Source organism: Lacinutrix sp. Bg11-31 (assembly GCF_002831665.1).
GTDB lineage: Bacteria > Bacteroidota > Bacteroidia > Flavobacteriales > Flavobacteriaceae > Lacinutrix.
This window is the reverse complement of sequence record NZ_CP025118.1, coordinates 749,730-807,400: the sequence shown is the minus strand read 5'-3', so window position 1 is coordinate 807,400 and position 57,671 is coordinate 749,730. Positions and strand designations below refer to the sequence as shown.

Below are 57,671 nucleotides of genomic sequence, written 5' to 3'. Positions count from 1 at the left end.
AGTCACATCTTGATTTACCCATACATCTGGTGTTACACAACGTACGTAACATTTTCCTGGTTCAGGATTTGTAGGTAAATCTTGTGCGATTGCCACTGTACAGATAACAAAAGATAAGATTGTTAGTAATGCTTTTTTCATTTTTTTAATAATTTTAAATGGTTATTTTTAATGTTAAATAGGCTAAATAAGTATTCAGCCTTTCTCTAATTTCGGGTAAAAATAATTGCAAACAAATTATTAATTCAAATAATTATTATATTTCTATAACAATTCGATGAAGTGTTGAAAAACTCCGTTTAACATTTAGTTAACGTTTTTCAACTCTAATAATCAATGGTTTACGTTAATGCCTTTTTTCAATTTACAACCCTATTAATTCATTTAAAAAAACTTTATGCATTTTATTTGTATAGTCTAAATGCGTAACAATTCTTAGTTTACCTTGTCCCATGTTACTTATATGTATATTCTTATTTTTTAGCAACTGTAAAAACACTTCTTCTCCAAATTCATTATTTAATGTAAATATTACAATATTGGTTTCTACTGTCTCAACCTTATCTACATAAGATGCTTTTTTTAAAACAGACGCTATTTCTTTTGCTTTTTTATGGTCTTCTATTAAAGCTTCCATATTGTGTTCTAAAGCATACAATGCAGCAGCTGCTAAAAAACCAACTTGTCGCATACCTCCACCAAGAATTTTTCTAATTCTTATGGCGTTTTTCATTAAATATTCGTCTCCTATTAATATGGACCCAATTGGGCAACCTAATCCTTTACTAAAACAAACAGAAATAGTATCGAATAATTCACCATAGTCTTTAGCTGTTTCTTCCTTTACAACTAGAGCATTCCAGAGTCTTGCTCCATCTAAATGAAATCCTAAGTTATTAGCAGTGCATACTTTTTTAATTTTTTTTAATTCATTAAAATCCCAACACGCTCCTCCTCCTTTATTAGTTGTATTCTCTATTTCTACTAATGTTGTTAATGGGCTATGGTAAAAATCTGGTGGATTTATAGCCTCTTCAACTTGTTGTGCAGTAAACATGCCTCTTTCTCCATCTAGAAGTTTACAAGACACTCCACTATTAAAGGACGCTCCTCCTCCTTCGTAATTATATATATGTGCATATTTATCGCAAATTACTTGATCTCCAGGATTGGTATGTAGTTTTATTGCTGTTTGGTTTGCCATGGTTCCGCTAGGAAAGAACATAGCATGAGATTTCCCAAATAGTTTAGCAACTCTAGCTTCAAGTTCATTAACGGTTTCATCTTCCTTATATACATCATCTCCAACTTTTGCGTTCATCATTGCATTTAGCATGCCTTTAGATGGTTTTGTAACAGTATCGCTTCTTAAATCAATTTTCATTTGTATTCTTTTATTATTTATAATTTTCAGATGGAATTTGTTATTATATATTTCAATTTGAAACATTTTTTATTGAGGCATAATTCATATCTAATATTTTTCAGCATAAAACTATAAAATAAGTGTGTAATAATTTATTTATCATCCCATAAATTCTATTTTTGTTTTAAACATATATATTATGATAACTCAAGATCAAATTAAGGATCTCTCACAACGCCTGACTAAGTTAAGGCAATATCTTTGACATAGATGCTAAACTTATAGAAATTAGCAATGAAGAGGAACAAACCTTTTCTCCCGATTTCTGGAACGACTCTAAAGCTGCAGAAATTATAATGAAATCTCTTCGTGTAAAGAAAAGATGGGTTGAAGATTATAATGCTGCTAATACACTTATTGAAGATTTGGAAGTTATTTACGAATTCTTTAAAGAAGATGAGGCTACTGCTAAAGATGTTGAAAACCGTTTTGAAAAAGCGCTAACTTTAATTGAAGATTTAGAGTTTAAAAATATGCTTTCTGAAGAAGGTGACAGCCTAAGTGCTGTACTTCAAATTACAGCTGGAGCTGGTGGTACCGAGAGTTGCGATTGGGCAGAAATGCTTATGCGTATGTATTTAATGTATGCCGAAAAAAATGGATTTAAAGTTAAAGAACTTAACTTCCAAGCTGGTGATGTTGCTGGAATTAAGACGGTTACTGTAGAGATTGAAGGCGATTTTGCTTTTGGTTGGCTTAAAGGAGAAAATGGTGTGCATAGATTAGTACGTATTTCTCCGTTCGATAGTAATGCGAAACGACATACTAGTTTTGCTTCTGTTTATGTATATCCATTGGTTGACGACTCTATAGAAATTGAAATAAATCCTGCAGATATAGAAATTGTAACTGCACGTTCTAGTGGTGCTGGTGGACAAAATGTAAATAAAGTAGAAACTAAAGTACAATTAACACACAAACCTTCTGGAATACAGATTTCTTGTAGTGAAACACGTTCGCAACACGATAACAGATCGCGTGCCATGCAAATGTTAAAATCTCAGTTATATGAGATTGAGTTACAAAAGCAATTAGCGCAGCGTCAAGATATTGAAGCTGGGAAAATGAAAATTGAATGGGGAAGCCAAATTAGAAACTATGTCATGCATCCATACAAACTAGTTAAAGATGTTAGATCTGGACACGAAACCGGAAACGTTGATGCCGTTATGGATGGTGATATTACACCGTTTTTAAAGGCCTATTTAATGATGATGGGACAACAAACATCAGAATCTAATCAATTATAATACTAAAAGTTAAATATGATTAAAATATACCATAATAACCGTTGCAGTAAATCGCGTTGCGGATTAGAGGTTTTAGAAAAATCTGGTAAAGACTTTGAGGTCATTAAGTATTTAGAAAATGTGCCAACTAAAAAAGAGCTAATTAAGCTTATTGAGATGCTTAATATTAAGCCTATAGATTTGGTAAGAAAAAACGAAGCAATTTGGAAGTCTAATTTTAAAGGTAAAGACCTTACCAACGACGCTATTGTAAATGCAATGATTGAACACCCAAAACTTATTGAAAGGCCAATTGTAATTAATGGCAATAAAGCTGTTATAGGTAGACCTCCAGAACTTATTTTAGATATTATTTAATAAAAATTAAGCCTTGTAAATTACAAGGCTTTTTTATTTAACAAACCTTTAACCAAACACAACTAAACCTTAGGCTATTTTTACAATCTTATTTACTAAACCACAAGAAATGCACAAAGTAATAATCACCACCATTTTAACCGTTTTTCTATCCTTTTTTGCTTCTGCTCAAAAAGAAGTTTCCGTTACCGGAAAAATTCTAGAACAAGATACCAACATACCTTTAGAATGGGCTACTGTTGTAATTTCTAATACAGATGGCAAAATAATAACTGGTGGCACAGCTAACGAAAAAGGAGAATTTAACTTCACTGTTAATACTGGAACTTACAATGTGTCTTTCGAGTTTATTAGCTTCGAAAAAACTACCATTAGTAATAAGGTAATTAATAAAAATTTCGACTTCGGAACGATATATCTTAAAGAAGATGCTACTACTTTAGAAGAAGTAGAACTTATTGCAGAAAAAACTACCGTTGAGATTAAACTCGATAAAAAAATCTATAATGTTGGTAAAGACTTAACTGTTAGAGGAGGAACCGTTAGTGATGTTTTAGACAATGTACCTTCTGTTTCTGTAGATGTTGAAGGAAATGTTGCGCTACGCGGAAACGATAATGTACGTATTTTAATTAACGGAAAACCATCTGGTTTAGTTGGATTAAACTCTACAGATGCTTTGCGTCAACTTCCTGCTGAATCTATTGAGAAGGTTGAAGTTATTACATCACCTTCAGCAAGATATGATGCAGAAGGAACAGGAGGCATAATAAACATTATTTTACGTCGTAGTAAATTACAAGGCTTAAATGGAGCTATTACTGCAAATGCTGGTTATAATCCTTCAGCAGGAATTAATGGAAACATAAACTATAGAACAGGAAACGTCAATATTTTTAATACTACTGGTTATAGTTATAGAGAAGCTCCAGGAAATTCGTCTTCTTCTACTCTTTATAAATCTAGTGGTAACTATTTAGATGAAAGTAACACGTACGATAGACAACGAAAAGGTTTAACTACTAACCTTGGTGTAGAATGGTATGTGGACGATTCGGCTTCTTTAACAACGTCTATTTTGTATAGAGATAGTAATGATAATGATTTGAATACAAATATTCTAAAACAATATGATAGCAGCAGAAACCTATTATCTACAACTACGCGTTTAGATCCAGAAACCGAAGATGATAAAACAGTACAATATGCTTTAAATTTTCAGAAAAATTATGAAGACAGTGGACATAAGCTAACTTTCGATTTTCAATATGAAGACAGCCAAGAGAATGAAAACTCTCTAATTTCGGTAAATAATCTAGCTGTAGAAAATGTTGCTACTTTAGAAGGTCAAAGTCAAATATTATTACAAACAGACTACGTTTTGCCAATTGGAGAAAATAGTCAATTTGAAGCTGGTTATAGAGGTAATTTTGATGATACAACAACAGATTTTAAAGTTGATACACTTGACATAAACACTAACCAATTTGTAAAACATCTAGGACTAACAAACGTGTTAAACTTTCAACAACACGTAAATGCAGTTTACACGCAATATGGTAGTAAGTTTAATAAATTTTCGTTTTTACTAGGGTTACGTTTAGAGAATACAAGAATTACCATAGATCAACCTACAACTGGAGAATTAAACAAAAAAAACTTTACAGGTTTATTTCCTACAGTAAACTTAAGTTACGAATTTAACGAAAAAGAAAACCTTACTTTAGGTTATGCAAGACGTTTAAGAAGACCAAGAGGTTATTTTTTAAATCCGTTTCCTTCTAGAAATAGTGTTACCAACTTTTTTCAAGGCAATCCAGATTTAGACCCTAGTTACTCTGGACAGATAGATTTAGGGTATTTAAAACGTTTTGGAAAATTTACGTTTAACACTTCTACTTATTATTCTCATGCAACAAATGCCTTTAGCTACATTAGTTTCGACACTGGAGAAACAGCAAATGTAAATGGTGAAGAGTTATCTATTATAAAACGTACACCTATTAATTTAGCTACCGAAAATCGTTATGGTTTTGAGTTTACTTTAACATATAATCCGTCAAGAAAATGGCGTGTAAATGGTAATTTTAATTTCTTTCAAAATGAAACAAAAGGAACAACACCAAACGGTTTATCTTTAGACAATACTAACAACAGTTGGTTTGCTCGTGTAAGTAATAAGTTCACCTTACCAGCAAATATAGACTGGCAAACCAATTTAAGTTATAGAGGTCCAAGTGCAGATGCACAAAATACAAGACAAGGTGTTTTTAGTACAACAATGGCTTTTAGTAAAGATTTATTTAAGGAAAAAGCATCTATCGCTTTTAATGTTAACGATTTATTTAATAGTAGAAAAAGAATACAAGAAACGACTACTCCAACCTTTGATGCCGAAAGCGAATTCCAATGGAGAGAACGTAGTTTTAACCTTTCTTTTACTTACAGATTTAACCAGAAAAAGAAACGAGAACAACGTGGAAATTATGGAGATGGAGAAGGTTTTGAAGGGTAGAAAAGTCTTCAGTATGCAGTTGGCAGTAATCAGTATTTACTCTTTTTAATAAAAAAGTGTTCATGAAAAACATAGATAGACTCTAGTCTTACTGACAATACAAAAAAACAACGTTATTAAGAGGAGTTTACGACATGGTGATTTATTTTGTAATTCAAAATATTACCACAGCAAATAAAAAAAATTACTTCGCACTGACGATAAAAAACAAAAAAAGGGAAACTTATAAATAAGTTTCCCTTTTTAATATTATAATAAAATTAGTTAAGCATTACGCTTAGCTTTTTTTTCTTCTTTAATTTCGTTAAGACGTTCTAATATACTTCCGCCAATCCAGTAAGGAATAACAAAAGAAACTAAAAATATCATTAACCAGAAACCTATAGTTAATATTGTTAAAAATGCTAAAAAGCCTAAGTATTGATCGAATTCGAACATAATTGATTGTGTCTTGTTTTAAATATAAAGCAAATATAAGTTAAACTCTTTTTTTATACAATATAAAGTTTGAAATTATTAACAGCTTTGTTAACAGAATTCACTTATTCCCTTTTCCTCAATCTTAAATTTAATTTAAGAGCACCAAGAATTGCTCCTAAAGCAATCAATAATGATGATAGTTTGTTATAGTTATCACTAGATACTACTTCGTAAATAATAAAAAAAGAAGCAAAAAGACAAATAAAAATAATAACATAAGACATCATTATCATTAAGCTTTTAGAAAATTGGTCTGGTATTTTCGAACCGCCTTTCATCCAATTTAATTGCTTTATTGGCACTATACTTATTCCATAATAAAACATATGAAACCCAAGATTAAGAATGAATAGAATACCTAAACGTTCACGAATTGAAGAATCTTCAAATGGTATCATAACTAAAATAAGGCTTAATACAATTATAAAGTAACCTACTAGTTTATAAAACTGATGGATTTTTTCTTCTCTCAAAATTGTTTTAAAGTTTTTCATCATAAACAAACGAAGTTAACTTTTAAAACCAATAACTAAGAAAAAGCGTAAGTAAATTATGTTTAGAAACACAATACTCTTACGTACTACATTTTAATTTATTTCAATGTTAAATGCTCAAAAAACTGGCAATATGGTTTCTTTTCGAGATGTAAGTAGCATCTCCTATTTTAGATTCAACTACGAAAACGATTATTTCGCTGCTACAGACAAGGATTGTACTCAATGTTAAATTTTATAAAATTGGATTTACTTTCTAAAACGATTAAAGTTACTTTTTATAAAAAATTCCAAATCAAATCATTTCAATTAAAACTCTTAAAACTTAAACCAAATCAATCAAAAAATTTACACAAAATTTAGTAAATTAGCCAGCCTAAAACAAACCAAACAACAGATGGAATTTAGAATAGAAAAAGACACAATGGGTGACGTTAAAGTACCTTCAAATAAACTTTGGGGAGCTCAAACGGAACGTTCAAGAAATAATTTTAAAATTGGAACAGCAGCTTCTATGCCTTTAGAAGTCGTTTACGGTTTTGCATACTTAAAAAAAGCAGCAGCTTATACTAACTGCGAATTAGGTGTTTTACCAGAAGATAAACGCGATTTAATAGCTGCGGCTTGCGACGAGATTTTAGAAGGTAAGCATGACGACCAATTTCCGTTAGTAATCTGGCAAACAGGTTCTGGAACACAATCTAACATGAATGTTAACGAGGTTGTTGCAAATAGAGCGCAACAATTAGCAGGTAGAATTGTAGGTGAAGGCGAAAAAGTAATCGCACCTAATGATGATGTAAACAAATCGCAATCGTCTAACGATACGTTTCCTACAGGAATGCATATTGCTGCTTATAAAAAAATTGTAGAAAACACAATTCCTGGCGTAAAACAATTACGAGATACATTACAGGCTAAAGTTGTCGCTTTTAAAGACGTTGTAAAAATTGGACGTACACACCTTATGGATGCTACGCCTTTAACTTTAGGTCAAGAGTTTTCAGGTTATGTATCTCAATTAGATCATGGTTTAAAAGCATTAGAAAACACATTACCACATTTATCTGAACTTGCTTTAGGAGGAACAGCTGTTGGTACTGGTTTAAACACACCAAATGGTTACGATGTTTTGGTTGCTAAATACATTGCAAAATTCACCAACTTACCATTTATAACTGCCGAAAATAAATTTGAAGCTTTAGCTGCACACGATGCTATTGTTGAATCTCATGGTGCTTTAAAGCAACTTGCTGTTTCTTTAAACAAAATAGCTAATGATATACGTATGATGGCTTCTGGACCACGTTCTGGAATTGGAGAAATTATTATTCCTGCTAACGAACCTGGAAGTTCTATTATGCCTGGAAAAGTAAATCCAACACAATGTGAGGCTTTAACTATGGTTTGTGCTCAAGTTATGGGTAACGATGTTGCTATAACTGTTGGTGGTACTCAAGGCCATTACGAGCTTAATGTTTTTAAACCAATGATGGCTGCAAACATTTTACAAAGTGCGCAATTAATTGGTGATGCTTGTGTAAGTTTCGAAGAAAATTGTGCTGCTGGCATAGAGCCAAATCACGATGTTATTAAAGAATTATTAAACAATTCTTTAATGTTAGTAACTGCATTAAACACTAAAATTGGTTATTACAAAGCTGCCGAAATAGCGAATACTGCACATAAAAATGGAACGACTTTAAAAACTGAAGCTGTTAATCTTGGCTATGTTACTGCCGAAGATTATGATGCTTGGGTAAAACCAGAAAACATGGTTGGAGGTTTAAAATAAATTTTTTGTCATTCCTGCCTTCGCAGGAATGACAAAAAATATTCTAAAATTAAAAAAACCGATTAGTGTTATACTAATCGGTTTTTTACTTTGTAGTTAGTTATTATATAGGGAATTATTACAATATAATACAAGTTTAAAACAATAGCTTATAACAATCATTAACACATGTTAATAAATTGTTAAAGCTTTGCTCTAACTCTACTTAACTGCACTGGAGTAATTCCTAAAGCTGCAGCAATTTGATACTGCGGAATAATATTATCTAAATTTGGAATACGCTCTCTTAATAAAAGGTAACGTTCTTTAGCTTCTTTAGAAGACAACTCTACAAAACGGGCTTCACTTCTAAGAATTAGATACTCTAAAAACTTACTATAAAGCGTCATTAAATTAATGTCTTTTTTACATAAATCGTAAAAAGTATCATAATCGATTTCAAAAACATGACAATCTGTTAAGGCTACATAGATTAAATTAGTTGGCTCTTCTTTTAATAAGGCTCTAAATGAAGCAAAAAACATTAATGGATTGTATAAGGTTGTGGTAATTTCTTTTCCGTTGGAAAGTAAAATATAAGAACGTATAACACCTTTAGTAATAAAGTAAATTTTTTGTGGGACAACTCCTAAATCAAGAAGCTTTTCACCTTGTTTAATTTCTTTATAACTAGCAATATTATACAAAGTATTATACACAGATACTGGCACAGGTTGAAACGTATTGATAAAATCAAAAGCTTCTTTATAGTATGGTTTCATTCATAATAATTACGAAATATAAATAGCACTTTATATTTCAATTACACATTTACATTGGGAATGTAATTAATTAGAAGAAACAAAAACTATCTTTTCGATATAAGCCATACATTAAACGCTATAAAACTAACGGTACTTTATTGTTCAACGTTATGCATTTTATCTATATTTGACCTATGATTAAGCTTTTAAATAACCCGAAAAACAACATTATAGCCATAATTATTATAGAAATAATTACGCTATCCATTTCGTTTACAGCAAATTACTCTGGATCAGGAATAGCATCAATTATATTAAAATGGGTTCCTGCATTAATTGGTATAACCACGCTTCTACTCTATTTTGTATCGCGTTTATTTATAAAAAAATATAATTGGGTTATTAGCCTTATTGGTATAGTACTTATGTTTATTGCTGCTTACAATCTTTATATAACCGATTACTCACAAACACTTTAGTATGTCTTTATTAATAAAAAACATAAAAGAATTATTACAAATTAGAACGTCCGATGTTTTAAAAGTTTCTGGACAAGAAATGAAAACACTTCCAGTGCTTAAAAATGCTTATATATTTATTGAACACGATACTATTGTAGATTTTGGTATTATGGAAAATTGCAAATATGAAAATGTAGATGAAGTTATCGACGCTACCGGAAAAATAGTACTGCCAACATGGTGCGATTCTCACACACATATTGTGTACGCAGGAAACCGAGAGCAGGAATTTGTAGATAGAATAAACGGATTATCTTACGAAGAGATAGCAAACAGAGGTGGTGGCATATTAAATAGTGCAAATACACTTGAAAACACCAGCGAAGAAGAACTGTACCAACAATCTATTGCTAGAGTAAAAAGCGTGATGCAATTAGGTTCTGGTGCTTTAGAAATAAAATCTGGCTATGGTTTATCTACAGAGAACGAGTTAAAAATGCTTCGCGTAATCAAACGCATAAAAAAAGAGTTTCCTATAAAAGTAAAAGCAACATTTCTTGGTGCTCATGCTTTACCAAAAGAATTTAAAAACAATAAACAAGGCTATTTAGACTTGATAATTAACGAAATGATGCCAAAGGTTGCAAAAGAAAACTTGGCAGATTACGTAGATGTTTTTTGCGAAAAAGGCTATTTCTCTTTAGAAGATACTGCCCAAATTCTTGAAGCTGCAAAACAATATCATTTAACGCCAAAAATACATGTTAATCAATTTAATGCTTTTGGAGGTATTGCTTTGGCTGTAAAACATAATGCGCTAAGTGTAGACCATTTAGAAGAATTAAACCAAGACGATATTACTGCACTTAAAGGCAGTAACACAATGCCAGTCGCTTTACCTTCGTGTTCTTACTTTTTAAGTATACCATACACACCTGGAAGACAAATTATTGATGCTGGATTACCTCTAGCCTTAGCTACAGACTATAACCCAGGCTCTACACCTTCTGGAAACATGAACTTTGTAGTAAGTACTGCTTGTATAAAAATGAAATTAACACCAGAAGAAGCTATTAATGCAGCAACACTAAATGGTGCTTATGCTATGGGAATTAGCAATCAATACGGAAGTATTACAAAAGGTAAAAAAGCAAACTTAATCATCACAAAAAAAGTACCAAGTTATAACTACTTACCTTACGCTTTTGGAGAAAACAATGTCGATAAAGTGATAATAAATGGTGTCCAAATTTAATTTTAAGATTGAAAGTGAATTGCCTTGTTCTAAGCTATCTAAAGCGAATAATTTAAACGATTTCCTTTCGCTTTGCAACCATATTAAAAAGCTACCATACGGAAGAACTAAAAACCGAAGCGATTATGTTTCAGTTTTAAAAGAAAACAAAGGCACTTGCTCAACAAAACATGCTTTTTTAAAGCAGGTTGCCATAGAAAACAACCAAGACAAAGTACTGCTCTTTATCGGTATATATAAAATGAATAACTCTAATACAAAAGGAGTTGGAGACGTTTTACAACAAAATAACCTAGAGTATATTCCTGAAGCGCACACTTATTTAAAAATTAACAACACTACTTTAGATATTACTAGAAGTACAACTTCTGGCGAATCTTTTAAAAACGTTCTATTAGTAGAAACAGAAATACTTCCCAACGACATTGGAGATTTCAAAATAGAATTTCATAAAAACTATATAAAACAATGGCTTTTAAATGACAATCTAAATCACAAATTTGAAGACATTTGGCATATTCGTGAACTCTGTATTGCTGCTTTAAGCACATAGCTTATTGTCATTCCTGCGAAGGCAGGAATCTATAATTTAAGAGTGGATTCCTGCCTTCGCAGGAATGATAAACAAAAAAGCCTGAAAGTTTTTACTTTCAGGCTTTAAAATATCTTAAAAAACCGCTCTTATCTCATTGAGAACTGCGTACTTGTAATTAACTCTTTACCGTTGAAAACATTAACTTTATACATTCCTTTTTCAAAATCGTCTTTCTTATCTTTCTTAGAAATGTATTCGCAAATTGGTAAGCTTTGGTTCTCATAATTAAACTTACTAATTAAGCTATAGTTTAAAGTTTCTTCTCCAAAGACAACTTGTTCATTAGAGCCTAAAATATTATTTTTAGGATCTATAACTTGAACAAATAATTCTTTATCTCCAGCTTCCACTAATTTGTTTTTAGCAACCGTAAAACAAATTTTTATTTTATCGCTTCTACTTGCCTTTTCCATTGGTATTTGTTTTCCAGAGGAACGTTCTAAAACACCAAAAGCCTTCATACTGTTAGCAGATAATACTGCTGCGCTCTCAACAACATCTGCTAAAGCTATATTTTGTACTAAAAGAGAATCTGTAAACATAGTACGCTCTACTAATTGAATTTTAGTACTATCTAAACTAGTAGCTAGCATCTGGTTTTCCACTTTAAGCTTATCATTTTCAGATAAAATATAATTCATTTCATCCTGTAATGCTAAATACTTCTTTTTGTATTTCCATAAACTTTTTATGTTGTTTTCAGACACTTTCAAAGAATCTATTAAACCTTGAATACGCTCTTTAGCTTCCACTAAATTTTGATTAACTACATTGTTTTCACTCATAGCAACATCGTATTGCGTTGCCATTTGGTTTAACTCCTTTAATACTTTTGTTTTTTCACTAATTAAAACTTTTTCATTTTCCTGCTTCTCTTTATATAAAGAAGATGAAAATACGCCTAAGCCTATAAATAAAGCTATTGCAATTCCTAAAGCGACTTTTAAGCCTCTGCTTGCTGTGTTGTTTGTCATAATTATTTTGTTTTAAGGGTTCAAATTTATTTCTTTTTTATTTGATATAATACATTGTATTTACTTTTTAAAACATTAATTTTATTCTTTTAAACGCATCGATACGTTATGAGTAAACTTGTTTTAATGTCCAAATCTAAAATCGAAGAACTTGTTATTACACGTTCTGGTGAGTCTAAGTTTGGAGAGCAAATAATTGTATTGCCATCAATTACAAACATATACGACGACTTAATAAATTTAGACGTCAAGTATGTATTAATTGGTTTGCCCGAAGACGTTGGCGTGTTTGCAAACTACGGTAAATCAGGAACTTGCAATGCTTGGGATGCTGCACTTAAAGTTTTGTTAAATACACAAAATAGCGATCTTAATCATGCCAATAAACTGTGTGTTTTAGGTTATTTAGATTTTTCCGAAGAGCAAGAACAACTCTCTAAATGGAATCAAAATAATATAAAACACGTTAAAAAAGCCAGAGCATTAGTCTCTGAAATTGATAAAGAAGTAAGTGATCTTATTTACAACATTGTAAAATCTGGTAAAATTCCAATTGTAATTGGAGGAGGACACAACAACGCTTATGGCAATATTAAAGGCACATCGCTAGCTTTAAACAAGAAAATAAACGTTGTAAATTTCGATGCACATACCGATTTTCGTGCACTAGAAGGCAGACATAGTGGTAATGGTTTTAGTTACGCTTTCGCGGAAGGATTCCTTAATCGTTATTTTATATTCGGAATACATAAAAACTATACATCGCAAAGTATTTTAGACGAAACTCTAAATGCAGAAAACAGTATTAAATACAATACATTTGAAGCTATTGAAGTTGAAAAAACTTTAAAATTTAAATCTGAAATGAAAGAAGCACTAAGATATGTTTCTAAAGGTGCTTTTGGTATAGAAATAGATTGCGATGCTATTGCAAATGTACCTAGTAGTGCACAAACACCATCAGGTTTTTCGGTAAATCAAGCTAGACAATTTGTTCATTTTTTTGGAAGCCATTCGTCTGCTCAATATCTTCATATTTGTGAAGCTGCTCCAAAAAAGAAGACAGCAACTCAAGTTGGTAAATTAATTACTTATTTAATAACAGATTTTATTAGAGCTAATGGACATTAACATTATTCCTTTCAATAATACGTATTCAAAAGACTTTTACAACCTAAATATAGAATGGCTAAAAAACTTTTTCTATGTGGAGCCTTATGATGAAGAAGTGCTTTCTAATCCAGAAAAACACATCATTAACAAAGGAGGATTCATCTTTTTTGCTAAACTAAACAGCACTATAGTTGGTACTTATGCTTTAATACCATTGCCTAAACAAGATGCTTACGAACTCACTAAAATGGCAGTATCTCCTGAGCATAGAGGATTAAAAATTGGTCAGCAATTGTTAGATCATTGCATTGCTTATGCAAAAACAACACAATTTAATAGGCTACTACTCTATTCTAGTACAAAGCTCGAAAATGCAATTTATTTATATAGAAAATTTGGTTTTGTAGAGATAGAATTAGAATATAATTCTCCTTATAAACGTAGTGATATAAAGATGGAGTATTTTTTAGATAAGCCGTAAGTTTATAACTCACTTCTATTACAATACTTTTTATCCGTTTTACATAAAACATTAGAAGTTTCTTCTAACAATCTTACTACTTCTTCATTGTTAGGATTAATAATAAGCCAAAACAAACTCGGAATAAGCTCCTGAAAAATTATTAGCATTCAACCTTTCCTTTCCAGAATTCAATAAGAATATAAATCCTTCTTGATTTTTAATATGCTCATTTCGCTTACAAACTCTTTATGCTGCTTTTCATATTTAAAAATATTACTAAAAATAAGAACACCAAGAATTAATAGAGAGAGTATAATAAGCAATGTTAATATCGTATTTTGTTTTTTATTCTTCTTTACAGAACGCTACAATTTAAACACTCTAGAGTATAATGGCAATGAGGAATGTGTTGGCACTTTTCCGCGTTTAGAAAAAGGATTTCTTAATTTTCTCTTATAGACCAACTTTGCATACCAAAACCCATGTAACCAGCCATAATGTTACTTTATATATAGGTCTGTTTTTGCTAATATTAGCTACAAAAAAAGCACTAAAGAAAACTTTAGTGCTTTTTTATTTATAATTCATCTAAGCTTACTGCCTTAAAAACTTAAAAGTATTTCCATTATTTAAATTCAAAAAGTACAAATCGTTACTTAAATTTTGAATATCAATTTTCTGATTTTCAGAAATATTACCTTTCATTATTTCTGCTCCTAAACTATTATAAATAGTATAGTTTGTAGTCGTTTTTAATCCTGAAACACTAATAAAACCTCTTGAAGGATTAGGATAAACTTTAAAATCTGGTTGCAAATTAAAATTGCTTGTAGATAAAGTAGGAAAATCAAATCTTGAAATTTTATTAGCATCAAATTCAGCAATAAAAAGACTACCCATATTAGAGACTAAACCAATTGGTGTAGCTAATGAACTTACAACGTCTGTAGCTATAGGAGTTGGATTAGTAACATCAATTTTAGATACTTTATTTGCAAAATATTCTGCAATATGTAAATCGGTTCCATTTAGAGCCAAAGCTACTGGATAACTTAAACCTGTAACTACATCTGTTTTTGTATACGCAGCAGTAGAAATATCTATTTTAGACACCTTATTTACACTCGATTCTGCAATAAACAGATCTGTTCCACTATTCTCTATATCAAAAGGAGAAGATAGGCCTGTTTTAATTAGGGTTACTGCTGGTGAAGCCACAGTTACATCTACTTTAGAAATTTTATTTCCTGCTAACTCAGCAAAATATAAATCGTTTCCAACAAATACTAAACCAGAAGGTACATTTAAACCAGTAACAACATCTATTAAAACTGGTGAAGGAGAAGTAGTATCAAACTTTGAAATTTTATTTGCACCAGATTCTGCTATATAAATAAAATCATCTTTAATAGCTATACCCATAGGTTGGTCTAATCCAGAAATAACACTTGACTTAGTTGTTGGTAATGAAGCATTAATGTTTAAAACAGAGATTACTCCATTGTTAAACTCTGAAATGTATAAATTGTTTCCAGCAAGTTCTAGTCTGTATGGGTCTGCAACACCTGTTGTAACAACAGTAGTTTGAGCAATTAAAGACATAGTAAAAAGCATCAGTAATGATGTAAGTACGTAAATTTGTTTCATAATAATATTAGTTAGGGTACGATTAATAGTAAATAGCGGCCGTAAAATTAGTTAATTTATTATTAATCTTACTATTAAATATTAATTCAGGCTCTTTAAAGAATCTAGCTCTCGTTTTAAACGTTTAATTTCTTCAGATTTATTAAAATTTTTGATAGAATCTACTTTACGTTGTAAAGATTCTACAGACTCTTCAACCTCTTCCTCAACAACTAATGGGTCAACTTTAAAATCTAGAATACTATCTCCAACAACATCAATAATTTTTGTGTCTTCAACAAAATACTTACCAATACCTTCGCTAGAACGCCAAGCCTCTCCTAATTGGTTATAAATTTCTTTTTCCCAACCACTTGGGTGTTTAACATCTATCCAAACAACATCGCGATATTCGCTATCAATTATGGCTAAATCTGGCGTTGCAGAACCATCAAAAGCATCTGAACCTTCTCTAATAGCAGCAATAGTCCCTAAGAAAAATAATCTTCTACGTCCTGCAATATCTTTTATATATGGTCTAAATTCTACTGGTTTATTTACAGACCAATCAAACTCTTTACGCGATTCTATTACTTTTAACGGCATTGCCGAAACTCCTGCGTAACCTTGCTTTTTAGCTGCATGGTCGTAGTAATATAGTTTGTCTGTACCATCTGCAGGAACAAAAACACTGAAAGTTAGACTTGTACGCTCATCTCCTACTGGCTCTAAACCAAACCAATGGTATAAACCACTGTATGCACCTACTTTAGTGTCTTCAAAATTAAAATCGGTTACAAATGGTTGTTGGTTTTGATCATCTGCCAAATCTGGAATCTTAACTGCTGTTTCCATATTCCAAGGTAATGGGTCACTAAATCCACCTAAAAACTTTAAAGATTCTGCCTGTAAACGCGATATTTTCTCTGCTAAAGTATTTTGCTTTGTTAAAAATGGAAAGTTTTTCATTTCGTCTGGAGCTATATATTTTCCTTTTCCAATGGTAATACGCTCAAAATAATCGCTAGTATTGTGTTCACCATTTTCAATTATCATAACACCTCCAAAAGATGGGTAAGGAAAAAAGAAGCCTTTCCATTTTATTAAACTAACAACTTCTACCCATTGGCCTGTGTCGTTTTTCATATAAAACGTATCGCTTGGCTCGTAATTAACAAGCATCCACATATTAAAACGCTGTACAACAGCATTGTAAGTGTTTCTGCTAAATTTTAACGACTCTCCAATGGCAAATGTTACTGGAATTCTATTTTCACTAGAAAAGCGCGGAAAAGGTGTTGTACTCGATACAGAAAACACTTCTTCGGTATTATCTCGCATACCTTGCCAGTAGTATTTTTCTGTAGGCTGGATTGCCATTGTCCATTTATTCTCTCCATCTATTCTAACTAAATGTGGTAATGAAACATCTTTAGTTTCACCAACACTTTCATTTCCCATAGAATGAATATTTTTTAATGGCTGAATACGTTCATTTTGCGTTAATGGCAATTCAGAAATATTAACTTTATTTAAATCGTTAAATACGTTATACGTTTTCATGTAATCGTATAATTCCATTTTCCATCCCACAAAATATAATGCTCCAAAAAACACAGCCATAATGGCTAGCATAAAAATACGTTTTCCCGTAGAGGCTTGCTTTCTAAACGCTCTTAATCCAAAGAATAATACCAATCCACAAAGTAATATTATGAATATAAATTTTCTAACAAATAGTAACGCTGGTTGGTAATCGTCACGCATAAAGAATAATAAACCAATTATTATTAGACTTAAAATGATGACTGTTCTTTTTTGTTTCCCGCCTTTATTCCAGTAGTTTTTTATCATAATTTTTTCCTGCGAAAACAGGAATATCTTTTAGTTAATTCTATATTTTATTTAGATTCCTGCTTTCGCAGGAATGACAGACATTACAAATGTCCTTTATCTTTTAAACGCTGTCTTGCACTCTTTTTTGGAGCTTCTGGTTCTTTAATTTCTTTTTTTGCTTCTTCTATAGCCTCAGTATCTTTTGTTTCTAGATCTTTAATAAAGTCTTTTCCTTTTTCTACTGTATCTTTTACAACATCTACAAAAGAGTCACTTTTCTCGTCTAAAACTTCAGATGATTTAAATACAAAATTAGCCAAATACGTTCCTACTAAAGTACCAGAAATACTTGCTATAAATAATTGGATGGTATAAACATCAATTGGTATAATAAATCGAATTATTACTATTCCTAATAAAAATAAAACGCCAATATAAACCAAGCGCATTAAAAAAGATTGCTGATACAGAAAGCCTTTTTTACTTCCTGGTTTCATTTGAAGCTCTTCGGAATAAAATAGTTTATTAAAGAAACTATATACTTTATTAGATTTCGATTCTCTCCAATACAATACAATTCCAAAAAGAATTGAGGCGATAAATAATATTATTTCTATTGTCATATTTTTTTGTTTTGTCATTCTGCGCTACGACGCAGAATCTTCTTTTATTAATTCCAATCGAAAGATAAATCATTCCAATTTTTATTATCTTTTTCTATTAATTCTATTTTCCAGCTTCTATTCCAATTCTTAAGTTGCTTTTCTCTTTTTATGGCATCGTTTACATATTGAAACTGTCCAAAATAAATGAGTATATTTAATCCATATTTTGAGTATAAAGCATGTTTTTATACTCGAACATTCTTCTTTCTAAGATTATTAGTCATTCCAATATATAGTGTACCTTTTTAATTAATTGATAGAATATACATATAATATTAATGATGATTTCCTTTCATTTTAAATAATGGATTCTGCGTCGTAGCGCAGAATGACAAAGTGTTATTTATATGTCTACAAACTCTATATATTGTTACTAATTTCTAGGATTACCCATTCTTTTAAAGAATCATCCCAAGTTTCATAAGTTTTATAAAACTGTTCTTTATCGTACCAGTATAAAAATAAAACATCTTTAGCAGAAACGTTAATTAATAGCTTCCAAATTAAATCTTGATGCTTTGGATCTAGTGATGAATGTGGTTTGTGTAAGGCTTCAAAGAACTTTAAATCTACTATATCTGCTATTTTATACTCGTTACTTACTTCTAGTTTTTCTAGGTAACGTTCTACACTCATTACACGCTTTCTATCTTCAATATCTAATTTATTAAGATAGCTTTTAGATAAAACTTTATCATTTAATATAACTGTAAATGAATGCTGTGAATTCGTTATGGCTTCGGCAAAAACAAACTTTTTAATACGTTGATAACGTTCTGTTTTTACTTCAATTTCAAGATCGCATTCAATGATAATATGATCTCTTAATCTATCCATTAATTCTGGTTGCGAAATATGATAAATCAACACATCATGCGTAGTATCTTTAATGGCTTCTTTATGCCATTTTTTATCTTCGAAAACCACAATTTCTTTAATAAAATCTCTAAGCACATAAACACCTCCAAATGCCTTTGTGTAAAAGGAACTTGTAGTAAACTGAACCTCATGTAAATCTAAATCACGATGTCTTAAATCTCCATATTTTTTAGCAGATTCAAGTAGTTCGGCATGAATAGTTTCATCTATAAAATTATTGCCTTGCTTAAATTTATGAATAAGTTCTAATTGTTCTTTTTTAACACGATCTAAATTATCAATTAAATGAAAATTGATATTCACAACATTGTATTTTAAAACGTCTAAAGGCTCGTAAAATGCATCAATATTTTGATCGAAATCAATACAAATAGCACTATCACGAGTGATATTATTAATTTTTGCTTCGTGGGTTTTAAACACCTGTTGCATCATTTCACGATCGAACGTATGAAACGGTAAATAAACAGGTTTCCCTTTTTGTAAAGGTGAAATAATAATGGCATGCGGATTTGCTTCACCATTATTTAAATAATGTAAGTTCTTTTTTTCTTCAGCAATTTCTGGACTCCAACCTATTCCATCTATAGAAAACGAAGTTAATTTGGTTGGCATAAAACCAAGTTTAGCCAAACATTTATTATAACGTTCTACCAGTTTGCCACTTATAGGAATAAGTTCGCTTCTGTATAAATTTGCTTGTTTTAGTTTTTGCATCTTGTTTCCGCAAAAGCGGTAATCTTTAATTTTATTTCACTGAAATTATTAGTCCTTAAACAGAGATTAGAATATTAATTATACTAGATTATTAATCTGCGCGTATTGCAATAATATTATGGTTTTTGCATCATTAATTTCTCCAGTTTCAATTTTTTGCAGTGCCTCTTTAAATGGCATTTCTAAAATTTCAATATCTTCTTTTTCGATTTCAAGTCCGCCACCTTCACTCACTTTCATTGCTTCTGAATATTCACCAACAAAATAATATAGTTTTTCGGTTAAAGCTCCAGGCGAAGAATAAGCTTCCATAACTTTTTTAGCTTCTTTTAATCTGTAACCTGTTTCTTCTTCGACTTCTCTAATAACACATGTCTCAGGATCGTCATTATCTAGCATTCCTGCACAAGATTCTATTATAAATCCAGTTTTATCTTCGTTTAAAAAAGCCGAAATTCTAAACTGCTTTACCAAAATTACAGCTTGTTTTTCTTTATTATATAATAGAATTGTAGCACCATCTCCTCTATTATACGACTCTCTTTTTTTACTAACCCAATTACCGGCTCTCATCTTATAATCGAAAGTTATTTCGCTTAAAGTCGCCCAACCTTTGTGTAAGGTTTTGTCTACTATATTTTTTATTCTTGTTTTCAAAATTTTAATTTCTCCTTTTGCTTCTAAAATATTAATAAGGTTATGGATTCCTGCCTTCGCAGGAATGACAAAACTTATTTTAAAATTTACTTTCCAAAGCTCTCTCTTGCTTTTAAATCTATATTCATTTGGTTTACTCTTGCATCTACTTTACGTTTAAAGTCTGTATCTGCAATGGTTGCAACGTTATCTAGGTAGCGTACAACTTCTTGTCTTCTTATATCTGAAAAGTTTAATCCTTTCATGTTTCCCTTCATTAATTCTTGAAGCATATTAAATTTGGTTTCGTAATTCTGTTTAAAATAAATTTCAGGCTTATCGAACCAATCTTGTTCTAAATCGAAATCTGTTAAACGTAATGAAATTGCAGATTGAATGTTTCTAACATCTCTAGAAGAGAAGAATGGAAATATCTTCTGAATCTCTTTATATAAACCTGCATAAAACAAGTGATCGTTTGTATTATGTAATTTCTCTGCTTTATCATAAGCTTCTAAAACTCTAGCTTCACTTGGTTTTTCAACACTATTTAAAATGTCTCCCATGTTTTTTGCTAAACCTTGATCTTTTAGGTATTCGTAGTCCTTTGGACTCGTCATATTAACGAAATCTGGCATTGTTTTATCCAGTTTTCTCCACCATAAATGATCTTGATCTAAGAAATCGTGCTCTGTACGTGCACCATCAATTTTAAAACGACCTTGTACACGAGAGATTACTGCTTTATCCAACATTTCTGGCAAATTGGTAAATAACCCAATAGAACTATTTCCATAATTTACTGCGTAAGCACCTTCTGTATATCTTAGAAAAACACCAATAACTTCTTTTACACCTGCTGAAACGCCTTGTGCTGTACGTTCTTGTAAGTTATTCTCTGCATCATCAATTGGTGCAAAAATTAATTTTGACGGATCTTGCATTGGCTTCATCCATTCTACCATTTTCTCGGCACTTCCACCTTGAAAGGTACTAATTAAAGTATCTGGCATTGGATGGAATAAAAACGGAATGTCTAAATTATCTGCATGCTCTTTTAATCGTGTTGCAATGGCTGCAATAAGCATACTTTTTCCAGTTCCAGGAATACCATAACCCATAAAAACTGGCATGAAACCACCAAGTTCTTGAAACGGGTTCTTTTTTACCTCGAAATCGTAACTTAGCATACGCTCAGTTAAACGTCTTGCAAAGTGCTTTGCATCTCTGTTTCCTACAATTTGCTCGAACTGAATTTTATTAAATTCTATACTTTTTGCTGTACCAGAAAACACATTATCCCAACCCGAAATAGCAAACTCGCTATTTTCTAGTTTGTAAGTTCTATCTACAATAGTTTCTGTGTATTCTAAACTGCTTTTGCGTAGTTGAATTTCGGCTATTAAAGCTTCGTAATACACTACAGTAAAGTCTATAACATCTTTATCTGTTTTAATAATATCTGGATGCCCTAAATATTTATCATAATAAAATAAACTACACGCAATACCTTTTAATGGAGTGATAAAAGATACTTCTGGTAAGCCAGCGAATTTATGTTTCATTACAGATAAATCGTCTGATGCTAAAGGTTTTAAATTATGAAGAATATTATAAGCCATCGAAAATAACATGAATGCTGTAGACGTATGCATTTTACTTTCATATTCTCGCTTTCCATTAGAATCTAAAGCCGCTTTGCGTTCGTTTAAGCTTGATAATCCTGATGCGTCGTAATAACTATCTTTTACCCAAATACCTAATGCAATGCCTTCTTGCACTGCAAAAAGTGTTTGATTTAAGTGTACAGGAATAGCAATAGAATCTGGCAACAGTCGCTTTTTAAGAGCTAATATTGTTTTAGAAACCGAAGTAATGTCTGTTGCTCCACTTCCATTATTTGCACGAGATAAATACAGTAAAATAGATTCGTCTTTTGCGTCTTTATCTTTGTTTTTGGCTCTTGCGCCTTGTTCCCATTGTATACTTTTTAAGTAACCACTTGCTTCGTCGCGAAGCATGTCTAGTTCGTTTTGTTTTATTGGGAAAGTTGAATTGTGCTCCATTTATTTAGTCTTCAGTTTGCAGTATTCAGTATACAGTGTCTACTCTGCTATACTTACTCTAAATTGCAATTAATCTTATTTTTATAATTTAAAACCGTTAACAGTGGACTGCCAACTGTAGACTGTTTACTGCCTACTTTTTTACTTCATTTTTAAATCTGCAATTTGAAAAGGTGGCTTTGCCAATTTATTCATAATCTCAGGATTTTTATTGTATAATAGTTGAATGATACGATGTGGCGCAAACACATATCTTTGCTTAACAACATCACTCCATCTTTGTAAAGTTTGCTTGCTAAAGTAACCACCTTCTGTAAATTCGCTACCAGAAAAGACTTCGTCTATTTTAAAGGATAAAGCGTAAGATTCTAAAGGCACTTCTTTTTTAGCAATACTTTCTAAAATACTGTGTGTTAATATGTTTTCGTCTTTGGCGAAAATATTATGAAATGGTCCTAAATCGATACGTTTTATATGCTTTGGTTTTAGTTTTTTTAAACGTCTGTCTATGCTATAAGCCATAGTGTCTAGAGACATTTTTCTATCTGCTACTGTTTTTAAAACGTCGTAGATTTCTGCTTTTTCGTCTTCAGGGTTTTTTCCATCGTAATAAAAATACATAAAACAAACGAATGGCCTGTTTAGTGATACATCGTAAAAACTCCAGCTTACCATATATTCTGCTTGACTTCCTGCTGCTGCTTGTATAATTTTACCTTGTACAAAACGATTGAAAATATACTTTTGTTCTACAGATGTGTAGTATACTATTGATGCTGCTTGAAAAAGTTTATCGCGTTTTATTGGTTCTTTTTTATGCATTAACTGCGTTAGAAATTCTTCTTGTAATTCGGAAACGTCTTTTAACTTGTTTAAGTAATTATCTCTTAATGACAAGTCGTTATATAGGTAACGAAACTCTAAATAATTAGGAAAACCAGAATCTGTTAAGTCGACTTTCATATTATCCTCTTCGTCGTACATGTATTTTACACGCATGGCTTCGATGGAATATAATAGCAAATCGCAGTATTGCTTGAAATACGTCATTTCTTGCGGTGTACATAATTTGTTGAATTGTACACTTGTAATGAGTTCTTTTAAAGCAAAATCTACTTTTTTATGATAGAACACGTATTGATCTTTACTGTCTAAAACAGCAGAATCTAATGGTGTTACTATGTGGTTTAATGACATGTTTTTAGTATTCAGTTTGCAGTCTCAGTTTTCTGTACTTACTCGATAGGTTTTTTTTTGACACGAATTTCACTAATTTACTCTTACTCTAAATATTACATTGAAATTTGCTGAATTTTTACATAGACTCGCAGAGTCTTTTAGATGTTTTTTTAACAGAATTAATCTTACTTTAAAAGGAAAAATCTATTGGTTAAGTTAAAACATTATCGAGTACGCGTTAAGGATTGAAGCGGCATCCTTTTGCTTTTTCAGCAAAAGATATAGCGGAAAGCCTGACCTACTTTTGCCGTGAAAGCAAAAGTAGGTAACGCCCTAATACTTATCGATACAATTTTTTCGTGCCTCAAAAATCGCTCAAATTGACAGTTAACCTAATAAATCGTCGTCGCTAGACTCTTCTTTTTTAGGAGCTGGAGCAGCATCTCCATCTCCAGAAGGTGCGTTTGCGTCTGCTGCGTAATAGTCTTCGAACATTTCTTTCATATCGATTCCGTAACGCTCTGCAAAGTTCTTTTGGATATCGCTATCTTTTGCACGAATCTCTTGTAAAGCTTCGGCATAACTACCATAAACGCCTTGCATTACTTTTTCGTGAACTGGAATATTATCCATCATTTCTTGTCTTGCTTTTGCACTTGCAGTATGCATAGATGCTAAAGTTTCTCCAATATGCTCATCGGTTTTCACACCTAAGTGCTCTAAAATGGCAGCGAATTCTTGATCTGTTCTTGCTTTTAAAGCAACAACGTAACCATCGTAATATTTAAGACGCTCGTCTGTATCACTCTTTAATTTTGCACGATGCGTTTGTAAGTTTGAACGTAAAGACGTTAATACTTTAATAGTTAAATTATGCTTGTGCACGAAACTATCTTTTGAGGCTGCAAGAGTTGTGTAAGCGTTTTTGAGTCCTTCTAACTCTTCTACTTTTTGCTCTATTGTTGTTACTTTAGATAAAGCCTCAGAATATTCTGCAGATTGCTTATCTGAAACGTCTTCAAGTGCTTGACGCGACTGCTTTAGTAATGCGTATTGCTCTTCTAGTTTATCTTCGGTTTCTTTCTTTTTCTCTAATGCTTTTGTATGGTTTTTAGACGCTTCTACAATGGCATCTTTAAGCTTCTCTTCTACTTCTTTAATCTCTACTTCTCGGTTTTTTAAACGTGTAACTGCTGCTTGAGATTTGTATGACAATTCGCTTAAAAGTGTTTGCACATCTGCACTTTCAATACGTTCTTGAAACATTGCTTTTGCTTTATTGTCTGCTCCAGCACGTACTTTTTCTGCTTCTTTTAGAGATTGATCTGCACTTTTTATTTTGCTTTTTCTTCCCCAAAGATTATTCCACCATGTATCTGGTTTGTTTTGGGCATCTTCTAATTCTATTTTTGCACGCTCTAATGCTTTTTGGGCATCATCTATAACTTTTTGTTCTTTTTCATTAAGTGAAGAAAAACGTTCGAATAAAATACCTACTTCATCTTGATAGTCGGTTAAATCTTTAATTGCATCTAAAAGCGTTGTTCTGTCTTTTTCTGCCATATCCACAACATCGTCTAATGTTGCGTTAAGAATTTTCTGACGACTTTCTGGATCGTCTTCTTGGGCAAGCTTAGATTTCATGGTGTCTATTGCTTTTCCCCAATTAACATCTACTTTTTCGGTTTTCTCTTGAGAGTTCGTTTCTAATAAGTCAAAATCATCAGCCATAGGATATATTATGTTTTTAAGTTATTCATATTTTGAGTAAGCAATTTCGTTAAAAAATCTAACTTTTAAAATAAATTACTTACTTATATGTATTAACTTTTATTTAAATGTTACAATTTTATATTACGAAATAAAGAAATTACCTTTAACTCAAATTATAACTCAATTAAAATAGAAATGAAACACTACCTTATTATTGCTTTAGTTATCTGTATTTCAGCATGTAAAAACGATACACAAACGAACGTGACAGATACTTATTCTAAAATTTCTGAATTAAAAATCACACCTATTGAACATGCTACTATGGTTTTAGAGTATAATGGGAAAACTATTTATGTGGATCCAACTGGTGGAAAGGAAGCTTTTGAAGGGTTTCCTAAGGCTGATTACATACTGATTACAGATATACATAGTGATCACATGCAACTAAACACAATAGAGTCTCTAGATTTAAGTAGTACCCAAATTATTGCTCCAGAAGCTGTTTACGAATTATTTTCTAAAGATCTTAGAGCCAAAACAAATGCTATAATTAATGGTATAGAGGTAAATTATAAAACTTTTTCCTTAGAAACTATACCAATGTATAATTTAAGTGAAGAAGCGTTAAAATACCATCCAAAAGGCAGAGGGAATGGTTATGTTTTAACTTTTGGAAAAGAGCGTATTTACATTTCTGGTGATACTGAAGATATTCCTGAAATGCGTAAGCTTAAAGATATAGACAAGGCTTTTATTTGTATGAATTTACCTTATACTATGACTATTGAAAGTGCTGCAGATGCTGTGCTAAGTTTTAAACCTAAACAAATCTATCCTTATCATTATCGTGGTACTGAAGGCTATAGCGATATTAAAAAATTTAAGTCTATAATTAATGAAAAAGCAAAAGGTATTGAGGTTGTACAATTAGATTGGTATCCAAATACTAGTGAAAAGTAATTTTGAATTTATATATTTGACTTTTACCACAGATAAACTAGTACAATAACCTACATGAATAATCTTATATTACCTGCTCTTTTAGGAATTGTTGTTGCTCTTATTTTTTTTATTCCGATTATAAAACAAAAAATAAAACTTTTTAAAGACTTAAAAACTCTTGAAGCTCAAGATAAAAAGTTAAAAGAAATGACTAGTAAACAAAAAGATGATGACAAATATGATGACTTTACAGATGGTCATTTATATCAATAAAATAAACATAACGCATAAAAAAAGCAGACTATTATAGTCTGCTTTTTTTATGCGTTATGTTTAAATTTACTATCTAACAAGTTTCTTATACTTAATACGTTTTGGCATTAAGTCTCCACCAAGACGTTTTTTCTTATTTTCTTCGTATTCAGAATAACCACCTTCAAAGAAGTATACTTCTGAGTTTCCTTCGAAAGCCAAAATGTGAGTACAAATTCTATCTAAAAACCATCTGTCGTGAGAAATAACCACTGCACAACCTGCAAAGTTTTCTAAACCTTCTTCTAAGGCTCTTAACGTATTTACATCTAAATCGTTAGTAGGTTCATCTAAAAGTAAAACGTTACCTTCTTCTTTAAGTGTCATTGCTAAGTGTAAACGGTTACGCTCACCACCAGATAACATACTTACTTTTTTATTTTGCTCGCTTCCTGAGAAATTAAATCTACTTAAATAAGCTCTTGAATTCACTTCTTTTCCACCCATCATTATTAACTCTTGCTCGTCGCTAAAGTTTTGCCAAATGGTTTTTTCTAAATCTATATTACTGTGTGCTTGATCTACGTATGCGATTTTTGCAGTTTCTCCAACTTTAAACTCACCTTTGTCTGGTTTTTCCTCACCCATTATCATTCTAAAAATAGTGGTTTTACCAGCACCATTTGGTCCTACAACACCTACTATTCCTGCTTGTGGCAAGTTAAAATTTAAATCTTCATAAAGTAATTTATCTCCAAATGCTTTACTTACACCAGAAGCTTCAATTACATTAGTTCCTAAACGTGGTCCGTTTGGAATGTATATTTCAAGTTTCTCGTCAAGTTGTTTTTGATCTTGACTCATTAATTTATCGTAATTCTTTAAACGTGCTTTTTGCTTTGTTTGTCTTCCTTTTGCACCTTGTCTAACCCATTCTAACTCGCGTTCTAATGTTTTTTGACGTTTAGATGCTGTTTTAGATTCTTGAGCCATACGTGTAGATTTTTGGTCTAACCACGATGAGTAATTTCCTTCCCATGGAATACCTACACCTCTATCTAATTCTAAAATCCAACCTGCAATATTATCTAAGAAATACCTATCATGCGTTACTGCAATTACAGTTCCTTTGTATTGTGCTAAGTGCATCTCTAACCAATGTACAGATTCTGCATCTAAGTGATTGGTTGGCTCATCTAATAATAATACATCTGGTTCTTGTAATAATAAACGGCATAAAGCAACACGACGTTTTTCTCCACCTGAAAGTACACCAATTTTCTTATCGCCTTCTGGAGTACGTAACGCATCCATTGCAATTTCTAATTTAGTATCTAATTCCCAAGCATCAGCTGCATCAATTTCATCTTGTAAAACAGCTTGACGTGCCATTAGTTTATCCATCTTGTCTGCATCAGAATACACTTCTTCTAAGCCAAACATGTCGTTAATTTTATGATATTCGTCAAGAATAGCAACTGTAGCAGCAGCACCTTCTTTAACCACTTCTAAAACAGTTTTTTCTGGATCTAATTGAGGTTCTTGTTCTAAGTAACCTGTAGTAAATTCTGTATCTGAAGTTAAATCTCCTTGGAAATTTTTATCTATTCCTGCAATAATTTTTAACAAGGTAGATTTACCAGAACCGTTAAGACCTAAAATTCCAATTTTTGCTCCATAATAGAAACTTAAATAGATGTTCTTTAGTACTGGTGTGTTTGCCGACTTGAACGTTTTTGTTACGCCAGCCATTGAAAATATAATTTTTTTATCGTCAGCCATATTGTTATTTGTTGTGTTTTGTATAGATGTTCTATTAATCTAGAACTTCCTTAATATATTTGTTTTTAGTTTAGTATTCTACGATTTATTAAAATCAAAATACCTGCTTCGCAAGGTATCTATTTTGGTTTTGATAAACCACTCTTTGCTTCGGTATTAAACTCTTCCTTTTAAGTTTTATGTTTTTACAACTTGAAGAATATAAATAGCTAAAAAAGCTATCTATTTATATTTTTTAGTTACCCTTTGCTTGGCTCTTAAACTCTTCCTTTTAAGGCGTTAAACACCCAAGCAATAGCAAAAAAACCAATACCAACAGAGGCAAATCCCCAACCAGCGACATCATCGTATCTAAAAGCGCCTAAAGCGATTAATGCTAAACCTACTATTATCATAATTGTGGTAGCCCAAGCTAACACAGTATTTTTATTCATTGCCATAATTATCATCTTTTTAAAGGGAATTACAAATATCGTGTATTTATATAAAAAAAGCATCGTAATTATGATGCTTTTAATACCTTAAACTACATATTTATTACATTAGGTTTTCAATTAAAACTAATTTTAAATCTATATTAGCCTGAATTGAAAACCATTCTGCATTTGAAACCCATATCAGCATATTTTAATATTATTTCTAAAAATTAAGAAAAGGCATTCAACTAAACTCAATTAATTTTCAATTATCTAATTTTATCTAATAAATCGCTTAACTGTCCTGCTTCTTCTTCACTTAGGTTTTTAAGTAATTTTGGATCCCACTTATCATCAATTTTAGCTAATAATTTTAAACCATTTTTTATAATAATAATATTTACTACTCTCCTATCGTGTTTGCTAGGTATTCTATCTATTAACTCTTTTGCACACAACTTATCCATTAGTCTAGTAACGTTAGGAGAACGTTGTACCATCCTATTTTTAACAGTTTGAACACTAATAGGTTCTTTTGCTCCTCTTAGAATTCTTAAAATATTATACTGCTGTGGTGAAATATTATATGGTTTAAAAAACTCTAATTGCTTACCATTAACCCAACTTGCAGTATATAATATATTTATGTATGCTTTTAAATCGTTAGATGGAAAAGTAGATTCTATTTCTTTTGAAATATCTCCCATTATATATGGTCTTTAAAGATTTCAATCTCTTGATTTAATGCTTTATTTAAAGCCTGGTCTTTAATACCTTCTTCTGAAAAATTATCGTTAAATGAAGGTAAAGAGAAAGTAGCTACTACATTAGCATTATGCCTTGGAAATCTATCTTTTGCAATTTCTAAAACTGACTGTCCTCCTCTTCCTCCTGGAGAAGTTGCCATTAAAAGCATTGGTTTATTATTCCAAAACTTACCATCAATGCGAGATAACCAATCTATAAGGTTTTTAAAAACTGTTGCATAAGCTCCATTATGCTCTGCTAGAGATAAAATTATTCCATCTGTTTTTATAATATGATCCAAAAAAATTTCTGCATCTTTTGGGATACCTTTCTCGTTTTCTAAGTCAATACCATAAAGTGGTAAATTGAAATTATTAAGATCTAAAACAGTTAAACCAACAGCTTCAATTGAAGCGCCTACAAAAGTAGCTAATTGTTTATTTATTGAGGTTTTACTATTACTACCTGCGAATACTAAAATGTTTTTCATATAAAAATGTGATTCTTAAATTTAAAGGTACAAAAAACACTTTCCACAGAAACTATTGTTATGGTATTTAATAAACAATTAACTATTTTATTGTGATTAAATCGTTTCTACTTTGAAATTAAACTTTGTATTTTAGCTTAAAAATTAATTTAATGGATATCGATTTTAATAAAAACGAAGATTATAATAAATTACTATTATCTGATTTACGTAACCGCTTTGCAAAAGTAAAATTAGGAGGTGGACAAAAACGAATTGATAAACATCACGAAAAAGGTAAACTTACAGCAAGAGAACGTATTGATTATCTTTTAGATAAAAAACGTAAAAGCATTGAAATTGGAGCTTTTGTTGGTGATGGTATGTACGAAGAACATGGTGGTTGCCCTTCTGGAGGTGTTGTAATAAAAATAGGTTATGTAAGTGGCAAACAATGTATTGTTGTTGCTAATGATGCTACAGTAAAAGCTGGTGCATGGTTTCCTATTACTGGAAAAAAGAACTTACGTGCTCAAGAAATTGCAATAGAAAACAGACTTCCAATAATTTATTTGGTAGATAGTGCTGGTGTATATTTACCTTTACAAGACGAGATATTTCCAGACAAAGAACATTTTGGTCGTATTTTTAGAAACAACGCTATAATGAGTAGTATGGGAATTACCCAAATTGCTGCTGTTATGGGAAGTTGTGTTGCTGGTGGTGCTTATTTACCAATTATGAGTGATGAAGCTCTTATTGTAGATAAAACTGGAAGTATTTTTTTAGCAGGAAGTTACCTTGTAAAAGCTGCTATTGGAGAGACTATAGATAACGAAACTTTAGGAGGTGCAACAACACATTGTGAAGTTTCTGGAGTTACAGATTATAAGGCAAAAGACGATAAAGATGCTTTAGATACTATAAAGCGTTTAATAGATAAAATTGGAGATTACGATAAAGCTGGTTATAACCGTGTTGATGCAATTAAACCTAAGGAAAACCCTGAAGATATTTATGGTATTCTGCCAAAATCGAGAGCAGACCAATACAATATGCTTGATATTATTTCTCGATTAGTAGATAATGGAGATTACGATGAATACAAAGCTGGCTACGGAAAAACCATTATTACTGCTTATGCAAGAATAGATGGTTGGGCTGTTGGTATTGTTGCCAACCAAAGAAAGTTAGTAAAAACCAAGAGTGGAGAAATGCAATTTGGTGGTGTAATTTATAATGATAGTGCAGATAAAGCGACACGTTTTATTGCTAATTGTAATCAGAAAAAAATACCATTAGTATTCTTACAAGATGTTACTGGTTTTATGGTTGGTAGTAAAAGTGAACATGGTGGTATTATTAAAGATGGAGCAAAAATGGTAAATGCCGTTAGTAACTCTGTAGTTCCAAAATTCACAATTATTATAGGAAATAGTTATGGAGCAGGAAACTATGCTATGTGTGGTAAAGCTTACGATCCTAGATTAATTGTGGCTTGGCCAAGTGCAGAACTAGCTGTAATGAGTGGAAACTCTGCTGCTAAAGTATTACTTCAAATTGAAAAAGCTTCTTTATTGAAAAAAGGAGAAAAAATTACGCCTGAAAAAGAAGAAGAATTATTCTCTAAGATTAAAAATAGATACGATAATCAAGTATCTCCTTATTATGCAGCGTCTCGATTATGGACAGATGCAATTATAGATCCTTTAGATACCAGAACTTGGATTTCTATGGGAATTGAAGCTGCTAACCATGCTCCTATTGAGAAACCTTTTAACATGGGTGTTTTACAGGTTTAGTTTGTGATTTTATAAATATTAAAAAAGGAACGCAATTGCGTTCCTTTTTTTTGTGTAGCTCTTATTTGTTTAAAGAAGAAATCAATCTTATAAACTCTGCTCTATAACCTAGTTTATCTACTCCTCTTCCATTTTCTGCTAAAGCAATAACATCTTCAATTGTAGTCTTATTAAAATAACTAGATTCTCTTAGCTGCATACCAAATAATGCCACTGCAGAAGCAAATTTCAAGCCTTCTGAAGCCTCTTTTAATTCATCTTTTTGAATATGAACCATCTCTATACTCTTTTTTCCATCTGGATTTTTATACCTAAATTTCACGGTAAACAATTCATCTGAAAAATTTTTATTGACTTCAACTTTAGTGTATTTTAAATCTATTACATTTTTTATATATTCACTTTTAACACCTACTGGAATTACTTCGTAAAGTGCTGTAACCGTATGTCCACTTCCCAATTCTCCAGCATCTTTTGTATCGTCTACAAAATCTTCATCTTCTAATAATCTGTTTTCATATCCTATTAATCTATACGCTTGCACTTTTTTGGGGTTAAATTCCACTTGAATCTTTACATCTTTAGCTATAGTATAAAGTGTGCCTCCAAATTCTTTTCCAAATACTTTTTGCGCTTCTTGCATAGTGTCAATGTATGCATGATTTCCATTGCCTTTATCTGCTAAAATCTCTAATTTAGAATCTTGATAGTTACCATAGCCAAATCCTAAAACAGATAAGAATACACCAGACTTACGTTTATCTTCAATTAGCTTTTTCATGCTTTTATCGCTCGACTCACCAACATTAAAATCGCCATCTGTTGCAAGAATAACACGATTGTTACCTTTTTTCTTAAAATTCTTTTCGGCCAACTTATAAGCTAAATTAATTCCTGCACCACCTGCTGTAGAACCGCCAGATTGCAAATTATCTAATGCATTTAAAATGGTTTCTTTATTATTACCAGATGTTGGCTCTAAAACAACTCCAGCAGCTCCTGCGTAAACAACAATAGACACTTTGTCTTGCTCTCTAAGTTGATTTACCAACAGTTTAAATGCACCTTTTAAAAGCGGTAATTTATTTTGAGCACTCATAGAACCAGAAACATCAATTAAAAAAGTAAGATTAGATGCTGGAAGCTCATCATTTTTATAAGTTTTACCTTGCAATCCTATTTTAACAATTTGCGTTTGAGCATTCCAAGGTGTCACTGCTAATTCTGTATTAATTGAAAAAGGATGCTCACCTATTGGTTGCGGATAATTATAATCGAAATAATTAACCATTTCTTCAATTTTAACAGCATCTGCAGGAATGGCTTGACCATTATTAATCATACGTCTTATGTTACTATAAGATGCTTTATCTACATCTATGGAAAAAGTAGACAATGAATTAGATTTAGTAATCTCAAAATTATTTTCTACTATTTCTTCATAAACATCTTGAAATCCTTTTACTTCTTCAATTTGCGAATTTTTAGATTTTTTTATAGCCCGTCTAACATCTTTTGGTAAAATATGGTTTCCACTTTTTGTTTGAATAATTATGACTCCATTAGATCCACGAACTCCATATAAAGCAGCTGCATTTGGTCCTTTTAGTACTGAAATCGACTCTATATCTTCATTTTTTAAATTAAACAAACCTACTTCACTATTTATAGAATTATCTAATGGTACTCCATCTACAATAAATAATGGCTTATTATTACCAGAAATAGATGAATTCCCTCTTAATACAATTCTTGAAGAACTTCCAACTGTACCTTTAAACTTTTTCTTAACTGCCAATGGTTTGGAATTAGATAATCTTTTTATTTTTCTCTTACTCCTTGATCTTAAGGACACACCACTTACTTTACCAGATAATGCAACAGAAGAAGAATAACCTAATGCTTTTCTTTCCTTTTTAATACCCATTGCAGTAATTACAACCTCTTCAAGTACTTGTTCTTCCATTGCGAAACTAATAATACTACTAGCTCCTACAGTTTTTTCTATTGTGCTACCAACATAAGTAAATACAATAATATCACCTACTTGTGCTGGAATACTATAGTGTCCATCAAAATCTGTGGTTGTTCCGTTAGATGTTCCTTTTACAAAAACATTAACGCCTGGTAATGGTAAAGCATTTTCATCTGTAATTGTTCCTGTAATCGTTTTTTGCTGTGCATGTACTTGTAGTGAAACAAACAACACAATAATTAAGTTTAATACGTTTTTCATAATAGTTATTTTAAAATGTTAGTCTTTTATTATTGAAATTAATTCTGGTAATAATGTAATTGCAGTAAGTAAAACAACATTACTTCCTTTACTTTTTGTGATTTGTTCTTTAACAGATGTTACATCAACTTTAGAAGTTTCAGTTTTATTTGTAGACACATTTGGATTTCTAACCATAACTACCATATTATCTGCTGTTTCGCTATAATCCTCTTGTGCCTGTTGGTATGCCATTGCAATACCATCGTTATGTTTTTCTGTAATACTCGATTTAACATCGTTAATTACAGCTAACATTTTTTTAATTTCTTTAGCCGAAACTCTATCTAATAACATTCCGTTTTGTCCTGAATAAACAAATACAGATACTTTATCTTCTTTTATTAAACGTGTGGTTAAAAATTTAAAAGCTTGTTGAAGAATGATTTTATCTTCCGAAGAAAAATTAGTTTTTGAAGTTTCTAAAATGAAGCTTATTTGCTTGGTTTTAGTTTTATCCTCTGCATTAGATTTAGTGTTAGCATTATCTGTAGTAACCTCTTTAGGAAAGTGATTTGCCACGAATGTTATTAAATGATCTAAGGCAATAGATTGCGTTTCTATACTGTTTTGAGCAGAAAGAGATGTTAAGCTTACTAGCGTAACAAATAAGGTGAGTACTGTTTTCATAATCTTTGGTTTTAAAGTTTAGAGTAAAACTATAACCAAAGTCTATGTTATAAAATATAGAATGAGTGAACAGGTGTTTTTAATGAGTGAACACTACTTTTAATAAGCTTTACATTATTATAAAAAAAACTATATTTGAAAAATTAAAAAAAAATCATATTTATGACATCAAAATTACCTTTACTTATTTCTTTTTTTCTGAGCCTTAGTTTTATAAGTTTTAAAAGTTATACAACATTAAAAACAGATTCTAATTACGCTTTAATTCCACTTACCTCATCAGGTCTTGCTGCTACTTTTGGTATGGATAGAACTGGAAGCCCTATTTCTGGTGGACAAAATTGTAGTGGTTGCCATAGTGGTGCAAGTAACAATTCTACAATAACTATTACAGTAATAGATGCTATGGGAACTACGGTTACAAATTATACTCCTGGAACGACTTATGATTTATTTTATTCTGTAGAAAGCCAATATGGAATTGCAAAAGGTTTTCAATCTGTTATATTAGGTTCTGCAAATAGTGCACAAGCAGGTACAATAATTAATCCAGGTCCTGGAGCTGCTGTTGTAACTTTAAATGGAAGGCAATATTTAGAACATTATACAACTTCTTTTAGTGCTAATTATACAGTTTTTACTGCAGAATGGGTTGCACCTAACGGACAAGATGATATTACATTTTATGCCTCAGGTATTGCAGGAAATGGTAATGGAGCAACTTCTGGAGATGAAGCAATTAGTCCTGTAGCTTTAACTTTAACTAAAAACACATTATCTAATGCTACTTTTGAATTAAATAACAACATAAAACTATTCCCTAATCCATCAAACTCAGGTTTTAATATTGATTTAGGTAAAGTTTATAAAAACACAACAATTGAAATTACTAATTTAAACGGGCAATTAATTAAAACAATTAATAGTAATAACGAGCAAACTATTAATTTTAATTTAGAAGTTGCTAAAGGCTTATACTTTGCTAAAGTAAAGACTTTAAGTACTGAATTAGTTATATTGAAACTATCTGTAAAGTAAAAACATTATTTTTTAACTATTAAATCCAGTGTTTTAATACGCTGGATTTTTTTATTTTAATAATCTTTGGTTTTAAAGTTTAGAGTAAAACTATAACCAAAGTCTATGTTATAAAATACAGAATGAGTGAACACTACTTTTTTAATAATTGTAATGTTTTTTTACGCTGAATTTTCCCAGAAGTAGTCTCAACGAAATTAGATAAGTAATAGGTTTTTTTAGGTTTAGAATATGAATCTAAAGTATTAAATAGAGAAATATCTAAATCATTTTCTTCTCCTTCAATAATAAGAATAACACGTTCTCCAAGAGTTTCATCTTCTTCTGAAGCTATAAAGAAACGATTGCTAATTTTACCACTTAACAAATTCTCTACTTGCTCTGGAAATATTTTAATACCGCCAGAATTAATAATAGTATCTGCTCTACCAATCCATTCAAATTCGTTTTCAGACAGAAGCTTAACCACGTCGTTAGTAATTATTACTGCAGTAGAAACACGAGGAGCATCAACAATAAGACAGCCTCTATCGTCTTGCGTAATTTTTATATTTGGTAAGGTTTTAAAACTATTGTTTTTAGTCGTATTATTTAATTGTTTCACTGCTATATGAGAAACGGTCTCTGTCATACCATAAGTCTCAAAAATAGTAGTTTTTAGTTCTTTTAATTTAGAATTTAATGCTGAAGATACTTTTGCTCCTCCTACAATAACCGTTTTAATAGCCTTTAATTTATCTTCATTTTTTTCAAGCTGTAAAGGCACCATTGCAGTAAAATGATACTGCTTTTCTAAATCTATTTGCAGGTTAGATTTTGGTTCAATACTATCCATTTCGAGGCCTAAAACTAGAGCACGAACTAGCATCATTTTTCCAGCAATATAATGTGCTGGTAAACATAAAAGTGCTGTGCTACCTGGTTGTAAGTTAAAGTGAATTCCTGTTGCAATTGCACTATTAACCATAGCTTGCTTTTTAATTACAATAGTCTTGGGAGTTCCAGTAGAGCCAGATGTTTTAAGCGCAATTGTATTAGATGTGTCTTGCCATTGGTATAAAAATTCTCCTATATCCTTTTTATAGTATTCCTCAGTTTTAATTAAATGTAGCGCAAGTGTTTTTAAATCCCTAAAGCCATAATGTTCTCCATTAAACTTAAAACACTCATGTACTGTATTTAAACTTGGCATGTACTAATCTATTACTTTGTAGTTCTCTTTTTGTGGCGCTACAACCTTTCCAAAAAGTTTTTCTTTCCAGTTAGTCCACTTGTAAACTTTAGCAAAGATGAAAATGATAATTGGAAAGATTACAAATACAGGCAAAACAATATCGTTAAATCCAACGCCTGGTTCTGAAATATCTTTAAAAACAGAATGTGTTTGTAAAACGGTCCAATCTGCTGAAACTAACAATGCTCCAAATAAATTATTTGCTGCATGAAAACCTAATGCTAATTCTATACCTTCGTCCATAAGTGTTATAATACCCAAAAACAATCCAGTACCAATGTAGTAGACCATTACTAAGGTTCCCAACTTATCTACTTCTGGATTAAAAAAGTGCATTCCACCAAAAATTAAAGAGGTCATAAGTAAAGGAAACCACCTATTTTTAGCCAATGTCCCAAAACCTTGCATTAAATAACCTCTAAAAATATACTCTTCTGTACTTGTTTGTATTGGTAAAAGAAGAATTGCAATTAAAGCTAAAATTAAAAAACGTTTTAACTCAAAGTTCCAAACATAACTTTCTGGAGTTAAATAGTAATCTAGTAAAACCATACCTGAAGAAATAATTCCCCAAAAGATAAAAGCAAACCAAATACGTTTCCAATCTATTTTTTTTCTTGCTGTTGTTAATCCTATTATTGTTTGTTTATGTAAGTACTTGACAACTAAAAACAAAGTAACCAAAGCAAAAACGAAAGACAATAACATTAAAAACAGATTAAGGTTAGGCTCTAAAGAAGTCATTAATTCTTGTTCTGTCATTGAAAAAACAGAACCTCCTTTTTCTACAGCTTTTAAAATGGCAGCCACAGTAAAAGGAATTTGCCCAACAACAGCTCCAATAATCACTATTACAGAACCAATAAGGTATCTCCAAAATTCATGCTTAATCTTAAATGCTTGTTGTATAAAATCCATTTGCTATAAATTAAAGTTCCAATTATTATTATTATTATTATTGTACTGCAATGTACCATTTTCTACTTGTAAAGGCGATTGAAAGTTGTTTGTAAACAAACTTCCAGTACCTAAACCTTGAGGCATTTTATTATTTTTTAAATACGTGTATTGTGCAATAGCACTTAGTCCAATATTACTTTCTAAAGCACTTGTAATCCACCAATTAATATTTTGCTTTTTGGCTAAAGCAATCCACTCATCTGTTCCTGCAAAACCACCAATAAAACTGGGTTTTAATATTATGTATTGCGGTTTTATGGTTTGTAGTAGTTCAATTTTATTTTCTGTTGAAAAAACACCTATTAATTCTTCGTCTAAAGCAATTGCCAATGGTGATTTCTCGCACAAACTAGCCATAGCTTCAAATTGATGTTGCCTAATTGGCTGCTCTATAGAATGTAGATTAAAATCGCTTAATTGCTTCAGTTTTTCTAAAGCAGTATCTGGACTAAATGCGCCATTAGCATCGACACGTAGTTCTATATCGCTTTCGCGGAAATGCCTTCTAATACCTTTTAATAAATTTAATTCTGTTTTAAAATCTATGGCTCCAATTTTTAATTTAATACATTTAAAACCTGTTTCAATTTTATCTTGAATTTGCTGTTTCATAAAGGCTTCAGTTCCCATCCAAATTAAGCCATTTATAGCAATTGATGCTTCTCCTTTAGTAAATTTAGATGGAAATAACTCGAAATTGTTATCTGCTTCAAAAGACAGAAAAGCCATTTCTAATCCTATTTGAATACTAGGAAACTCAATATTTTTAGCTAAAAGAATAGCCAAACCTTTTTCTATATTCTCACAAGTGTATTTAAGTTGTGCTTCGTAATCTTCTCGATCATCTATAGACAAACCACGAAGAATTCCACATTCTCCAACACCGCTTTTTTCTTCCGAAGATAAAATAATAAACCACGTTTCTTTCGTTTTTAAAACACCACGAGATGTACCACTTGGTTGTTTAAAATTAAGAATGTGTTTTTTGTAGATTGCTTTCATAAATAGTTTCAAAAATACTTAAAAAAAATTGTAACTTGGTTTTAATTATTCCATAACTAATGAGTACGTTTCCAAATCTAATTTTATTTGCTATTCCGTTTTTTGCGGCTTCAATTTTTTTAGAAGTTTATGTTGTTTTCAAGCAGCATAAAACCTATGATTATAAAGATGCATTAACTTCAATTTCCATGGGAATTGGTAATGTTCTACTCACTTTTATTAGTAAAGTGATAGTGCTTTTTTGCTTTTTATATATTTATAATAATTTTAGACTATTTACAATTCCAATGGCTTGGTGGAGCTTTGTTTTATTACTCTTTGCAGACGATTTTTGCTATTATTGGTTTCATAGAATATCTCACGAATGTAGACTGTTTTGGGCTTCGCATGTGGTGCATCATTCTTCAGAAAAATATAATTTAAGTACAGCTTTAAGACAAACTTGGTCTGGTGGATTTTACACTTTTATCTTTTGGTTAGTTTTACCTCTATTAGGTTTTCATCCTGGAATGATTATTTTACAAATGTCTGTTAGCTTAATTTATCAATTTTGGATACATACAGAAATCATAAATAAATTACCAAAATGGATCGAGGCTGTGTTTAACACGCCTTCACATCATCGTGCTCACCATGGAAGTAATGTTATTTATCTAGATAGAAATTATGCTGGAATCTTTATAATTTGGGATCGATTATTTGGCACTTTTCAAGCTGAACTAGATACCGAAAAAGTAAAATATGGCTTGATTGAAAATATAAACACACATAACCCTATTAAAATTGCCTTTCATGAATGGGTAGCAATGTTAAAAGACATGTCTAAGAAAAAAGTATCTTTTATTAACCGAGTAAAATATCTTATAAAACCTCCAGGTTGGAAACATGATGGTAGTGGTGTTAATTCTAACGATTTAAAAAAAGAATGGCTTAAAAAAAAGTCTTAAAACAAATGTCCAATACCTAAAAGTACAGCTAAAAGAACTGTAGATAAAGCTAGTTTTTTTAATTCAGGATCAAAATCTGTCAAATTTGTAATGGCATTTACACGTTTTAAATGCAATATTAAAGGTATATAAGCTAGAAAAAATATTAAATTAAATGGAGAAACGTAGTATAAAACCCCAAATAGAAACGTTGTTAATATTGCTCCAATAACTAAAAAATTATGATAATTTTTCGCCTTTTCTCTCCCTAATTTTACTGCTGTTGTTATTTTATTACTTTTTAAATCGGTCTCTATATCTCTCATATTATTGAGATTTAAAACGCCTGCACTAAGTAAACCAAGAGCAATAGCTGGTAAAACGGTTACATGATCAAATTGTTTTGCAAACAAGACATAACAACCTACAACACTTATAATTCCAAAGAATAAAAACACATAAACATCACCTAAACCTCTATAACCATATGCTGTGTTTCCCATTGTGTATTTTATAGCAGATCTTACAGCAAATGCTGCAATTCCAAAAAACAGAAGCGCTAACAATAAATGTTTAGACCCAAAAGCAGAATAGATTAAACCAATAGTTAGCCCAATACAAATTAGAATATTCATTCTAATAGCATGAAGCATCTCGTCTGGAGAAATACTACCACTTTGGATGGCACGCTCTGGTCCTATTCTATCTTCGTTATCTGTTCCTTTTTCAGCATCACCATAATCGTTAGCCAAATTAGATAACACTTGATAACTAATAGTTGCTGCAATTGCTAAAAGGAACACTTGCCAATTAAAAACACCGTTATACTCTGCTAAACAACCTGCAACAATAATTCCCGAAATAGAAAGTGGTAGTGTTCGTAATCTTATAGCAGAGAGCCATATTGAAATATTTTTCATGACACTATGTTAAGGTATCCACTGCTTTGGGAAGTTAGGTTTTCTTTTTTCTAAAAAGGCATCACGACCTTCTTTTGCTTCGTCTGTCATGTATGCCAAACGTGTTGCTTCACCTGCAAACACTTGTTGTCCAACCATACCATCGTCTGTTAAATTCATTGCAAATTTAAGCATTCTTATAGACGTTGGCGATTTTTCTAGTATTTCTTGAGCCCATTGGTAAGCTGTAGCTTCCAATTCTTCATGAGGAATTACGGCATTTACCATTCCCATATCATAAGCTTCTTGAGCAGAGTAACTACGCCCTAGAAAAAATATCTCTCTGGCCTTTTTTTGTCCTACCATTTTAGCTAAATATGCAGATCCATAACCACCATCAAAACTAGTAACGTCTGCATCTGTTTGCTTAAAAATAGCGTGTTCTTTACTGGCTAAAGTTAAATCGCAAACCACATGTAAACTGTGACCACCACCAACTGCCCAACCTGGAACAACTGCAATAACTGCTTTAGGCATAAAACGAATTAAACGCTGTACTTCTAAAATATTTAATCTGTGGTAACCATCTTCTCCTACATATCCTTGATGACCTCTAGCTTTCTGGTCTCCTCCAGAACAAAATGAATAGATACCATCTTTAGTCGATGGACCTTCGGCAGACAATAAGACAACTCCAATAGAAGTGTCTTCTTGCGCATCATAAAAAGCATCGTAAAGTTCTTTTGTTGTTTTAGGTCTAAACGCGTTTCTAACGTTTGGTCTGTTAAATGCTATTCTAGCAACTCCATTACATTTATTATAGGTAATATCTTCAAAATCCTTGACTTTAACCCATTTTACCTCGCTCATATTATCTTTTATTTTTCAGAATTTAAAAATACATAATTTTGATTATTGAAGTCCTTATTTTTTAATTATTCTTTAAAAACTTACGCTAACTTTTTTTATTAAAGTTAATCAGAATTTATTTCTTAACAACATCAAAATTTAATTTTTTGTAGGTAAAAACTTAATAAAAAATGTTTTTAATCGATAAAAACACACCGTTTGTAATAAATTAATTTTATTAATCAATAAAAAAATGCAAATAGACGAGTTGACAATATCTTTATGGCGTTATTAATAAAACCATAAACCATTGTTAATGAGAACAATTAACTCACCTATCTACAAAAGCGTGATAGAAACGCACCATCTTACAATTGGCGATTTCTACTTCTTTAAGAATTTACTAATTGCAGAAGTTAAAGAAGGAATTCATTTAGACACAAATAACACACAAACGCTTTTAAAAATTACAAACTCTTTTTTTAAGAATAGACCTTTTGGGCATATTACTAATAGAATTAACCAATATTCTATTTCACCATTAGACATAGCCAGCTATAGCGAAAAATTAGAAAACGCTGTATCATACTGCTCAATTATATATAACAACCATTTCGATGAAATGAACGTTAAAATAGAACAGCATTTTATAAAAAAACCATATTATATAGCAAATACTTTAGAAGAAGCTTCATTTTGGTCTAAAGAAAAAGTAGTTAATACGTTTTCTATTAGTGCATGAAATCTATCAAATGAGAGAAAACTAAAAACTAGTTATTCTTTTTAACATAAGCAAAAACACTATAGTTTATTTATAGATGAGTCTTTTATTTTTATCTATTCAGAAAGTAAACTTCTATAAAAAATAATAACCAACCAATTTTTCCTTAAACTAAAATTAGTAGAAAGCTGCTTTTATTACTTATGCAGTATAGCAGCTTTATTGTTTTGTTAAAAATTAAAAAACTAGAAGTTAAACTAAACGAATACCGTCTGTTTCAATAGTAATTTGTTTCTGCTTATAAAGTGTACCAATCGCTTTTTTAAAGTTCTTCTTACTCATTTCTAAAGTATCTTTAATTGCTTCTGGTGAAGATTTGTCGTGTAGTGGTAAATATCCAGAGTTATCTTCAAGAATTTCTAGAATCTTCTTTGCATTAGGTTCTATGTTTCTAAAACCAACTTGCCCTAAAGCTATATCTAATTTATTTCCTGGTCTTATTTTTTTAATAATCCCTTTTAAACGATCTCCAATACTTAATTCTTGAAAGATACTGTCTTTATAAATTAATCCTGTATGTTGTTTGTTTACAATAACATTCATTCCAAAATCACTTGGGTGCGACACTATTAAATTTACTTCTTCAAATTCAGCGACTGTTAGTTCTTCATTATCTAGAAACCTATTCGTTTTACTTGTAGCTACAAGTCTTTCGCTTTTTTCGTCTAAATAACAATGTACTAAATACCAACCTCCTTTTTTCATTGGAAAGGCTTGCTCTTTAAACGGGCAAAATAATTCTTTCACCATTCCCCAATCAAGAAAAGCACCATAATCGTTTACTGCATTACAACGTAAAACAGCAAAATCACCTTTTGTAATATGTGGCTCATCTGTTACTGCAACTAAACGTTCATCGTTATCTAAGTATATAAATACCTCTACATCATCACCAACTTTAAAAACGTCTTCAACATAACGGTTTGGTAATAAAACCTCGTTACCATCTGTATCTCCTAGAAACATACCTGGTTCGGTTTCTCTAAGTATTTCTAAAGTATTATATTCTCCTATATTTATCATGCGGCAAAAATACTAATATTAATACTCAAAAATGAGGTTTTTTTCATTTTGGGAGTAATTTTATAGTCCTGAAAAAAAATTAATAAGATATAATAACAAATATCTAAGAATCTTAAACAAATACAGAGCAATAAAAAAGCGTTACAACCTAGATTGTAACGCTTTATATATGTTTTAAAATATTATTCTATTTGTAAACAGACTCTTTTTTAAAGTGTCTCGCTAATAAATAATAAACAACTGCTCTGTATTTATTTCTGTTAGATTTACCATATTTCTCAATTACAGAAGCTATAGCTTTATCTAAGTCTGCACTATCTGCTAAGCCTAATTTTTTAATTAAAAAATTATTTTTAACTGTAGCTAATTCTTTATCATCTGAACCAGAAACCGTTGCCGCATCTTTATTGTAAATAGATGGTCCGCAACCAATTGTTACTTTAGTTAAAAAATCCATGTCTGGAGCTTCACCTATCTTATCTTTTAAATCTGCCGCGTATTTTGCTATTAGATCATCTCTTTTACTCATAATTATAGTTTTAAGTTATTTTTATTCTCCTTAAATATACGTTTTTTTTAAACCAATAAAATCACTGCTTTAATAAATTATAACCGCAATATCGATAAACGGAAAAATTTATCGACTAATTACTTAATTGCACTAAAATACTTGAGAAGAGTCTCATCATTCAAATCGTTTGGTGTAAAAATTTCAAGTAATTTAGGTTTGGTATCTTTAACATAAAAATGGTTTAAAACCGAAACTAATTCTGTTTCACTTGAAGCTGTATTATATTTAAAACCATACATCGCACAGAGTTGTTTTGCTGTTAAATTGTGCTTGGTCTCAAAATAGGTGTCATAGTTTGGTGTGTTTTTATGTCCTGGTAAAATTCTAAAAATACCTCCTCCTCCATTATTAACAACAATTACTCTAAAGTTGTTGGGTATATAATTATTCCAAAACGCATTACTATCGTAAAGAAAACTTAAATCTCCTGTAATAAATGTGGTTTGTAATTTAGAGGCTAATGCAGCACCAATAGCAGTGCTTGTACTTCCATCAATTCCGCTAGTTCCTCTATTGCAAAAAACTTCTATAGATTTCTTTAAATCGAAGAGTTGCGTGTACCTAATTGTAGAACTGTTACCTACTTGTAATTTAGAATCGTTTGGTATGCTTTTTAATAGTAATTCAAATACTTTAAAATCGCTAAAAGGAATTGTTTTTAAATAAATCTCATGTTTTTCTCTTCTACTTTTAAAAGCAGTAAGCCAAAAACTATTGTATTCACTTTGTACAGCCTTTGTTTGCTCTAAAAATTGAGAAAAGAATGTGTTAACTGGCATTTTAAATGCTTTATTTAATGCAAAAAATGTATCATTAGCATGATGCTCTCCAATATGCCAATGTTGTTTTAATTTACAATCTCTTAAGAATTTTTTAATTTTTTTAGAAACAACTAGCCCGCCAAAAGTTAAAAGTATTTCTGGTTTTAATTGCTCTAGTTCCTCAGTATTTAAAGCAGCTATTAATTTATCTATTCCAGGAATAAAACGCTCGTTATGCATATTAGAAGTTGTTTCGGTAAGTACTAAAACACTTTCGTCCTGGGCTAAAAGGTTTAAGTATTCCTGCTCTACAGTATTTGGTTGGTTTACACCTACTAAAACTAATTTACGCTTGGCAGTATTCCACAGGTTTAAAAAGACACTTAAATCTTCATTTTCAATATCTTTTTCCGCAAGCGGAATAACCTCTGGATTCACAACTAGTTCATCAACCATATCATACAAAGGCTCATTAAACGGAACATTAATATGTACAGGTCCTTTTTGTGAAACCGAAATATTAATGGCCTTATTTACCTGTTCTTCATTATGTTGCTGTATTATTTTTTGCAAGTCAAGATCCTTTTCTAACTTGTTCTCAATACTTTTTAATATTGGCAACTCGTTTTTATTAAGTTTATTTTCTTTATCTAAATCTTGCTTTAAATTAGCAGAATACAAAATGTGATTTTTATAAACATCTTCTTGATTTATAGTTTGTCCATCACCAATACCTACTAAATATTTTGGTCTATCTGCACTCAAAACCACTAAAGGAATATTACTATAATAAGCCTCTGCAACAGCTGGATAATAATTTAAAAGCGCACTACCAGACGTACAAACAACAGCCACTGGTTCTTGAATTTGCTGTGCAATTCCCATAGCAAAAAACGCAGCACAACGCTCGTCTACAATACTATAACATTTAAAAAAAGGATCGTGAGTAAAACCTATTGTTAAAGGTGCATTTCTACTACCTGGAGATAATACTATATGTTGTATATTCTTAGCTTTACAAAGCTGAATAACGGTTTGAGCGAGTGGTATTTTTGGGTGCTTCATCTGTGGTGTAAAAATACAAAATCGGCCTTTTAATACGCATTAAAACAACACCTTTTTCATGGTTTGTGTTTTATTTACTGTTTCTTGCCATTCATTTTCTGGAATAGAATCTTTTGTAATACCACCTCCAACGTAAATACTTGCTTTTACATCTGTTAATTGCATGCAACGCAGGTTTACAAATAAATTAGAAACCGTTTTTATTGCAGCATAAGCACTATTCTCGACATTACGCCTGTTAGTATTACGTGTTTTTTTCTCGACTATATTTAATTCACCTAAAAAACCCGTATAAAACTCACGATTATAATTTTCTGTTTCCAAAATAAATGCCTTTGTAACATCCTTGGGCAAACCACAAACTGCAGGTGTTGGATGTAAAATATCTACAACTTCTTTTAAATTTTTATTTAAAACACCAGAAACTCGTGTCCGCAAATGCAGTAAACTCCCTGCTTTTACAGTTTCTACATTGGCAACATTTAAACTACTTACAGAAGATTCTAAATTACTTACTAAATAAGCTGTAACTAGCTGTTGTTCTTCAGTTTCTTTAGCTTCCCATTTTGGATTCTCTTCACCTTTAAACTCTTGTGTTCCTGCTAAAGACATGGTTGTAAACCTATTTCCAGTAACACTAAGTAATGTTTCTGGAGTTGCACCAAGCCAAAGTCCTATTTTTGGATGATACCAACAATATACAAATGCAGTTTTGTATTGTGCCAATAAGCGTTTAAAGAGCTCTATAGGGTTACTTTCTGAAAGTTTCACCTCTTCTACTCTAGAAATCACTACTTTTTTAAAGGCACCATTTTTAATGCTATTTATTGCTTTTGAAACAAGTGAGACGTGAAAGTCTTTTACTTCGTTTGAAATTTTTATCTCTTTATGGCTTCCTGTCTTTGCAGGAATAACAGCATTAGTTTCCGCACTAGAAGATTGGTTTGTAGGAATTAAAACTGTTTCCTTTTTAGAGTCGAATGGAGAAAAAACAAAACCACTTTCGGTTAAGTCTTTAGAAGTGTAAACCGTATCATTATCTTGAAACACTCCTTTAACAATCGAAGCATTGGGTTTACGATACAATACAAAAGGCAGAGCATCATCAAAATAATCTTGAGCAGCTTCAAAAAAATCGTCGGTTTGCATAAATTACTTCTTTTTTGGTAATGAGATAGTAGACAATCTACAAATAGAAACTAAATTATTAGCTTCGTCTGTTACCCTAATATCTAATAATTGTGTGGTTCTACCTTTATGTAAAAAAGTAGCTTTTGCATAAACAAAACCATCTTTTACACTTTTTAAATGGTTTGCAGTAATCTCTAAACCACGTACAAACATAGTATCTGTGTCTGTAAAAATATGCGAAGCAAAACTACCAACACTTTCTGCCAAAGCTGCTGTTGCTCCACCATGCAATACACCATCTGGTTGGTGTACTCTTGGTGTTACCGGCATTCTGGCTACTAAAAAATTTTCACCAAAATCTACCATTTCAATGTCTAAGGTTTCCATTAAAGTATTTTTACTAGAAGCGTTTGCTTTTGCTAGCATTTCTGTTTTAGAAATATTCATCTTTTTACTGTATTTTTATAACTTCAAAAATACGAAACATAGCAACAATGCAATCTACCCAAAAGGAAATATTTTACACCACCAATAAACCCTATTCTACTTTAAACACTTTAACAGATAAAACTAAAAATGTATGGTTTGTATGCCATGGTTTAGGCTATTTAAGTAAATATTTTATTAGATATTTTAAAGGCTTAAATGCCGAAGAAAATTACATTATCTCACCTCAAGCGCCTAGTTTGTATTATCAAGATGGTTTTAAACATGTTGGTGGTTGCTGGTTAACTAAAGAAAATACGCAAACCGAAACCCAAAACATTGTAAATTATTTTGATTCTATTTTAGCCGAAGAACAAATCTCTGAAAGCAAAAACCTTATTGTTTTAGGCTATTCTCAAGGTGTTAGCGTAGCAACACGTTATATTAAAAACAGACAATTACAATGTTCTCAACTAATATTGCATTCTGGTGGTTTACCAAAGGAATTAATAGCCGAAGATTTTAAACTTTTAAAAGGCAAAGTCTCTTTGGTTTATGGTACTGAAGATGAATATTTAAACAAAACACGTATTGCTTACGAAACTAAACGTGCTCAAGAATTATTTGGAAAGGAAGTAAATATTATTCCTTTTGAAGGCAAACATGTGGTTAATGTGGATATTATTAATGGTTTGGTTTGATGCTTTTTTTGGTTTAACGAGAATTTGAAAAAAAATCATGAAGGTTCGTTTAACGTGTTCATATATGGTTAGTTTGCTTGGTTTAAATTAATAAAAGAAAACGAACCAGTAACTAATTATACTCGTTGTCGTGTGCCATTTTTTTTCTTTGTTTGTATTTTCTTTTAGTTCTTATTAATCTATATCTTAAATCGTCGTAAAACAGGCTTATTAATAAAATTACTGCTCCAAAAATTAGAGTATTTAATTTCAAGTCAAGTCTTGAGTAAAGAAATCCACCTATTAGTCCTCCAAGAAAAAAGAAGCAAATTATATAAATTCGCAGTTTAATAGTCTCCTTAATTTTTTCTCTATGCGGATGAGCTTTAGGAAAAAATAGTTGCGATAATTCTATCCCTAAATCTGTAAACAATCCTGTAAGATGTGTTGTTCTTACAATTGCATTTGAAATTTTTGAAACAAAAGAATTTTGAAGTCCCATAGAGAAGAGTAGTAAACAAATTATTAAATCTGGATATTTTATTTCTCCAGTATTACTTATGATAGAAATTGAGAGTAATATTAGGCATTCAATTATTGTTGGTAATACAAAAACATTAAGTTTTCTATTTCCTTTAAATTTTTCAATTAGAAAACTTGACAAAAAAGAACCAAAGAGAAAGGAAAAAATATAAAGGAAATAAATTGTTCCCTTCCAAACTTCAAAATTGGCAACATCTCTAATAAAAAGAGCAAAATGTCCAGTTACATTTGTAGTCAACTGGTTAAAAGCTAAAAATCCTGTAACATTAACAATTCCAGCAACAAAGGACAAAACTGTGGCAATTTGCAGATTATGTTTTATTGTTCTGCTTTTACCTTGATGTCTAAACATTTTATTTTTATTTAGTTAGGTTTTTCAAATTGCACCCAATATTTCGTTCATATAAAATCATTTCAATATTTTATATTAGACGTTAAACGAAGTTCGACTATTTTTTTAGAAAATAAAGTAGATAAAAGTTAGAATACCTAAGATAATCTTCTTTAGTAGGTTAGAAGTCGCAATAAATTATTTATGGTGTTGTTAGAGATTTTCTCTCTCTAAAAGACTTGTTATTAGCCGAAGAACTTAAGAGGTTATTTTTTATATAAATTATAGTTCTCTTTTGAAGACAAACATAGTGTTTAAAATTATGTAGCCTTATTTCAGGACGGGTCAAAGGTTCGTTTAACGGTTCGTTGATATAAAATCGTTTCAATGTTTTATATTATACGTTAAACGAAGTTCGACTATTTTTTTTAGAAAGTAAAGTAAATAAACCTTTTACAGTGTTAGCTTTTAGTGCTTTTTCGGTTTAAAATTAAATTTTAGATTTTATTCTACTTAAAGTTTCTTGAGATATATTAATATAAGAAGCAACTATTTTGTTTGGTAAGCGTCTAACAATATTTTGGTTTATTTTAAACAATTGTTTACACCTTTTTGATGCATCTAGAGTAGAATTTCTTGATTACTATTAGTTAAAACTATAGCATCGAAATTTACTTTATCTAATTCTTCTTCAATATTAAAAGACCAATTATATTTTTATTTAAAGTCTTTTAATACAGTAGTTTAAAAAATAAAACAGAAGGCTACGGTATACCTTTATAAAGGAAATTACTTATATTTTTACAAAGAAAAACCTGTAATAAATACTTGATTTATTACAGGTTAAATGGTTTCTATTTATAGTAGACAATTAATTTTTAAGTTGTTATTCTTTTACCAACTTATCTATAATTGCTTTTACTGGTAATATTGCTTTAGTATGTTCAATACTAGGTCCAGCAACCCAAACCGTTTTATAAGTTGCAGTTTTCGCAGCATTTTCTGCAGCTTTCATTCCTATTGAAAAACGAACCATCTTAACCCATTTTTTAAGTTTCTTGTTTTTATTTAAAACCGTTTCAAGCCAGGATTCTTTAGTTCCAATTTTCTGAACATAAGGCGTATTAATCACAGTACATGGTGTACCAGAAATACGCTGTGTCATGATAATATCTTCTGCACCATAATCTACACAAGCTTGCTTGTATTCATCTGTTACTCCTGCTTCTATAGATGCTATAAATGGGCTTCCAACACTTACGCCTTCTGCTCCATAACTTATCATTCTATCAATATCTGCTTTACAACCTACTCCTCCTGCAGAAATTACTGGAATGCTTAAAGCTTTGCTTAATTGATTTGTTAATTCTTCTGGAGATAAATTTCCTCTGTGTCCACCAGCTTCACTATTTACTGCAATTGCAGCATCTGCACCTAATTGTTCTACTTTTTGTGCAAAACGTAAATCAGTAACATCACAAAATACTTTTATACCTGCTTTATGCGCTTGTTTTATGGTTTCTTCTGGACTTCCTAAAGAGGTGATAATAAAATCGCAACCTTCTTCGCAAATCACTTCTAACTGTCCTTTATATTTTAAGTTAGATTTATTGACTATTAAATTAAAACCGAATGATCCACCTTCAACCTTATTAGCTTTAAGCTCTTTTAATACAGCTCTTAACTCATCTAGTGTTCTATAATTAAGTGCTGGAATACAACCTGCTATTCCACCTTTCATAGCTTCTGTTACCATAGCAACGTTAGAGACCAAAAACATTGGTGCTTGAATTATTGGGTGTTTTATGTTTAAGAGTTGAGTTAATTTGGTTTGCATGATCTTTTATTTATTTCAACAAATATAATCAATAATTTATTATGCATGCATAATAAATTAAAAATTGGGTATATGACCTTGATCATTTTGAAATAGTATGGTCTTGTCTAATTTTGATTTATTAATCATATAAATATACAATCATGAAAAAAGTACTTTTTATTTTAATCGCATTAGGATTAACATCTCAAGTTTATGCCCAAGATCCAATTGAATTGGAAGAAATAGTAATATCTGTAAGCTACAAATATTTAAATGCCGCATACTCACCAGACTCGGATAGCAGAGTTAAAACCCTAGAAAAGGAAGTTGCATTATATGATATAAAAAACGCTGAATTCTATAGTGATGAATATGACAACTATTCTGTTTCCTTTTTTATTCCAGACGGCAAAATTGTTGCTGCTTATAATAAAGAAGGTGATGTTATAAGAACTATTGAAAGATTTGAAGATGTAAAATTACCTAAAGACGTTAGAGATGCTGTTGCAAAACGTTTCCCTAATTGGTCTATTGTAAAAGATGTTTATAGTGTTAAATTTCATAAAGGAAATAATGTTGCTAAAAAACAATATAAAATCAAATTAAAAAATGGTGAAGAAATTGTTAGAGTAAAAACAGATGAGTATGGAACGTTTTTATAAGCAACTACCTTATAAAATCGCCTTATTAAAAATGATAAAGAACGCAATCAAATTAATGATTGCGTTTTTTATTATATATAATTAGCTTGCTAATTATTTCTTAGTAATTATTAAAATTTAATTTCACAATTTATTATCCCTAACCTCTTCCACTCCTAGAGGTAATACTTTTGTACCGATACAAATAATATTTGTTTAAGCAAAACTATTGCTATGCGTAATAAAAAGCAATGTTTATAAAGTAATTGTCTTAAACTATTAACTATCTAAAAATATAATTATTTAGATAACGAGCTTTCTTTTTTTACATAAAAAAACGCAACCAAATTAATGGTTACGTTTTTAATATTTATGTATTCTGCATCTACTGCAAAATGACGTAATTATTTAACTTCTTCGAAATCTACATCTTCAACATTATCACTTTCAGCTTGAGCTGGCTCACTTGCTTCTGGTCCAGCTGCTCCACCTTGAGCATCTGCTTGTGCTTTGTACATTTCTTCGCTAGCTACTTTCCAAACTTCGTTAAGTTTGTCTAAAGCTGGCTCAATAACTGCTACATCTCTAGTTTCGTAAGCTACTTTTAATTCTGCTAAAGCTTCTTCAATTGGTGCTTTTTTATCATCAGATATTTTGTCACCAAATTCTTTAAGTTGATTTTCTGTTTGGAAAATCATAGAATCTGCTTCGTTTAATTTCTTAGCATTTTCTGCTGCTTTTGCATCTGCTTCTGCATTTGCTTCAGCATCTGCTCTCATTGCTTTAATTTCTTCCTCAGTTAAACCAGAAGACGCTTCGATACGGATATCTTGTGTCTTGTTAGTTGCTTTATCTGTAGCAGAAACTTTAATGATTCCGTTTGCATCGATATCGAAAGTTACTTCAATTTGAGGAACTCCTCTTTGTGCTGGTGGAATATCACTTAAATGAAAACGTCCAATTGTTTTATTATCTGCAGCCATAGCTCTTTCACCTTGTAATACGTGGATTTCCACTGAAGGTTGGTTGTCTGCTGCTGTAGAGAATACTTGAGACTTTTTAGTTGGAATTGTAGTATTTGCTTCAATAAGTTTCGTCATTACGTTACCCATTGTTTCGATACCTAATGATAAAGGTGTTACATCTAAAAGTAATACATCTTTAACATCTCCAGATAAAACTCCACCTTGAATTGCTGCTCCTAAAGAAACAACTTCATCAGGGTTTACACCTTTAGAAGGCGTTTTTCCGAAAAACTTTTCTACTGCTTGTTGTACTGCTGGAATACGTGTAGATCCACCAACTAAAATTACTTCGTCGATATCACTTTTAGATAATCCTGCTGCTTTTAAAGCTGTTGCACAAGGCTCTATTGTTCTTTTTACTAAATCGTCAATTAACTGCTCGAATTTAGAACGTGTTAATGTACGTACTAAGTGTTTTGGTCCTGATGCAGTAGCTGTAATATAAGGTAAGTTGATTTCTGTTTGCTCTGAAGCAGATAATTCAATCTTAGCTTTTTCTGCAGCTTCTTTTAAACGTTGTAAAGACATTGGGTCTTTACGTAAGTCCATAGACTCTTCAGCGTTAAACTCGTCTGCTAACCAATCAATAACTTTTTGATCTACGTCATCACCACCTAAGTGAGTATCACCATCTGTAGATAAAACTTCGAATACACCATCTCCTAATTCTAAGATAGATACATCATGCGTTCCACCACCAAAATCGAAAACAACGATTTTTTGGTCAATTCCTTTTTTGTCCATACCATAAGCTAAAGCTGCTGCTGTTGGCTCGTTGATAATACGACGTACTTTTAAACCAGCAATTTCACCAGCTTCTTTTGTAGCTTGACGTTGTGCATCGTTAAAATATGCTGGTACAGTAATTACTGCTTCTGTTACTGAGGTACCTAAGTAATCTTCAGCTGTTTTTTTCATTTTCTGTAATACCATTGCAGATAATTCTTGAGGTGTGTATAAACGACCATCAATATCAACACGTGGTGTGTCATTATCTCCTTTTACTACTTTGTAAGGTACACGTTCTGCTTCTTTTTTAGACTCAGTATACTTGTTACCCATAAAACGTTTAATAGAATAAACTGTTTTTGTTGGGTTAGTTACTGCTTGTCTTTTTGCTGGATCTCCAACTTTAATTTCTCCTCCTTCTACAAAGGCAATTACAGATGGTGTTGTTCTTTTACCTTCTGCGTTAGGGATAACTACTGGCTCGTTACCTTCCATTACAGAAACGCAAGAGTTGGTAGTTCCTAAATCGATTCCAATAATCTTACTCATATCTTTATTTGTTTTATGTTTTTCCGCTTAATGCGAAATAAATTTTATTAATTATTTACAAATGCATAAAGACAATGATTATGCCATTAGAAAGAATGTGACATGATGTCAGATTATATATTTAGAAATTATTTTCGTTTGGTTCTACTTTGGTATTAGTTTTGATACATTTAAAGAAAAACAATCTTAAACTATTTACATATGAAACGTATATTATCTGTTATTTCGGTATTTGCTATATTTTTAATGTCTTGCGAAGGCCCTCAAGGTCCTCAAGGTTTAGATGGGTTTAACGGCCAAAATGGTGCCATTATAGCCTCCTCTGCTTTTGAAATTGTGTTAGATCTTAACCAAACCAATAATTATGAATACATTGAAGCTTATGGTTTTGATGTCTTTCCTACAGATGTTACGTTAGTCTATATATTATGGGAAACATTAAACGGACAAGATATTTGGAGGCTTATGCCACAAACGGTTCAGTTTGATGATGGTGATTTGATTTATAACTACGACTTTACACAAACAGATGTTAGATTTTTTCTAGATGGCACAACCGATTTTTCTCTTTTAGATAATTCATATACTCAAAACCAAGTATTTAGAGTTGTAGTTGTACCTGCCGATAATGTTGGTAAAACTACCAATACTAATTTAGAGGCTGTTATGGCACTTTATGACATTAAAACATTTACCAAGCGATAATATAATCTTCATTCTAAAATAAATACAAACAGCTTTGATTATTAAAATCTGAGCTGTTTTTTTATGCTTAATACATAAACAAAAAGCTATATTTGTTGTACTAAAACGATATAGTAATTATGGAATGTATTTCTGTTTTCGATATGCTTAAAATTGGTGTTGGACCATCGAGTTCTCACACTTTAGGGCCTTGGCGTGCAGCCGAAAGATGGTTACACGAATTAAAAGAAGACAACGTTTTTAATGATGTTACCAGAATTCAAGTAGATTTATATGGCTCGTTATCCCTAACCGGAAAAGGACATGCTACTGATTTGGCTGTTATGTTAGGCTTAAGTGGTAGTGATCCTGAATATATTCCTACCGAAACGATAGACATAATTATAGCATCTATAACAAACACTGAAAAAATTGTTTTAGGAAATGAAAAAATAATTGACTTTAACATGCAATCTGAAATTGTATTTAACAAGGTCTTTCTTCCATTTCATTCTAACGCCATTACTTTTACTGCGTTTAGCATGAATACCGAAATACACCAATCTACCTTCTACTCTATTGGTGGTGGATTTGTTATAAAAGAAGAACGTACCGTCGATGCAGAGAATAAAGAACTTAAAAGCGAATTTCCTTTTCCTGTAGATAAAGCAACAGAATTATTAGCTTTTTGTAAGAGTGAAAATAAAATGATTTCTGAAATTGTTTTAGAAAATGAAAGGTCTCTTAGAGATGATAAAACTATAGATTTCGAGTTACAGCGTATCTGGCAAACCATGTTAGACTGTATGTTTACTGGCTGCCATACCGAAGGTACTTTACCTGGTGGACTAAATGTAAGGCGTCGTGCATTTGATATTCATAAAAAATTGAATATTGAAATGCCTTATATTACTTCTCAAGATTGGTTACAATCTATAAGACAAAGTGAGGTTAAATTTAGACAAATATTAAAATGGGTAAGCTGCTTTGCCTTATCTGTAAACGAAGTAAACGCATCGCTTGGTCGTGTGGTTACTGCTCCAACTAATGGTAGTGCTGGTGTTATTCCTTCGGTTTTAATGTACTATATGGTAATAGAAAATCATGAAGCAGATTTTAAACACATTAAACAATTTTTATTAGTTGCCGGAGAAATAGGAAGTATCTTTAAAAAAGGTGCCACTATCTCTGCCGCAATGGGTGGTTGTCAGGCCGAAATAGGTGTAAGCTCTGCTATGGCAGCTGCTGCTTTAACAGAGCTACTTGGTGGCTCTCCAGAACAAGTTATGATTGCCGCAGAAATTGCAATGGAACATCACTTAGGTTTAACCTGCGATCCTATTGGTGGATTAGTGCAAATTCCTTGTATAGAACGTAATGCAATGGGTGCTATTAAAGCCATAAATGCTGCCGAATTAGCATTAGATACTGATCCTAAAAACGCAAAAGTACCATTAGATAAAGTTGTTGAAACCATGTGGGAAACTGCAAAGGACATGAATAATAAGTACAAAGAGACTAGTGAAGGTGGCTTGGCAGTGCGCGTTAATATGGCAGATTGTTAATTATTAAAACATTTTCATGAGGCTTAACTGTTTACTATTTGCATTGCTGTTTCTAACATTTAGCACAGCACAAGACAAAATGTACCTTAATACAGATGCACGTTTGTATAAGGACGCTACAACAAATAGTACGATTTTAGGTTATTTTAAAACAAATGCTAAAGTTGAAATAGTTATCAGATATACTAAAGGTTGGTTTTTAGTAAAGGCTGATAATAATGATACTGGTTACGTAAACAATACGTTTTTATCTAAAAAACACACATACAATACAACAGAATCTTTAGATATAGACAATCCTATTTTAAGTCGCGATAAATACTATGGAAGTCATCACCTTTTTGTCTTGGTTGCTAATCTTCGTGCTAGAAATAAGCCAACAACAAACAGTGAAATAAAAGCAATTTTAACTACAGGTAAAGCTGTTGCTGTAAAATATGTTCCTGTAAATATAGACCATTGGGTTTGCATATCGAACAGTCGTTTTGTACAAAGAAAATTTTTAGGAGAAAGACCCGATTTTAATGTGTTAAAAAAGACCTTTAATGGGTTTGAATATGAAGACATTACCAACAGAAAAAGAATAGCAGAACGCCTTGTACAATTAGCTTGGAATGGTGGTAAAGAGAATTTAGTAGACGCTTATAATTTATACTACGACGTCGCAAAACAACTAAAAGACTCTGTTCTAATTAACGAAATTGAAACTAAACTCATTTTAGTTAAAGGATTAGCTTCTACAAAAACGTATCAAGAAAGAGAAGCTTTTATAGAAAATACCGATTATTTAATTGAAGGCATAAACGTTAAAAAACATTTTGTAAAGCTTAGCGATGTCACTAAAATCTATGGAGCACCTACCAAAATAGATTTACTTACCGACGAATGTGGTGTTTTTTATAGTGAAACTTTTTACACGTATCCAAATATGGTATTGTCTGTAAATAAAGAAGAGAACTTAGCAAACATAGTTACTCTATTTATTAACGCTAAAAACAGTCTGAAGATTAGTGATCACCATATAATAACACACCATACTACAGAAAGATACTTTATTACAAAGTATGCACACTATGTATTTGCAGGAATTAACCAACCACATGTTTATAGTATACATACAGATTCTGGTGGTTATAATTTCACCTTTAAAAACGGAAAAATTGTAAGTGTCGATTTTTACAATTTGTGCTAGAATTTACATCATTTATTTGCAATCTATTGTTTTTCAGTATTAAATAAAAATCGTGCTATCTATAGTAATTTTAGTATTTTTACAATCTATCTTAATTTAAAATAAATGTCTGTAGCAAAAAAAGAATATAAAAGAGTCACTGTAAAATCGCTAGTCGATATGAAAAAGCGTGGAGAAAAAATCTCTATGCTTACTGCATACGATTATACCATGGCAAAAATTGTTGATGGTGCAGGAATAGATGTTATTCTAGTTGGAGATTCTGCCAGTAATGTTATGGCTGGACACGAAACAACATTACCTATTACTTTAGACCAGATGATTTATCATGCGTCTTCAGTGGTTCGTGCTATTGAGCGCTCACTTATTGTTGTAGATTTGCCTTTTGGTAGCTACCAAAGTGACCCTAAAGAAGCGCTACGTTCTGCCATTAGAATTATGAAAGAATCTGGAGGACATGCTGTAAAAATGGAAGGAGGTAAAGAAGTTAAAGACTCTATAAAGCGTATTTTACAAGCTGGAATTCCGGTTATGGGACATTTAGGTTTAACACCACAATCTATTTATAAATTTGGTACTTATACTGTTCGTGCTAAAGAGGAAGAAGAAGCTATACAACTTAAAGAAGATGCCTTAATGCTAGAAAAGGCAGGATGTTTTGGTATTGTTCTAGAAAAAATTCCTGCGAAAT

At 31.2% G+C, this 57,671-nt stretch carries 54 protein-coding genes and 1 pseudogene (2 of these 55 cut by a window edge); 21 read left to right on the top strand and 34 right to left on the bottom strand.

Annotated elements, in window-relative coordinates; genetic code table 11:
- A protein-coding gene (locus CW733_RS03765; protein WP_100995840.1) for an OmpA family protein crosses the window boundary here: on the bottom strand, positions 1 to 141 show its 5' portion. 2,091 nt of this gene lie to the left of the window's left edge; only the first 141 of its 2,232 coding nucleotides appear in the window; it begins with the start codon at positions 139 to 141; its stop codon lies beyond the left edge, outside the window.
- Positions 142 to 364: 223 nt separating this feature from the next.
- Entirely contained in the window at positions 365 to 1,384 is a 1,020-nt protein-coding gene (locus tag CW733_RS03760) for a low specificity L-threonine aldolase (RefSeq protein WP_100998647.1), read from the bottom strand.
- A 181-nt stretch (positions 1,385 to 1,565) separates the two neighbouring features.
- On the opposite strand from CW733_RS03760, the gene prfB reads away from it, so the two are divergent.
- From prfB to CW733_RS03745, 3 genes are all read left to right on the top strand, one after another.
- A protein-coding gene (prfB, locus tag CW733_RS03755; RefSeq protein WP_157811533.1) for a peptide chain release factor 2 occupies positions 1,566 to 2,676 on the top strand; the annotation gives its coding sequence in 2 pieces (ribosomal slippage) (positions 1,566 to 1,628 and positions 1,630 to 2,676; 1,110 coding nt in all).
- A 15-nt stretch (positions 2,677 to 2,691) separates the two neighbouring features.
- Complete coding sequence (gene arsC, locus CW733_RS03750; protein WP_100995836.1) at positions 2,692 to 3,033, top strand: arsenate reductase (glutaredoxin); 342 nt, start codon at positions 2,692 to 2,694, stop codon at positions 3,031 to 3,033.
- A 109-nt stretch (positions 3,034 to 3,142) separates the two neighbouring features.
- Entirely contained in the window at positions 3,143 to 5,548 is a 2,406-nt protein-coding gene (locus CW733_RS03745) for an outer membrane beta-barrel family protein (protein ID WP_100995834.1), read from the top strand.
- 264 nt (positions 5,549 to 5,812) lie between these two features.
- Here CW733_RS03745 and CW733_RS16505 read toward each other — a convergent pair whose 3' ends face one another.
- The gene (locus CW733_RS16505; RefSeq protein WP_169787483.1) at positions 5,813 to 5,986 is read right to left on the bottom strand and encodes a hypothetical protein; all 174 of its coding nucleotides are present in this window, start codon (positions 5,984 to 5,986) and stop codon (positions 5,813 to 5,815) included.
- Between the two features lie 104 nt (positions 5,987 to 6,090).
- The gene (locus CW733_RS03740) at positions 6,091 to 6,525 is read right to left on the bottom strand and encodes a hypothetical protein (RefSeq protein ID WP_100995832.1); all 435 of its coding nucleotides are present in this window, start codon (positions 6,523 to 6,525) and stop codon (positions 6,091 to 6,093) included.
- A gap of 394 nt (positions 6,526 to 6,919) precedes the next feature.
- Between CW733_RS03740 and fumC the strand changes: the two genes are divergently transcribed.
- Positions 6,920 to 8,317, top strand: a complete 1,398-nt coding sequence (gene fumC / locus CW733_RS03735; RefSeq protein WP_100995830.1) for a class II fumarate hydratase — start codon at positions 6,920 to 6,922, stop codon at positions 8,315 to 8,317.
- 182 nt (positions 8,318 to 8,499) lie between these two features.
- Here fumC and CW733_RS03730 read toward each other — a convergent pair whose 3' ends face one another.
- Entirely contained in the window at positions 8,500 to 9,078 is a 579-nt protein-coding gene (locus tag CW733_RS03730; RefSeq protein ID WP_100995828.1) for a Crp/Fnr family transcriptional regulator, read from the bottom strand.
- 176 nt (positions 9,079 to 9,254) lie between these two features.
- Here CW733_RS03730 and CW733_RS03725 point away from each other — a divergent pair, with 176 nt between their 5' ends.
- From CW733_RS03725 to CW733_RS03715, 3 genes are read left to right on the top strand one after another with little or no spacing between them, the layout of a single operon-like run.
- Positions 9,255 to 9,539 carry a hypothetical protein gene (locus CW733_RS03725; RefSeq protein ID WP_100995826.1) on the top strand — a complete coding sequence of 95 codons (285 nt, stop codon included), beginning with the start codon at positions 9,255 to 9,257 and terminating at the stop codon, positions 9,537 to 9,539.
- A gap of 1 nt (position 9,540) precedes the next feature.
- The gene (gene hutI, locus CW733_RS03720; protein WP_100995824.1) at positions 9,541 to 10,776 is read left to right on the top strand and encodes an imidazolonepropionase; all 1,236 of its coding nucleotides are present in this window, start codon (positions 9,541 to 9,543) and stop codon (positions 10,774 to 10,776) included.
- Entirely contained in the window at positions 10,760 to 11,329 is a 570-nt protein-coding gene (locus tag CW733_RS03715) for a hypothetical protein (RefSeq protein ID WP_232730389.1), read from the top strand. Before hutI ends, CW733_RS03715 begins: the two co-directional genes overlap by 17 nt.
- Before the next feature lie 128 nt (positions 11,330 to 11,457).
- Here the strand turns inward: CW733_RS03715 and CW733_RS03710 are convergent, their stop codons facing one another.
- Complete coding sequence (locus CW733_RS03710; protein ID WP_100995822.1) at positions 11,458 to 12,345, bottom strand: chromosome partitioning protein ParA; 888 nt, start codon at positions 12,343 to 12,345, stop codon at positions 11,458 to 11,460.
- Positions 12,346 to 12,453: 108 nt separating this feature from the next.
- Between CW733_RS03710 and CW733_RS03705 the strand changes: the two genes are divergently transcribed.
- Positions 12,454 to 13,476, top strand: coding sequence for a formimidoylglutamase (locus tag CW733_RS03705; protein ID WP_100995820.1), 1,023 nt, complete (start codon positions 12,454 to 12,456; stop codon positions 13,474 to 13,476).
- On the top strand, positions 13,466 to 13,939 hold the full coding sequence (locus CW733_RS03700) for a GNAT family N-acetyltransferase (RefSeq protein ID WP_100995818.1): 474 nt from the start codon (positions 13,466 to 13,468) through the stop codon (positions 13,937 to 13,939). Before CW733_RS03705 ends, CW733_RS03700 begins: the two co-directional genes overlap by 11 nt.
- Positions 13,940 to 14,515: 576 nt before the next feature.
- On the opposite strand, the gene CW733_RS03695 is transcribed toward CW733_RS03700, so the two are convergent.
- The 8 genes from CW733_RS03695 to CW733_RS03655 form a co-directional block, all read right to left on the bottom strand.
- Entirely contained in the window at positions 14,516 to 15,568 is a 1,053-nt protein-coding gene (locus CW733_RS03695) for a T9SS type A sorting domain-containing protein (RefSeq protein WP_100995816.1), read from the bottom strand.
- Between the two features lie 81 nt (positions 15,569 to 15,649).
- Positions 15,650 to 17,401, bottom strand: coding sequence for a hypothetical protein (locus CW733_RS03690; RefSeq protein ID WP_100995814.1), 1,752 nt, complete (start codon positions 17,399 to 17,401; stop codon positions 15,650 to 15,652).
- Between the two features lie 83 nt (positions 17,402 to 17,484).
- The gene (locus tag CW733_RS03685; protein ID WP_100998643.1) at positions 17,485 to 18,006 is read right to left on the bottom strand and encodes a hypothetical protein; all 522 of its coding nucleotides are present in this window, start codon (positions 18,004 to 18,006) and stop codon (positions 17,485 to 17,487) included.
- A gap of 402 nt (positions 18,007 to 18,408) precedes the next feature.
- A complete protein-coding gene (locus tag CW733_RS03675; protein WP_100995812.1) occupies positions 18,409 to 19,644 on the bottom strand; it encodes a DUF6638 family protein in 1,236 nt (411 codons plus the stop codon).
- A 78-nt stretch (positions 19,645 to 19,722) separates the two neighbouring features.
- Positions 19,723 to 20,301, bottom strand: a complete 579-nt coding sequence (locus CW733_RS03670) for an NUDIX domain-containing protein (RefSeq protein WP_100995810.1) — start codon at positions 20,299 to 20,301, stop codon at positions 19,723 to 19,725.
- Between the two features lie 86 nt (positions 20,302 to 20,387).
- Positions 20,388 to 22,346, bottom strand: coding sequence for an AAA family ATPase (locus CW733_RS03665; protein ID WP_100995808.1), 1,959 nt, complete (start codon positions 22,344 to 22,346; stop codon positions 20,388 to 20,390).
- 141 nt (positions 22,347 to 22,487) lie between these two features.
- Positions 22,488 to 23,543 carry a hypothetical protein gene (locus tag CW733_RS03660; protein ID WP_100995805.1) on the bottom strand — a complete coding sequence of 352 codons (1,056 nt, stop codon included), beginning with the start codon at positions 23,541 to 23,543 and terminating at the stop codon, positions 22,488 to 22,490.
- A 369-nt stretch (positions 23,544 to 23,912) separates the two neighbouring features.
- Positions 23,913 to 25,256, bottom strand: coding sequence for a microtubule-binding protein (locus tag CW733_RS03655; RefSeq protein ID WP_100995803.1), 1,344 nt, complete (start codon positions 25,254 to 25,256; stop codon positions 23,913 to 23,915).
- Between the two features lie 177 nt (positions 25,257 to 25,433).
- Between CW733_RS03655 and CW733_RS03650 the strand changes: the two genes are divergently transcribed.
- Positions 25,434 to 26,201, top strand: coding sequence for an MBL fold metallo-hydrolase (locus CW733_RS03650; RefSeq protein WP_100995801.1), 768 nt, complete (start codon positions 25,434 to 25,436; stop codon positions 26,199 to 26,201).
- A gap of 54 nt (positions 26,202 to 26,255) precedes the next feature.
- A complete protein-coding gene (locus CW733_RS03645; protein ID WP_100995799.1) occupies positions 26,256 to 26,456 on the top strand; it encodes a hypothetical protein in 201 nt (66 codons plus the stop codon).
- A gap of 69 nt (positions 26,457 to 26,525) precedes the next feature.
- Here CW733_RS03645 and ettA read toward each other — a convergent pair whose 3' ends face one another.
- From ettA to CW733_RS03625, 4 genes are all read right to left on the bottom strand, one after another.
- A complete protein-coding gene (gene ettA / locus CW733_RS03640; protein ID WP_100995797.1) occupies positions 26,526 to 28,217 on the bottom strand; it encodes an energy-dependent translational throttle protein EttA in 1,692 nt (563 codons plus the stop codon).
- Positions 28,218 to 28,474: 257 nt separating this feature from the next.
- Complete coding sequence (locus tag CW733_RS03635) at positions 28,475 to 28,657, bottom strand: CAL67264 family membrane protein (protein ID WP_027878875.1); 183 nt, start codon at positions 28,655 to 28,657, stop codon at positions 28,475 to 28,477.
- Between the two features lie 245 nt (positions 28,658 to 28,902).
- A complete protein-coding gene (locus tag CW733_RS03630; protein ID WP_100995795.1) occupies positions 28,903 to 29,340 on the bottom strand; it encodes a MarR family winged helix-turn-helix transcriptional regulator in 438 nt (145 codons plus the stop codon).
- A complete protein-coding gene (locus CW733_RS03625) occupies positions 29,340 to 29,870 on the bottom strand; it encodes an NADPH-dependent FMN reductase (protein WP_100995793.1) in 531 nt (176 codons plus the stop codon). The genes CW733_RS03630 and CW733_RS03625 overlap by 1 nt, the downstream gene beginning before the upstream one ends.
- Before the next feature lie 152 nt (positions 29,871 to 30,022).
- On the opposite strand from CW733_RS03625, the gene CW733_RS03620 reads away from it, so the two are divergent.
- A complete protein-coding gene (locus CW733_RS03620; protein WP_100995791.1) occupies positions 30,023 to 31,651 on the top strand; it encodes an acyl-CoA carboxylase subunit beta in 1,629 nt (542 codons plus the stop codon).
- A gap of 61 nt (positions 31,652 to 31,712) precedes the next feature.
- On the opposite strand, the gene CW733_RS03615 is transcribed toward CW733_RS03620, so the two are convergent.
- Positions 31,713 to 33,887, bottom strand: a complete 2,175-nt coding sequence (locus CW733_RS03615) for a VWA domain-containing protein (protein WP_100995789.1) — start codon at positions 33,885 to 33,887, stop codon at positions 31,713 to 31,715.
- Positions 33,888 to 33,905: 18 nt separating this feature from the next.
- Positions 33,906 to 34,556, bottom strand: coding sequence for a hypothetical protein (locus CW733_RS03610; protein WP_100995787.1), 651 nt, complete (start codon positions 34,554 to 34,556; stop codon positions 33,906 to 33,908).
- Positions 34,557 to 34,718: 162 nt separating this feature from the next.
- Here CW733_RS03610 and CW733_RS03605 point away from each other — a divergent pair, with 162 nt between their 5' ends.
- A complete protein-coding gene (locus tag CW733_RS03605; RefSeq protein WP_100995785.1) occupies positions 34,719 to 35,594 on the top strand; it encodes a T9SS type A sorting domain-containing protein in 876 nt (291 codons plus the stop codon).
- A gap of 133 nt (positions 35,595 to 35,727) precedes the next feature.
- Here CW733_RS03605 and CW733_RS03600 read toward each other — a convergent pair whose 3' ends face one another.
- The 3 genes from CW733_RS03600 to CW733_RS03590 are packed head-to-tail and all read right to left on the bottom strand — an operon-like array spanning position 35,728 to position 38,790.
- Positions 35,728 to 36,786 carry an AMP-binding protein gene (locus CW733_RS03600; RefSeq protein ID WP_100995783.1) on the bottom strand — a complete coding sequence of 353 codons (1,059 nt, stop codon included), beginning with the start codon at positions 36,784 to 36,786 and terminating at the stop codon, positions 35,728 to 35,730.
- 3 nt (positions 36,787 to 36,789) lie between these two features.
- Positions 36,790 to 37,746, bottom strand: a complete 957-nt coding sequence (locus CW733_RS03595) for a CPBP family intramembrane glutamic endopeptidase (RefSeq protein WP_100995781.1) — start codon at positions 37,744 to 37,746, stop codon at positions 36,790 to 36,792.
- A 3-nt stretch (positions 37,747 to 37,749) separates the two neighbouring features.
- A complete protein-coding gene (locus CW733_RS03590; RefSeq protein WP_100995779.1) occupies positions 37,750 to 38,790 on the bottom strand; it encodes an o-succinylbenzoate synthase in 1,041 nt (346 codons plus the stop codon).
- Between the two features lie 59 nt (positions 38,791 to 38,849).
- On the opposite strand from CW733_RS03590, the gene CW733_RS03585 reads away from it, so the two are divergent.
- Positions 38,850 to 39,737, top strand: a complete 888-nt coding sequence (locus CW733_RS03585; protein WP_100995777.1) for a sterol desaturase family protein — start codon at positions 38,850 to 38,852, stop codon at positions 39,735 to 39,737.
- Here CW733_RS03585 and menA read toward each other — a convergent pair.
- Both menA and CW733_RS03575 read right to left on the bottom strand, forming a co-directional pair.
- Entirely contained in the window at positions 39,734 to 40,636 is a 903-nt protein-coding gene (gene menA, locus CW733_RS03580) for a 1,4-dihydroxy-2-naphthoate octaprenyltransferase (protein WP_100995775.1), read from the bottom strand. The two genes, CW733_RS03585 and menA, sit on opposite strands and share 4 nt — an antisense overlap.
- A 9-nt stretch (positions 40,637 to 40,645) precedes the next feature.
- On the bottom strand, positions 40,646 to 41,485 hold the full coding sequence (locus CW733_RS03575; protein ID WP_100995773.1) for a 1,4-dihydroxy-2-naphthoyl-CoA synthase: 840 nt from the start codon (positions 41,483 to 41,485) through the stop codon (positions 40,646 to 40,648).
- Between the two features lie 295 nt (positions 41,486 to 41,780).
- On the opposite strand from CW733_RS03575, the gene CW733_RS03570 reads away from it, so the two are divergent.
- Complete coding sequence (locus CW733_RS03570; protein ID WP_100995771.1) at positions 41,781 to 42,206, top strand: hypothetical protein; 426 nt, start codon at positions 41,781 to 41,783, stop codon at positions 42,204 to 42,206.
- A 231-nt stretch (positions 42,207 to 42,437) separates the two neighbouring features.
- Here the strand turns inward: CW733_RS03570 and CW733_RS03565 are convergent, their stop codons facing one another.
- The 5 genes from CW733_RS03565 to CW733_RS03545 form a co-directional block, all read right to left on the bottom strand.
- Positions 42,438 to 43,268 (bottom strand): S1 RNA-binding domain-containing protein, encoded by an 831-nt coding sequence (locus tag CW733_RS03565; protein ID WP_100995769.1) that lies wholly within the window; start codon positions 43,266 to 43,268, stop codon positions 42,438 to 42,440.
- A 187-nt stretch (positions 43,269 to 43,455) separates the two neighbouring features.
- On the bottom strand, positions 43,456 to 43,797 hold the full coding sequence (locus tag CW733_RS03560; protein ID WP_100995767.1) for a DUF2853 family protein: 342 nt from the start codon (positions 43,795 to 43,797) through the stop codon (positions 43,456 to 43,458).
- 119 nt (positions 43,798 to 43,916) lie between these two features.
- Positions 43,917 to 45,665: a 2-succinyl-5-enolpyruvyl-6-hydroxy-3-cyclohexene-1-carboxylic-acid synthase gene (gene menD, locus CW733_RS03555; RefSeq protein WP_100995765.1), complete on the bottom strand. Its 1,749-nt coding sequence runs from the start codon at positions 45,663 to 45,665 to the stop codon at positions 43,917 to 43,919.
- A 39-nt stretch (positions 45,666 to 45,704) separates the two neighbouring features.
- On the bottom strand, positions 45,705 to 46,814 hold the full coding sequence (locus CW733_RS03550) for a chorismate-binding protein (protein WP_100995762.1): 1,110 nt from the start codon (positions 46,812 to 46,814) through the stop codon (positions 45,705 to 45,707).
- Positions 46,815 to 46,817: 3 nt separating this feature from the next.
- On the bottom strand, positions 46,818 to 47,243 hold the full coding sequence (locus CW733_RS03545; protein WP_100995760.1) for a PaaI family thioesterase: 426 nt from the start codon (positions 47,241 to 47,243) through the stop codon (positions 46,818 to 46,820).
- 47 nt (positions 47,244 to 47,290) lie between these two features.
- Between CW733_RS03545 and CW733_RS03540 the strand changes: the two genes are divergently transcribed.
- Positions 47,291 to 47,923, top strand: a complete 633-nt coding sequence (locus CW733_RS03540; RefSeq protein WP_100995758.1) for an alpha/beta hydrolase — start codon at positions 47,291 to 47,293, stop codon at positions 47,921 to 47,923.
- Positions 47,924 to 48,035: 112 nt separating this feature from the next.
- Here the strand turns inward: CW733_RS03540 and CW733_RS03535 are convergent, their stop codons facing one another.
- From CW733_RS03535 to CW733_RS03525, 3 genes and pseudogenes are all read right to left on the bottom strand, one after another.
- The gene (locus CW733_RS03535; protein WP_100995756.1) at positions 48,036 to 48,797 is read right to left on the bottom strand and encodes a YoaK family protein; all 762 of its coding nucleotides are present in this window, start codon (positions 48,795 to 48,797) and stop codon (positions 48,036 to 48,038) included.
- A gap of 469 nt (positions 48,798 to 49,266) precedes the next feature.
- Positions 49,267 to 49,404: pseudogene (locus CW733_RS16600) on the bottom strand (Crp/Fnr family transcriptional regulator); the annotation flags it as partial.
- A gap of 258 nt (positions 49,405 to 49,662) precedes the next feature.
- A complete protein-coding gene (locus CW733_RS03525) occupies positions 49,663 to 50,613 on the bottom strand; it encodes a nitronate monooxygenase family protein (protein WP_100995754.1) in 951 nt (316 codons plus the stop codon).
- A 143-nt stretch (positions 50,614 to 50,756) separates the two neighbouring features.
- Between CW733_RS03525 and CW733_RS03520 the strand changes: the two genes are divergently transcribed.
- Positions 50,757 to 51,257 carry a nicotinate-nucleotide adenylyltransferase gene (locus CW733_RS03520; RefSeq protein WP_100995752.1) on the top strand — a complete coding sequence of 167 codons (501 nt, stop codon included), beginning with the start codon at positions 50,757 to 50,759 and terminating at the stop codon, positions 51,255 to 51,257.
- A 383-nt stretch (positions 51,258 to 51,640) separates the two neighbouring features.
- On the opposite strand, the gene dnaK is transcribed toward CW733_RS03520, so the two are convergent.
- The gene (gene dnaK, locus CW733_RS03515) at positions 51,641 to 53,539 is read right to left on the bottom strand and encodes a molecular chaperone DnaK (RefSeq protein WP_100995751.1); all 1,899 of its coding nucleotides are present in this window, start codon (positions 53,537 to 53,539) and stop codon (positions 51,641 to 51,643) included.
- Between the two features lie 201 nt (positions 53,540 to 53,740).
- On the opposite strand from dnaK, the gene CW733_RS03510 reads away from it, so the two are divergent.
- The 4 genes from CW733_RS03510 to panB form a co-directional block, all read left to right on the top strand.
- Positions 53,741 to 54,244 (top strand): hypothetical protein, encoded by a 504-nt coding sequence (locus CW733_RS03510; protein ID WP_100995750.1) that lies wholly within the window; start codon positions 53,741 to 53,743, stop codon positions 54,242 to 54,244.
- Between the two features lie 119 nt (positions 54,245 to 54,363).
- Positions 54,364 to 55,788, top strand: coding sequence for an L-serine ammonia-lyase (locus CW733_RS03505; RefSeq protein WP_100995749.1), 1,425 nt, complete (start codon positions 54,364 to 54,366; stop codon positions 55,786 to 55,788).
- 16 nt (positions 55,789 to 55,804) lie between these two features.
- Positions 55,805 to 56,980, top strand: a complete 1,176-nt coding sequence (locus CW733_RS03500; RefSeq protein ID WP_100995747.1) for an SH3 domain-containing protein — start codon at positions 55,805 to 55,807, stop codon at positions 56,978 to 56,980.
- Between the two features lie 105 nt (positions 56,981 to 57,085).
- Positions 57,086 to 57,671: the 5' portion of a 3-methyl-2-oxobutanoate hydroxymethyltransferase gene (panB, locus tag CW733_RS03495; protein WP_100995745.1), read on the top strand. The gene runs 233 nt beyond the window's last position; 586 of the gene's 819 nt are visible here — the first part of the coding sequence; its start codon is at positions 57,086 to 57,088; its stop codon lies off the right edge, out of view.

Coding starts and splice junctions, on each gene's coding strand:
- CW733_RS03760 (WP_100998647.1), bottom strand. CDS start 1,384: ATGAAAATTGATTTAAGAAGCGATACTGTTACAAAACCATCTAAAGGC.
- arsC (WP_100995836.1), top strand. CDS start 2,692: ATGATTAAAATATACCATAATAACCGTTGCAGTAAATCGCGTTGCGGA.
- CW733_RS03745 (WP_100995834.1), top strand. CDS start 3,143: ATGCACAAAGTAATAATCACCACCATTTTAACCGTTTTTCTATCCTTT.
- CW733_RS16505 (WP_169787483.1), bottom strand. CDS start 5,986: ATGTTCGAATTCGATCAATACTTAGGCTTTTTAGCATTTTTAACAATA.
- CW733_RS03740 (WP_100995832.1), bottom strand. CDS start 6,525: ATGATGAAAAACTTTAAAACAATTTTGAGAGAAGAAAAAATCCATCAG.
- fumC (WP_100995830.1), top strand. CDS start 6,920: ATGGAATTTAGAATAGAAAAAGACACAATGGGTGACGTTAAAGTACCT.
- CW733_RS03730 (WP_100995828.1), bottom strand. CDS start 9,078: ATGAAACCATACTATAAAGAAGCTTTTGATTTTATCAATACGTTTCAA.
- CW733_RS03725 (WP_100995826.1), top strand. CDS start 9,255: ATGATTAAGCTTTTAAATAACCCGAAAAACAACATTATAGCCATAATT.
- hutI (WP_100995824.1), top strand. CDS start 9,541: ATGTCTTTATTAATAAAAAACATAAAAGAATTATTACAAATTAGAACG.
- CW733_RS03715 (WP_232730389.1), top strand. CDS start 10,760: ATGGTGTCCAAATTTAATTTTAAGATTGAAAGTGAATTGCCTTGTTCT.
- CW733_RS03710 (WP_100995822.1), bottom strand. CDS start 12,345: ATGACAAACAACACAGCAAGCAGAGGCTTAAAAGTCGCTTTAGGAATT.
- CW733_RS03705 (WP_100995820.1), top strand. CDS start 12,454: ATGAGTAAACTTGTTTTAATGTCCAAATCTAAAATCGAAGAACTTGTT.
- CW733_RS03700 (WP_100995818.1), top strand. CDS start 13,466: ATGGACATTAACATTATTCCTTTCAATAATACGTATTCAAAAGACTTT.
- CW733_RS03695 (WP_100995816.1), bottom strand. CDS start 15,568: ATGAAACAAATTTACGTACTTACATCATTACTGATGCTTTTTACTATG.
- CW733_RS03690 (WP_100995814.1), bottom strand. CDS start 17,401: ATGATAAAAAACTACTGGAATAAAGGCGGGAAACAAAAAAGAACAGTC.
- CW733_RS03685 (WP_100998643.1), bottom strand. CDS start 18,006: ATGACAATAGAAATAATATTATTTATCGCCTCAATTCTTTTTGGAATT.
- CW733_RS03675 (WP_100995812.1), bottom strand. CDS start 19,644: ATGCAAAAACTAAAACAAGCAAATTTATACAGAAGCGAACTTATTCCT.
- CW733_RS03665 (WP_100995808.1), bottom strand. CDS start 22,346: ATGGAGCACAATTCAACTTTCCCAATAAAACAAAACGAACTAGACATG.
- CW733_RS03660 (WP_100995805.1), bottom strand. CDS start 23,543: ATGTCATTAAACCACATAGTAACACCATTAGATTCTGCTGTTTTAGAC.
- CW733_RS03655 (WP_100995803.1), bottom strand. CDS start 25,256: ATGGCTGATGATTTTGACTTATTAGAAACGAACTCTCAAGAGAAAACC.
- CW733_RS03650 (WP_100995801.1), top strand. CDS start 25,434: ATGAAACACTACCTTATTATTGCTTTAGTTATCTGTATTTCAGCATGT.
- CW733_RS03645 (WP_100995799.1), top strand. CDS start 26,256: ATGAATAATCTTATATTACCTGCTCTTTTAGGAATTGTTGTTGCTCTT.
- ettA (WP_100995797.1), bottom strand. CDS start 28,217: ATGGCTGACGATAAAAAAATTATATTTTCAATGGCTGGCGTAACAAAA.
- CW733_RS03635 (WP_027878875.1), bottom strand. CDS start 28,657: ATGGCAATGAATAAAAATACTGTGTTAGCTTGGGCTACCACAATTATG.
- CW733_RS03630 (WP_100995795.1), bottom strand. CDS start 29,340: ATGGGAGATATTTCAAAAGAAATAGAATCTACTTTTCCATCTAACGAT.
- CW733_RS03625 (WP_100995793.1), bottom strand. CDS start 29,870: ATGAAAAACATTTTAGTATTCGCAGGTAGTAATAGTAAAACCTCAATA.
- CW733_RS03620 (WP_100995791.1), top strand. CDS start 30,023: ATGGATATCGATTTTAATAAAAACGAAGATTATAATAAATTACTATTA.
- CW733_RS03615 (WP_100995789.1), bottom strand. CDS start 33,887: ATGAAAAACGTATTAAACTTAATTATTGTGTTGTTTGTTTCACTACAA.
- CW733_RS03610 (WP_100995787.1), bottom strand. CDS start 34,556: ATGAAAACAGTACTCACCTTATTTGTTACGCTAGTAAGCTTAACATCT.
- CW733_RS03605 (WP_100995785.1), top strand. CDS start 34,719: ATGACATCAAAATTACCTTTACTTATTTCTTTTTTTCTGAGCCTTAGT.
- CW733_RS03600 (WP_100995783.1), bottom strand. CDS start 36,786: ATGCCAAGTTTAAATACAGTACATGAGTGTTTTAAGTTTAATGGAGAA.
- CW733_RS03595 (WP_100995781.1), bottom strand. CDS start 37,746: ATGGATTTTATACAACAAGCATTTAAGATTAAGCATGAATTTTGGAGA.
- CW733_RS03590 (WP_100995779.1), bottom strand. CDS start 38,790: ATGAAAGCAATCTACAAAAAACACATTCTTAATTTTAAACAACCAAGT.
- CW733_RS03585 (WP_100995777.1), top strand. CDS start 38,850: ATGAGTACGTTTCCAAATCTAATTTTATTTGCTATTCCGTTTTTTGCG.
- menA (WP_100995775.1), bottom strand. CDS start 40,636: ATGAAAAATATTTCAATATGGCTCTCTGCTATAAGATTACGAACACTA.
- CW733_RS03575 (WP_100995773.1), bottom strand. CDS start 41,485: ATGAGCGAGGTAAAATGGGTTAAAGTCAAGGATTTTGAAGATATTACC.
- CW733_RS03570 (WP_100995771.1), top strand. CDS start 41,781: ATGAGAACAATTAACTCACCTATCTACAAAAGCGTGATAGAAACGCAC.
- CW733_RS03565 (WP_100995769.1), bottom strand. CDS start 43,268: ATGATAAATATAGGAGAATATAATACTTTAGAAATACTTAGAGAAACC.
- CW733_RS03560 (WP_100995767.1), bottom strand. CDS start 43,797: ATGAGTAAAAGAGATGATCTAATAGCAAAATACGCGGCAGATTTAAAA.
- menD (WP_100995765.1), bottom strand. CDS start 45,665: ATGAAGCACCCAAAAATACCACTCGCTCAAACCGTTATTCAGCTTTGT.
- CW733_RS03550 (WP_100995762.1), bottom strand. CDS start 46,814: ATGCAAACCGACGATTTTTTTGAAGCTGCTCAAGATTATTTTGATGAT.
- CW733_RS03545 (WP_100995760.1), bottom strand. CDS start 47,243: ATGAATATTTCTAAAACAGAAATGCTAGCAAAAGCAAACGCTTCTAGT.
- CW733_RS03540 (WP_100995758.1), top strand. CDS start 47,291: ATGCAATCTACCCAAAAGGAAATATTTTACACCACCAATAAACCCTAT.
- CW733_RS03535 (WP_100995756.1), bottom strand. CDS start 48,797: ATGTTTAGACATCAAGGTAAAAGCAGAACAATAAAACATAATCTGCAA.
- CW733_RS03525 (WP_100995754.1), bottom strand. CDS start 50,613: ATGCAAACCAAATTAACTCAACTCTTAAACATAAAACACCCAATAATT.
- CW733_RS03520 (WP_100995752.1), top strand. CDS start 50,757: ATGAAAAAAGTACTTTTTATTTTAATCGCATTAGGATTAACATCTCAA.
- dnaK (WP_100995751.1), bottom strand. CDS start 53,539: ATGAGTAAGATTATTGGAATCGATTTAGGAACTACCAACTCTTGCGTT.
- CW733_RS03510 (WP_100995750.1), top strand. CDS start 53,741: ATGAAACGTATATTATCTGTTATTTCGGTATTTGCTATATTTTTAATG.
- CW733_RS03505 (WP_100995749.1), top strand. CDS start 54,364: ATGGAATGTATTTCTGTTTTCGATATGCTTAAAATTGGTGTTGGACCA.
- CW733_RS03500 (WP_100995747.1), top strand. CDS start 55,805: ATGAGGCTTAACTGTTTACTATTTGCATTGCTGTTTCTAACATTTAGC.